Genomic DNA, 55427 nt, shown 5'->3' on the forward strand with positions numbered 1-55427 from the left:
CCGCGGACCCCGCCGCCGACGTCCGGCCAAGCTCCATGCCGACAAGGGCTACGACTACGACCACCTGCGGAAATGGCTTCGCGAGCGCCGCATCCGCCACCGCATCGCCCGCAAGGGCATCGAGTCGTCCACGCGGCTCGGCCGACACCGCTGGGTCGTCGAGAGAACGGTCTCCTGGCTGGCCGGCTGCCGTCGGCTGCACCGCCGATACGAACGTAAGGCCGAACACTTCCTCGCCTTCGTCGGCATAGCCGCAGCCCTCATCAGCTACCGCCGACTCACCAAGTGAAACGACCTCTAAGCGGTAGGCAACGGCGTTGGCGATGTCCGCCGCGCGACGCCGCTCGGTGTCGCTGACCGTGATGTTGACCAGCGCGGTGCCGATCGGGGCTTCCACGGTGATCCGGCCGGGAGTTCGTCCGGCTCTCAGCCGGTCGCCTCCGCCTCCACGGTCAGAGCAAAGTCGGGGCGGGCCTCCAGGTTCCTGAGATCGGGGTCGTCGCTCTGTCCTGGCGCACAGCGGCGGACATTTTTGAAACCGGCCGATTCGAGTTCGGCTGTCAGGGTGGCAAAGTCCCACAGGTATCCGATGTGATGGCCGCAGTCCTGGAAAGTCGTACGCAGCAGATCGATGGGGTGATGGATCTCGTAGCCTTTCCGGCGCCACCTCTCCATCTCCTGTCGGGTCTCCTGGTCGTCTGCCGTGTAGAGCCGGACCACGTGTTCCACGTCCGGAGTGGACAACCTGATGCGTCCACCCGGGACGAGTACGCGATGCGCCTCACGGAACATGCGGCGATTGGGCTCCAGGCGGATGTGCTCGATCATGTTGTCCGCGTAGACATGGCTCGCCGAGGCGGTGCGGACCGGCCACCTCCTCGTGGCATCCAGGTAGTGCCGCGTACGCCAGGAGATGTCGGTGCAGATCCAGCCCGGGCGTCGGGCTGCGTGGCTGCCGATTTCGATCTTCAAGGGGTTCGGCGACTTCACGGCCAGGGCGAGCCGGGACTGGGCAACCGGACGGTTCAGCGGACCGATCACTGATTTGATGATGCTCTTCGCGTGGGCCACGCCCAGCATGCTAGGCCGAATCTTTCGATGGTCTTCAAGCTGCCACACGTTCCCTGGCCGCCGTCACCCGAAGGCGCTTCCTGATTCCTCCGGGGGATGCAACTCACCACCTTTTGAACGTGAAGAGTTTTCCGGATGGGCGGGAAGCCAGTCGTGTCATGTGCCATGCACGCGACTAGAGGTCACTAAGGTGTTGATGATTACGGAGATGCCGTTCCAGCTCGGCTCCGGCATCACTCGAACCTCGGCCCGACACGGCGATGTGCGAATCCCTCGACATTCTTGGCCACCCGCGGCAGTGGGTGCTGTGGGGAAATCGCCGACTTCTCTGGGCAGCCATTCAAAGGAGCAGTACGACCGTGACCCTCCTCCACCGCGTACGCAGCGCCGTACAGCGTCTCGGTATCGACATCGCCCGCTACCCGGCGACCTGGTCAGGACCGCAACTCGTCCAACTCTTGGGACAGTTCGACATCAACCTGGTCATCGACACCGGCGCACACTGCGGTGGATACGGGACGATGCTGCGTCGCAGCGGCTATCAGGGCCGCATCGTCTCCTTCGAACCACTGAGCGGGCCGCGTGCGGAACTGCGCCGCCGGGCGGCGTCCGACCCCGCCTGGACCGTGCTGCCGTACGCTCTCGGCGACCGCACCGGCACCATCGTGATGAACGTCGCCGGCAACGCGGGCGCCAGCAGTTCGGTGCTCCCGATGCTGGAACGTCACTCGCGGGCGGCCCCGCACGCCGGTTACACCGGCGAGCAGACGGCCGAGATCCGCCGGCTCGACGACCTGTGGGGGCAGATCGTCGTCCCGGGCGAGCGAGTCTTTCTCAAGATGGACGTCCAGGGGTACGAGGCACACGTGCTGCGCGGTGCGGGCGCTCACGCGGCGGACTGCCTCGGCATCCAGACCGAGACGTCCTTCGTTCCGCTGTACGAGGGAGGGCTGCTCTTCAACAAGGCGCTGAACCTGCTCCAGTCGGATCTCGGTCTCACCCCGATGTCCGTCATCCCCGGCTTCACCGACCCGCAGTCCGGTCAGATGCTCCAGTGCGACGTGGTGCTCTTCCGCGCACGAGAGGCGGCACACGTATGAGGCCGCTGCGGATCGCCCTGGTCCACAGCTTTTACAGCACCTCCGCCCCCGGTGGTGAGAACGAGGCCCCCCTCGACCATGCGGAGGCGCTGCGCAGGGCCGGGCACGAAGTACGGATGGTCGCCGCGCACACCGACGAACTGCGGACCCGCCCGCTGCACGCGGTCCGGTGCGCGGTCACGGTGGCCGGTGGGCGCGGCCGCTCCCCCCTACCCGAACTGCGGGCCTTCTCCCCGGACATCGTGCACGTCCACAATCTCTTCCCCAACTTCGGCCGCGACTGGCTGACCGGATGGCGTGGTCCTCTCGTGACGACGTTGCACAACTTCCGCCCGATCTGCGCGGCGGCGACGCTCTACCGTGACGGCGCGATCTGCACCAGGTGCGTGGACGGGGACCGCTGGGCCGGGCTGCGCGCTGGCTGCTACCGCGGTTCCCGGCTCGCCACACTGCCGCTCGCCTGGGCGGGGCGTGGCGGAGCGGCCGCCGATCCGCTGCTGCGTCGCGCCGACCGGATCGTGGTCCTCTCCGAGCTCGGCCGCACCACCTATGCCCGCGCCGGGGTGGACGAGCGGCGCATGGCGCTCATCCCCAACTTCGTGCCGTCGGTGGACGGCCCGGCCGTCGAGGCCGGGGAACGCTGGGTGTACGCGGGAAAGCTCACCGCGGAGAAGGGCATCCTCGACCTCCTCCGCCGTTGGCCGGCCGACGCGCCGCTGGACGTCATTGGCAACGGTCCGCTGGAGGAGGACTGCCGCGCCGCCGCACCCCGCTCGGTGCGGTTCCACGGCGTGCTCGGCCGCACCGAGCTACGGCACAGACTGCCGGGCTACCGCGGCCTCGTCTTCCCCAGCCGCTGGTACGAGGGCATGCCGCTGGTGTACATCGAGGCGCTCGCCGCCGGCCTTCCCGTGCTCGCCTTCGAAGGTTCCGCGACGCACGTCGCGGTGCGGGCCGAGGGCACCGGCGCCGTCATCGGCTGGGAGGAGCCGCTGGACCGAGTGCTACGCGAGGTGGGTAGCAGCTTCCCGGCTCTGCGCACCCACTGCCGACGGGTGTACGAGGAGGCGTACAGCGAAGAGGTCTGGGCCGGACGGATGGTGCGGCTCTACGGGGAACTCCTCGGCACGGCCATGCCCCTGGAGCCGGTATGAAAAGGGCTCGTGTCGTCTTCGTGCAGCCGTACATGACCTCGTACCGGCTGCCATTCTATGCCCGGCTCGCCGATCAACTGGCTGAGCGCGACATGGAGTTGGCCATCGCCCACGGTACGCCGACCGGCTACTGGGTGGACCGCCGCGACAGTGTCATGCTGCCCGGCGCGATCGAGCTCCCACAGCGCGACTGGTGGATCGGCAGGCGCCGCATCGTGTGGCGTCCGCTCGGCGCGCTGGCGCGGTCCTGTGACGCGCTCGTGCTGCCCCAGGCGCTGCACCAGCTCGACGCGTACCCGCTGCTCGCCCGTCGACGCCGCAGGACGCGGGTCGCACTGTGGGGGCACGGGCGGACCTATAGCATGCGGCACCGTATGCCCGAGCGATGGGCCAAGGCGGCGCTGACCCGCAGGGCCGACTGGTTCTTCGCGTACACCGACGCGGGAGGTGAGTACGCGGTGCGGGCCGGGGTGCCGCCGCGGCGGGTCACAGTAGTGCAGAACGCACTCGACAGCCGGTCGCTGGCCTCGGCGCGCGACGCGGTCACGGACGCCGAGGTGGCGGCCCTACGTGAGCGGTACGGGCTGAACCCCGGGCTGACCGGGCTGTACATCGGCGGGCTCGACCGGAACAAGCGAATCCCTTTCCTGCTGGCCGCGGCCGAGGCGATCGCCCGCCGTGTCCCCGGCTTCCGGCTGCTGGTCGCGGGCGATGGGGCCCAACGAGATCTGGTGGCGGCCGCCGGCGGCCCGGTCGTCCATGTGGGGCACGCGTGTGACGGAGACAAGGCGCTGCTCGGCGCTGCTGCCGACGTCATGCTGATGCCGGGAACCGTCGGACTCTGCGCGGTGGATTCCTTCGCGCTCCGAACACCGCTGGTGACCTGTGTCTGGCCCCTGCACAGCCCAGAGTTCGAGTATCTGGAGGACGGGCGCAACGCCCTGGTGGTCGACGGCGACGCCGACTGCTACGCGGCGGCCGTGGCCGCGCTCCTCGCCGATCCCGACCGGTTGGCTTCCCTGCGGCGCGCCTGCCGCGCCGACGCGACGCGTTACACGGTCGAAGCGATGGCCAACAGGTTCGCCCGTGGTCTGGAATGCCTCGTCCACGGCAGTGCGTGACCGGACACGGCGAACAGCTCCCGGGCGCGGACCCGGACGTCCTCCATCGGCTCGACACCAAGCACGCTCACAGAGTGAGGCCGGGCCGGCCGTCTCACGGCCGGTCCGAGGAGCGGGCGACGGCAGGCGAGCCAATGGTGCCTCTGCCGAGACGAAGCAGGCCTCGTCGGCGCGCCACCGCGTAGGCGGGCAGCCGGTCCCGAAGGAGCGCCACCGCGGCTACGAGCGGCAGTGCGGCCACGAGTCCGAGGTACGGGCCCTGGACGAGGCCCGTGTGGCAGACCCCGAAGACGGCGCCGCCCACCGCGGCATGCGCTGCGTGCGCCCGCAGCACGGGAATCGCCAGAGGGCCGCCCCAGCACACCAGCTGGACGGCGTGCGCGGCGAGCGGGCCGGCCACCGCAGCGGCCAGGAGCATGGACAGACTCTCCTGCCGGAACGTGGCGACCAGGCTGCCCGCGATCGCCAGCACGGCAGCGAGCTGGGAACCCACCATGGCGGCCGGGGCCTGCCGCACCTGGTTGATGGAGTCACCGACCCAGGCCAGCAGGGAGAACGCCGCGCCCACCGCGAGCAGCGGCACGAGCCGCCCGGCGGACTCCCAGCCGGGGCCGAGCAGCACACCGAGCAGGGCGGGACCGACACCGGCGATGGCACCGAACCCGATCAGGCCGATGGCCGAGGCCCCACACAGCGTGTCGTACTCGCCCTTGCTGCCGCGTGACTCGGTGAGGGCGGGCGCGGCCGCACGGTTGATGCCCTGGGCCAGCATCGCCACCGGGAGCTGGGTGAAGAGGGATGCCCGCGAGTAGTACCCGGCTGCGGCCGGGCCGAACATGGCGCCGACAAGCCAGAGGGGAGCGGTGTTGCACCCGTACTGCACCAGGCTGAAACCGGTGAAGAAGGTGGACGGACCGAGCAGCTCCGCCAGTGGCGGACGTGGCCCGTCCGGCAGCGGTTGTGCGGCTAGCAGCCGCAGCGATCCGGCGAGTACCACGGCCGCGGCGAGCGGTGTGGCGACCGCGAGGGCGTACGGGCTCCAGCCGGCCACCAGCAGTGTGAGGGAGAGGCCGAATCCGGAGGCCTGGCCGACCAGTTCCAGACGCACCACTCGCGCCGCATGTCCGCAGCGCCGCAGGGCGGCCGTGGCCGCGAGGGACAGGGGAGTGACGAGGAACTGAGTGCTCGACAGTCGCACCAGTGATACCAGCCCTTCCATGTCCCAGAGCAGGCCGACGGCCGGTGCGGCGAGCTGCGCGGCCACGAAGCAGCAGCAGCCGGTGACGGCGGTCGTGCGCAGGGCAAGGCGGGTGATCGGCCGGGTGAGCCGGCGCGCTCGGAGCAGGCAGACGGACACGCCGCCGTTGGCGAAGTAGGCGAGGATTCCGAGTGCGGCGGTCGCGATGGCGTACGCCCCGAAGGCGGCGGGCTCCACGAGCCGTGCGGTCAGAGCGGTGTAGCCGAGCTGGAGGATGACGGCCTGCGCGGCGCCCGCGAAGTTCCACAGCAGGCTGTGCACGGCGGAGCGGGCGGTGGTCATCCGGTGGGTTCGCCGGCCGGGAGCGGGCGGCGCGCGAAGAACGCCGCCGGGCCGTGGTCCGGTGGGGAGAGGGTCCGCGCCGTGCCGACGCCTGGCGTCGGCATGGACGGTCTCGCGCCCGTCGTCCGTGGCGCGGGCTCGTCGCTGAGATCCAGGCCGGTGAGCCGGGTCACAGCGTACGAGCCCCCGGGATCGGGGCGCCCAGCTCGGCGTCGGTCATGATGCGGGCCAGTTCGGGAGCCAGAACGCTCGGCCGCCAGCCAAGTTCGCGTTCCGCCTTGGACGCGTCGCCGATCAGAGCGGGGACCTCGGACGGTCTCAAGTACCGTTCGTCGAACCGTACATGGCGCTCCCAGTCCAGTCCCGCGCGCTCGAAGCAAAAGGTGAGGAAGTCCCGGACGCTGTAGCTAGTGCCGGTAGCGACGACATAGTCGTCGGGCTGGTCGCGCTGGAGCATCCTCCACATCGCGTCCACGTACTCAGGCGCGTAACCCCAGTCGCGGCGCGCCTCCAGATTGCCCAGATGCAGGTACTGCTGCTCGCCTCTGGCGATCTTCGCGGCGGCGCGGGCGATCTTGCGGGTCACGAAGGTCTCGCCCCGGCGCGGGGACTCGTGGTTGAAGAGGATGCCGTTGACGGCGTAGATACCGTACGCCTCACGGTAGTTGCGGGTGATCCAGTACGCGTACACCTTGGCGGCCGCGTACGGGGATCGCGGGTGGAAGGGAGACCTCTCGGACTGCGGGGGTGCGGTCGTCCCGAACATCTCGGAGCTGGATGCCTGGTAGAACCGGCACGGCAACCCGGTCATCCGGACGGCTTCGAGCAGACGGGTGGTGCCGAGTCCGGTGGTGCTGCCGGTGAATTCGGGTTCGTCGAAGGAGACCCGGACGTGCGACTGAGCGGCGAGGTGGTACACCTCCTCGGGCTGAATTCGCTCCAGCAGCGCGGCGATGCGGGAGCCGTCGGCGAGATCGCCGTAGTGCAGCTGCAGCCAGGTGTCGGGCTCGTGCGGGTCCTGGTAGAGGTGGTCGATCCGCTGGGTCGTGATGGTGGACGACCGTCGGACGAGGCCGTGCACCAGATAGCCCTTGGAGTGCAGGAGCTCGGCTAGATACGAGCCGTCCTGACCGGTGATGCCGGTGATGAGTGCGGTCTTGTTGGGCACGGCGACTCCTGGGTAGTACGGGGACTGGGTGCGTCGTTGCGCGGCCGCGCGCAGGCCGCCAGCAGGCCGAGGACCACGGCTTGTTCAGGGAAGAGCGGGTAGGTGGTCATGAAGACCAGGTGGCCGCAGATCAGCAGCCGGATCAGCAGCCCGTGCTCGCGGTCCGCGCCGGCCGTGCGCCCGGCCGTCGCGTACAGCGCCAGGAATGCCGCGACGCCGAGGAGCCCGAGGCGCAGCAGCACTTCCAGGTAGTAGTTGTGAGGGGAGTAGGTGATGAGGACCCCGTCCATCATGCGGTCGTAGCCCGAGCCGAACGGCAGCCCCACCAGCCAGTTCAGCACTCCATCGAGCTTTGGCAGCAGCGCGAGCCAGCCGTCCACCCGCCACACGAGCGTCGCGTCGTCCTCACTGGAAGCCCCGAGGCTCGATGTGACCCCTTCGGCGACACCCCAGGAGACAGCCAGTAGGCCGAGCGTGCTCAGGGAACCCAGAACGGTGAGCGCCGCGAGACGGGATCCCCCTTCATGACGGCGCGACAGCAGCCAGCCGATGAACATGACACCGACGGCCAGCCAGACGGTGCGGTGCTGCATCAGGACGACGACCATCAGCAGCGGCCAGGCCAGGAAGCCGGGACCCGCGAGGCCTCTACCGCACAGCAGGAACATGGCCGCTTGGCCGATGATCAGGGCTTCGGCAGGGCCCAGCGCACGGGCGTTGGTGAGCACCCCGTCGACCATGACCTGTTCGGAGTTGGAGCCGATACCGGCCTCCAGCCACCACAGCAGTGCCAGCAGGGACAGAACACAGGCGGCCGCGACCCAGACGCGGGCAACGGTGCGCACCAGCGGCCGGCCCGGAGAGAGGACGGCGACGAAGAACGCGACGCACAGGAGCTGGATGAAGTGGGTCCGGGCCTCGTTGCCCACCGTCTGGGCATCGAAGCGCCCGAATCCGCGGAGCAGCGCACAGGCGGTCAGGGACAGCAGGGCGAGGAGTGCCAACGGGGCGCGGTACCCCCTCCTCCTCGCGAGGATGATGAGCGACGCAGCCAGCAGACATACCGTCAGCGCGTCGGTGGGAAGCAGATCCACGCCCGCGCTCGACCGGGATCCGGGCATGGACTGATGCGACTGCCAGAGCTGGACGGTGGTGTACACACCGATGGCCCAGCTGGGCCAGCGGACGAAGCTCGCGATGAGGGCGGCCCCGAGGAGGAACGCGGTGCAGCCGAACAACGGTGTCGTCGGGTCGAAGGACAAGGGATCAGCGCTCCGAGGAGGAGCGGCGGACTGCGGCTCGCGCCGCCGTCTTGGCGTAAGGGGAGAACAGCAACAACGGAGCCCACGGCCACGAGTGCCGCAGGCAGTAGATCCACCATTGACGGGGCGGTAGTTCGCGCTGTGAGGTGACACGGCGCAGCGCCTCCCGCACCCCGATGCCGGGTTCACGGGAGCCGGTCAGGGGCGGGCCGTAGTCGCAGCTGCCGACGTGGCGCGGGGTCACATAGGCGGGGATGCCGGCTCGGAGGGCGCGCAGTCCGTGGTCGTAGTCCCCCATGCCGTGGCGGAAGACCTCGTCAATGTCACCGACGCGTTCCCACACGGCACGGGGCAGGAGCACCACGTTCCCGTTGTACGTGTCGCAGGGCTCGGGCCGTCCAGTGGGTTCGACCAGCGCGAGGGCCCGGCCTCGGCGCCCGGAGTACGTCGTGCGGAGGCCGTCACGCGCCCGTACGGCGCCGACGACAACCTTGCCGGACCCGACCGCGCAGGCGGTTTCGAGCAGCACGGCCAGGGCGTCGCCGTCCAGCGTCACATCGTCGTTGAGCCAGAGCTGGTAGTCCCATTCCGGCTCGTCGGCCCCTCGGCTGCCGCGGCTGGCGATGCGCATGCCGTGGCCCCAGTAGACATCACTGCCGACCGTGGTGACCTGTACTTCCGGGTGGGCGGCGCGGACCGCACGGGGGGTGCCGTCGGTGCTGCCCGCGTCAACCAGATAGGTACGGACGGCCGTGTCCTCCGGCAGCCCATGCTGTTCTGCGAGCGCGGCAAGCGCCGACATGGTCTTTTCGCGTCGATTGTGGCTGGTCATCAACACGGCGATGCGGACTGACGGCACGGAACACTCCTCAACTCGCGCATCCCATCATTACCAGACGAACAGTGCGCAAGTGCTAAACCGGGCCGGTGCGCTGATCTGAGTCCGATAAACCGGCGACCTCATACGCCGACGGTGTGATTCCTCCGTGGAAGCGTTCTTGAATACCGGGAGGGTTTCCGCACGCTGCTTACGGTTCCAAGCAAGACGGTCGCTCCAGTGGCATTCCGCGCGCTCAGCACCGAGGCTCGCAAGTGGCCGGGGGCGGTGACACGGAACGACGAGCTGCGCCGGCCGTTGCCGAGAACCGCCATCGAAAGGGCCGCGGTGACACCTCTAGTCCGACGGATCAAACTCAAGGCGGCGGAGGTTGTCGTACCCCGGCTGACCCGGATTCTGCCTCGCGACGATCTGGAACGTCTGGGCAGCGATTACGGAGGCTGGTGGATCCCCACCGGCCTGATCAACGAAAGCTCGGTCGTCTACGCGGCAGGGGTCGGTGAGGACGCGAGTTTCGACCTCGCCCTCATTGAAAGGTTCGGCTGTGAAGTATGGGCGATGGATCCCACACCGCGCTCCACCGAGTACGCGAGCCGAATCACCGAACCCCGATGGCACTTCCTCCCCTTCGGACTGTGGAAGGAGGACGCAGTTCTGCACTTTCACCCACCCGCTGACTCCGCGCATGTCTCTCATTCCGCGACGGAGGTCCGCGGCAGCGGTCCGGGGTTCGACGCCCAATGCCATTCGCTGGCGACATTCACCGAGAAGCTGGGACACGACCACGTAGACCTGCTGAAGATGGATATCGAAGGTGCGGAGGGCGCAGTGCTGGACTGGATCGTGGCAGAGAGAATCCTGCCCAGGGTGCTCTGCGTGGAGTTCGACGCACCGGAGAATCCCTGGGCCCTGCGTCGGCGACTGGGTGGCCTTGAGGCAGTCGGTTACGTCGTCCGCCGGACAGAAGGCCGCAACTACACCCTCACCCTCGGCTGAGGGCTGTCCCGTGAATGATCTTCGATGTGCTGGGTGACCTGCTGGTTTCCGGGTCACCTGGCAAGGACGAGGTTGTGCAGGCAGGCGATGCCGAGCATGGCGTGATGAACGTTGCAGTCGTTGCGGTTGCCGGGCAGCGGCCGGCCGACGGCGACGACGAGCCGGGTGTCGGCGTCGATGACGACCTGGTGGTTGGTGGAGTACCGGTAGTTCCTCCAGCGGCAGGCTCCAGGGTCGGCCCTTGCGCACCGGGTCCGCACCTTCACGCCGCAGAGCGGTGATCAGCTTGCCGAACCGGCGCGGGCTCAGCCCGGTGAACGAGGCTGTCCAGGAGGGCTCCGACGCCGTGATCACACCAGACACAGCAAGATCATCTCACCCGTGACCAGCAGTTACGGGACAGCACAGCCCTTACTGATCTTTTCGTAAGTTGGGTGGGTGTGGTGGGCGTGTGGGTGGGAGGCTGTCGGCGTGGCTTATCAACCTTCCCCCTCGGTTGCCGGCTCCTGCCTTCCTCCTTTGTCGCGGCCTCAGTTGGCGGAGGCGCGTCGTGTTCGGGCAGTCGAGTTGTTCGAGGACGGCGTCTCGAATGCGGAGATCGCCAGGGCGGTGGGGGTGTGTGCCGAGAGTGTGCGGCGTTGGCGGCGGGTGTGGGAGCAAGGCGGTGCTTCGGCCCTGCGGCGACGGGCAGCCACCGGACGCCCACCCAAGCTGGACGACACTCAGGTCGAGATGGTCCGGGCCGCGTTGGAGCAAGGTGCCCAGGCTCATGGTTTCGAGGCCGACCTGTGGACCCTGGAGCGAGTCGGCGCGGTCGTCACCCGGGCAACGGGGGTGGTGTTGTCGAGGGCGTCGGTGTGGCGGCTGCTGACCGGCCGGCTCGGATGGAGCCTGCAACGGCCCGAGCGGCGGGCGGTCGAGCGGGACGAATCGGAGATCGCCCGCTGGATCGCGCACGAGTGGCCGCGCATCAGAAAGGGGCCGTGCACACGTGCCTGGATCGTCTTCCTCGACGAATCAGGCGTCTCCCTGCTCTCTCAGATCCGCCGCACCTGCTCGCCCCGAGGGCGGACTCCGCTCCTGCGGCACCGCCTGAACTGGAAGCGTGCGTCGATGGCCGGGGCCTTGGGGTACCACTCCACCGACCCCGATCGCGGGGTCCGCCTGTGCTTTCACCTCAAGCCCGGCAGCTACGACACCGCCGGACTCATCGAGGTCCTGGAGCAGATGAAGGTGTTCTACCGCGGCGAGCGAGTGGTCCTGGTCTGGGACGGCCTGTCCGCCCACTGGAGCCGGGCGATGCGGGCCTGGGCCGCCGAACAGGACTGGCTCACCCTGGAACGATTACCCGCCTACGCTCCCGAGCTGAACCCGGTGGAACTGCTGTGGTCCTCACTCAAGAAGCGTGAACTCGCCAACCTCGCCGGCGACCACCTCGCCGATGTCGCCGACGCCACCGCGCAAGGCATCCACCGCATCAACACCAACCCCCGACTTCCATGGTCATTCCTCGCCCATACCGGCCTGACCATCCGCCCACCACACCCACCGAACTTACGAAAAGATCAGTAGACGTCGTTTCACTTGGTGAGTCGGCGGTAGCCGATGAGGGCTGCGGCTACGCCGACGAAGGCCGGGAAGTGCTCGGCTTTGCGCTCGTAGCGGCGGTGCAGCCTTCGGCATCCGGCGAGCCAGGAGACCGTTCTCTCGACGACCCAGCGGTGTCGGCCAAGCCGCGTGGACGACTCGATGCCCTTGCGGGCGATGCGGTGGCGAATGCTGCGCCCGCGAAGCCATTTCCGCAGGTGGTCGTAGTCGTAGCCCTTGTCGGCATGGAGCTTGGCCGGACGTCGCCGACGGGGTCCGCGGCGGGAGCGGATGGGCGGGATTCCGCGAACGAGCGGCTGCAGTCCGAGGCTGTCGTGCATGTTGGCGCCGGAGATCCCTAGCGACAGCGGCATGCCACTCCGGTCGGTGATCAGGTGAATTTTCGACCCCTGCTTGCCACGGTCGGTCGGATTCGGTCCAGTCAGTGGCCCCCTTTTGTAGCTCGGACGCTGACGGAGTCGATCGCGCACCGCGACCAGTCCAGCTCACCCCGAGCGCCGAGCTCGTCGAGGATGAGCCGGTGCAGCCTGGCCCAGACCCGGTTCCGGCTCCACTGGGCGAAGCGCCTCTGTGCGGCGAGATCCTTGGCGCCGACGGCTGCGGCCAGACGGCCTGATCAGGCGAGGCCAGGCGGCACTGCAGTGGTGCCCCTGCGGCCGCACGTGTGCCATCGGGCCGGTTTCCCCGCGCTGTTCAGGCGGATTCGAGGATCGGGCGGATCTCGACGGTCTCCGGGGTGGGGAGGCTCATGGCCAGTTCGAGGGCTTCCTCGCGGTCGGCCACGTCGACGATGAACCAGCCGCCGAGGGTCTCCTCGCCGGTGTGCGCGGGTCCGTCGGTCACGATCGATGTCCCGTCGGCCGCGCTGCGTACTGTCGCGGGGGCCGTGTGTTCGGTCTCCAGGGCGTCGCCGCCGGCCAGCTTTCCGGCTGCGGCGAGTCCGCCGATCCAGCCTTCGTACTCCTTGCGGTACCCGGCCCGGTCGGCCTGGATCCGACGACGCGACTCGTCCGTCTCGAAGATCACGAGTGCGAATTTCATGGGAACTCCTCTCCGGTCGTCGTACGGGCGACCGCTGCTGATGGTGTGGGAGGGGGTGTTTTTTTCAGGCGGTGCTGTCGGCTGAGGTGATGCGGGCGAGTGAACCTATCTCCAGTGCGGTCCACAGAGCGCCGTCGGGCCCGATGGCGATGCCGTGCGGTTCGGAACGTGGGGTGGGCAGGTCGTGACCGGTGACGGAACCGTCGGCGGTGAGGGTGCCGACGCGGTTGCCGCCCCATTCGGTGAACCACAAGGTGCCCTGTCCGTCGACGGTGACGGCGTGCGGGCGGGCGGCGCGGTCGGGCAGCGGGAACTCGTCGATCTGCCCGTCGGGTGTGATTCGGCCGATCTGACCTGCGGCGATTTCGGTGAACCACAGCACGCCGTCGCGGCCCGCGGCGATCCCCACCGGTGCCGCCTCCGGCGTCGGCAGGGGGTGAAGGGTGACCGTACCGTCCACACCGATCCGCCCGATGGCGTTGGCCTGGTTGAGGGTGAACCACATCCCGCCGTCGCCGCCGGCGGTGATCGCCGAGGGGAAAGCGTCGGTGACGGGCAGCGGGAACTCGGTGATGCGGCCGTCGACGGTGATGCGGCCGATGCGGTCGGCAGCGGTCTCGGTGAACCACAGCGCGCCGTCAGGGCTCGCCGCGATGCCGAACGGCCCGGAACCAGGTGTGGGGGTGTGGAATTCGTCGATCACGCCGTTGGTGGTGATCCGCCCGATTCGGTCCGCCTGGTACTCGGTGAACCACAGCGCACCGTCCGGGCCGGGGGTGATGGCGGTCGGCCCGCAGTCGGGATCGAGCCGGTGACTCGTCGGCTCCTCGCCGGGGACGAGGCGGCCGATCCGGCCGCTGTGGACGAGGGTGAACCACAGGGCGCCGTCCGGTCCCGTGGTGAGGGCGTAGGGCCCGGCTGCGCCGTCGGCCACCGTGTGCTCTTCGACGAACATCTGGGTCACATGACTCAAAGGGACTTCCTTGCTCCCTGCTCGGTGGCGATGCGTTCGATGTCGGCCGGGGTTCCGGCCATGATGGTGCGGGCGTGTTCGGTGACCAGGTCGGCGGGCCAGTCCCACCACGCGGCGCGCCGCAGTCGCTCGATGTCGGCGTCGTCGAAGCGCTGCCGGATCGGGCGGCCCGGGTTGCCGCCGACGATCGTGTAGGGCGGAACGTCGGCGGTGACCACGGCGCCGGCCGCGATGATGGCGCCGTCGCCGATCCGAACGCCGGGCATGACGGTCGCCTGGTATCCGAACCAGACGTCGTTGCCGACGACTGTGTCGCCGCGGCTGGGCATGGCGGTGACGACGTCCAGGGTCTGCTCGGCCCACCGGCCGCCGAACATGGTGAACGGGTACGTCGAGACGCCCATCGTCGGGTGCTCGGCGCCGGCCATCAGGAAGGTGGTGCCGGTGGCGATGGCGCAGTACTTGCCGATGACGAGGCGCTCCTGCCCGTAGGCGTAGAGGACGTTGCAGTGTTCGAAGTCCGTGGCGCCGTCCGGATCGTCGTAGTAGGTGTACTCACCCACGACGATGTTCGGCGAGGTGATCAGCGGGTTGAGGAACACCACGCGGTCGTGGGCGGGCAGTGGGTGAATGGAGGTCGGATCAGGTGACATGGTCTCGGTCTCTTGCCGGTTGCGGGATGACATGCATGGTCCGGGCCGTACGTTGCCGGGACCGGACGGAAGGCGACGTGATGGGCACTGCCCGGCGTTCCCCGGGCCGGACGGGGTGACCCACTCGGCGAACTGAACGATCACGCCGCTGCAGGGTGCCTCTCCTCGTCGGTTACCGGACATGAGGTCCTCCGGGCAGTCGGAGCACCACATCACATCGGCACACCTCGTGCCGATGCCGGGGCATCAGATTGCCTGGCGAGGCCCCGACTGTCAACGGCACTATATGTGCCGATAGGATCGGCAGCATGACCGACGACAAGGCCGCCGAGCCCCGCCGCCGTGGCGCGGTGCGAACCGAGGAGCTGCTGCGCGTCACCTTCGAACTTGCCGCGGAGGTCCGCTACTCAGACCTGACGATCGCCGCGGTAGCCCGCCGTGCCGGCGTCGGCAAGCACACGATCTACCGGCGCTGGCCGACGAAGTTCGAGCTGCTCCTGGATGCCCTTCACCGTGCCCTCGGCTCCGACCTTGACTACCGCGACACCGGCGACGTCCGCGCCGATCTGCGCGAGCAGTTCGTCCGCTCCAGTGCTGCACTACTGAGCCCTGAGATCTGGCCCGTCTACCGCGCCGTCATCATCGCGGCCCAGGACGACGACGCACTGCGCGAGCGGCTCTACCAGCAGTTCCTCGCCACGATCGAACAGCGCACCCTGGACCGCCTGGCCAGCGCCCAGCGCACCGGCGAGCTCATCGCGGACGCCGACCTCACTTACCCCACCGAGGTGCTGTGTGGCGCCCTCTACTACCGGGGGCTGCTGTCCACCCGCCCTGTCGACGAAGCGGCGATCGACGGCCTGCTCGACATGTTCATGGCCGCCTATGCCGTGTCCCCATGACCCCTCGCGAACTGGGGCGGATTCCGGCCGCGCCCCTGACCGGGCGGCATGGCGGCGCTCGTCGCCGAACGATCGACGCCCGACATCAGGAAGTGGCTGCTGTGGACTGCTAACGGAATTGCGTGACCGCCGGGGTGCAGCACACTGGTTCGGGCGACCGGCAGGCCCACCCCAGAACGTCCAGAGCGCCCGGGGCTCGGCTCAGCTGTCGACGGATTGGTTTGCCGGATCACGGTCGCCTCGCTCCTAGTTCGCCTGCACAGCCATAGCCGCCAGCCTGATCAACTGTCGCCGACTCACCAAGTGAAACGATGTCTTAGGGGGGAGGAATGGCGGGCGGCACCGGCAACGACCAAGCCTCTCTGACGCGTTGCAGGGTGGACCGGGCCGGCGTGTCGGCCGTGCCGATCTCGCGCTGGGCTCTGGCGAGGGCCGAGAAGGAACCGGAGAAGCCGGGAGCGGACGCCATGGTGATCCGGTCGCGGGTGAGGTCCGTGGTGAAGATCCTCAGCACCGTGTCCAAGTGGCGGCGACCAGGGCGGTGATTGTGTAGAGGTCGCCGAAGCCTCTGCCGCCATCGCAATACGCGACTCAAAGAACCCGGCGGGACCGATCCTCACCCTCGACCCCGCCATGTTCACCACCTTCGTCAACTGGACGGCGACTACAACCGCTGAATGATCGTGCCGGTGGCCAAACCGCCGCCCGCGCACATCGTGATCAGCGCGAACTCCTTGTCCGCGCGTTCCAGTTCGTGAAGCGCCGTCGTGATGAGCCGGGCCCCGGTGGCTCCCACCGGGTGCCCGAGCGCGATCGCGCCGCCGTTCACGTTCACCTTCTCCAGGTCCTGCTCGAAGACCTGTGCCCAGCTCAGTACGACCGACGCGAACGCCTCGTTGATCTCGACGAGGTCGATGTCCTTGAGGGACATCCCGGCCTTGCCCAGCACGGCGTTGGTCGCGTCGATCGGTCCGTCGAGGTGGAAGTGGGGGTCGGCGCCCACCAGGGCCTGGGCCACGATCCGGGCCCGGGGCTTCAGCTTCAGGGCCCTGGCCATCCTCTTCGACGCCCACATGATCGCCGCCGCCCCGTCGGAGATCTGCGACGAGTTGCCCGCCGTGTGGACCGCCGTCGGCATGATCGGCTTCAACGCGGCCAGCGCCTCCGCCGTCGTGTCGCGCAGGCCCTCGTCCTTGTCCACCAGGCGCCACATGCCCTGCCCGGCGTGCTGTTCCTCTTCCGTCGTCGGTACCTGGACCGCGAACGTCTCTCGTTTGAAGCGCTCCTCCGCCCATGCGTGGGCGGCTCGCTCCTGGGAGGCGAGGCCCAGGGCGTCGACGTTCTCGCGGGTCAGGCCACGGTGGCGGGCGATGCGCTCGGCGGCCTCGAACTGGTTCGGCAGGTCGACGTTCCACTCGTCGGGGAACGGCTTGCCCGGCCCGTGCTTCGAGCCCGACCCCAGCGGCACCCGGGACATCGACTCGACCCCGCAGGAGATGCCGACGTCGATCACGCCCGTGGCGACCATGTTGGCCAGCATGTGGGAGGCCTGCTGGGAGGACCCGCACTGCGCGTCGACGGTCGTCGCGGCCGTCTCGTAGGGGAGCCCCATCGTGAGCCAGGCCGTGCGCGCGGGGTTCATGGACTGCTCGCCGGCGTGGGTGACCGTGCCGCCGACGATCTGCTCGACGCAGTCGGCCGGGATACCGGTGCGGCCGAGGAGTTCGCGGTACGTCTCGCCCAGGAGGTAGGCGGGGTGCAGGTTGGCGAGCGCGCCGCCGCGCTTGCCGATGGGGGTGCGTACGGCTTCGACGATCACGGGTTCGGCAGCCATGGGTGCGGGTCCTCTCCGGGAGGCTACGCGGAACTAGTACGCGTTCTAGTTCTGTCAGCAGTGTGCTGAGGGCTGCTGGTCGACCGCAAGGGTCGTGCGGGTAATTGGGGGGCCCGTGCCTCTTGCTACTTGTAGAACCCGTTACTACCGTCACCGCAACTCCGCACAGCTGATGGGCCGTCAGAATCAGAGTCGGTACGAGTGGTGGGAGCCGCCATGTCCTGTCCCGCGTTGCCCGAGGGGTTCGACTTCACCGATCCGGACCTGCTGCACAGCCGCGTGCCCCTGCCGGAGTTCGCCGAACTGCGCCGGGTGGAGCCGGTCTGCTGGGTGCCGCAGCCGGCGGGTCTCGCCGGTTTCCAGGACGAGGGGTACTGGGCGGTCACCCGGCACGCCGACGTCAAGTACGTCTCCACGCACCCGGAGTTGTTCTCGTCGTACCTCAACACGGCGATCATCCGCTTCAACGAGCACATCGAGCGCGACTCCATCGACGCGCAGCGGTTCATCCTGCTGAACATGGACCCGCCGGAGCACACGCGGGTGCGGCAGATCGTGCAGCGCGGGTTCACGCCCCGGGCGATCCGCGCGCTGGAGGAGCGGCTGCGGGCCCGTGCCCACGCGATCGTGGCGAACGCCCGCGCGCACACCGGCCCGTTCGACTTCGTCACCCAGGTCGCTTGCGAACTGCCCCTCCAGGCGATAGCCGAGCTGATGGGTGTACCGCAGGAGGACCGGGACAAGATCTTCGACTGGTCCAACAAGATGATCGCGTACGACGATCCCGAGTACGCCATCACCGAGGAGGTCGGCGCCGAGTCGGCCACGGAGATCATCGCCTACGCGATGAACATGGCCGCCGGCCGCAAGCAGTGCCCCGCCCACGACATCGTCACGCAGTTGGTGGCGGCGGAGGACCAGGGCAACCTCAACTCCGACGAGTTCGGCTTCTTCGTGCTGATGCTGGCCGTGGCCGGCAACGAGACCACTCGCAACGCCATCACCCACGGCATGCACGCCTTCCTCACCCACCCCGAGCAGTGGGAGCTGTACAAGAGGGGGCGGCCGTCGACGACGGCGGAGGAGATCGTGCGCTGGGCGACCCCGGTCGCCGCCTTCCAGCGCACCGCCACCCAGGACACCGAGCTGGGCGGCAAGCTGATCCGCAAGGGCGACCGCGTCGGCCTCTTCTACGCCTCCGCCAACCATGACCCCGAGGTCTTCGACGAGCCGGACGACTTCGACATCACCCGCGATCCCAACCCCCACCTCGGTTTCGGCGGCGGCGGCCCGCACTACTGCCTGGGCAAGTCCCTCGCCGTGCTGGAGATCGACCTCATCTTCAACGCCGTCGCCGACGCCATGCCGGGTCTGCGACTGGTCCAGGATCCGCGCCGGTTGCGGTCGGCGTGGATCAACGGCGTGAAGGAACTCAGGGTCAGCACGGGCTGACGTGCCCGGCCGGGCATGGCGAAGGCGACGGCCCCGGGGATCAGGGGGCCGCCGCCTTCGGTCTTGGGGGGTGGGCCTGGCCAGAGAAGCAGGCGCGCCAGGCGCCCGCAATGAGCCCATTTACTAGATGTGGTCGCATGCGCGGGGAAGGCCGGTCCCGTGACCGGGGCTTGTCCCTACGGCCCCGCTTCGTACGTGACGTGGGTCATGTGGGGGGCTTCACGTCCGGGGCGCGTCGAACGTGACCGGCGTCTCGAAGGCCGCCCGGCGGGTGGCGCGGCGCAGCGCCCGGAGGACCGCGGGGCCGAGCGTGAGCGTCAGTACGACCGTGACGACGGCCCGGCCCAGGTCCCAGCCCAGCGAGGTGGCCAGGCAGTACGCGAGGAAACGGGCCAGGTTGGTGCCGACCGCCGCGTGCGGGTCGAAGGCGACGTTCGAGGCGAGGGCGCTCATGAAGGGCCAGCCGGCCAGGTTCATGACCGTGCCGTAGGCGAAGGCGGCGAGGAAGCCGTAGGCCGCGAGCATCACGAGCTCCGCCCGGCCACGCAGCCGGTCCGGGCCCGGCAGCAGGCCCGCACCCATCGCGAACCAGCCCATCGCCAGCATCTGGAACGGCAGCCACGGGCCCACCCCGCCCGTGAGCAGCGCGGACGCGAACATCGTCACCGAGCCGAGGACGAACCCGAACCCCGGGCCGAGGACCCGCCCGCTCAGCACCATCAGGAAAAACATCGGCTCGATACCGGCGGTACCGGCGCCGATCGGCCGCAGGGCCGCGCCCGTGGCGGCCAGCACGCCGAGCATCGCGACCGCCTTCGGGCCGATCCCGGACTCCGAGATCGCCGCGGCCACCACCGCGACGAGCAGCACCAGCAGGCCCGCGAAGAGCCAGGGCGCGTCCTGCGCGTGGGCGCTGAGCCGCGAGGTGGGCGGAGTCAGGAACGGCCAGCCGAAGGCGACGACGCCCACGGCGCTGACGAGGGCCAGGGCGGCGACGGAGCGGGGGCCGAGGCGGACGGCCCGGGCCTGCCGCCGGGGGGTGCTCCGGGTATCCATCAGCCGGCCTCGTGGAGGGCCGCGCGGACCTGGGAGACCGTGAGCCAGTGCTGCGGCGCCAGGATCTTGGTGACCTGCGGGGCGAAGGAGGGGGAGGAGACCACGACGTCCGCCGTCGGGCCGTCGGCGATCACCTCGCCGTCGGCGAGCAGCACCACCCGGTGGGCGATCTCGGCGGCCAGCTCCACGTCGTGCGTGGCCAGCACGATGGCATGCCCCTCGGCGGCGAGGGTTCGGAGCACCGCGACCAGGCGGGCCTTCGCCGCGTAGTCCAGGCCGCGGGTCGGCTCGTCCAGCAGGAGCAGCGGAGGCCGGGCGGTCAGCACCACGGCCAGGGCGAGGGCGAGCCGCTGGCCCTCCGAGAGGTCCCGGGGGTGAGTGTCGTCGCTGACGCCGGGGAGCAGTTCGGTGACCAGGGCGCGGCAGGTGCCGGGTTCCGCGGCCGCGTCCTGGTCGGCCGCCGCGCACTCGGCGGCGACGGTGTCGGCGTAGAGCAGGTCGCGGGGTTCCTGCGGGACGAGGCCGACTTTGCGGACGAGGTCCTTCGGGCGTGTGCGGTGGGGGATCGCTTCACCGACCCGGACGGTTCCCGCGGTGGGAGTGACGAGGCCGACCAGGGAGTTGAGGAGGGTGGACTTTCCGGCGCCGTTGCGGCCCATGAGGGCGATCGTCTCGCCGGGGGCGATGGTGAGGTCGATGCCGCGGAGGGCTTGGATGCGGGCGCGGGTGACCGAGAGTGAGCGGAGTGCGCCTACTGGGGTCGGGGGCTCGGAGCGTTTGCGGGTGCGGGTTGTGTGTGGCTTGTCGCGCAGTTCCCCGCGCCCCTGATGGGCGATGCCCTCCCGAACCTCAAGTCGTCGGCGTAGGTCTGATGCTCGGCGGCGGGCGTCGCGGACGGTCATCGGCAGGGGGGACCAGCCTGCCAAGCGGCCCAGAGCCACCACCGGTGGATACACTGGGGAGACGGCCATCACCTCTGCCGGAGGGCCCAGCACGGGGGCGGCGCCCGGGCCCGGCAGCAGGACGACCTGGTCGGCGTACTGGAGGACGCGTTCCAGGCGGTGTTCGGCCATGAGGACCGTCGTGCCGAGGTCGTGCACGAGCCGCTGGAGGACCGCCAGGACCTCCTCGGCGGCGGCCGGGTCGAGCGCGGAGGTCGGCTCGTCCAGGACGAGGACGCTCGGGTGCGGCGTGAGGACCGAGCCGATCGCGACGCGCTGCTGCTGGCCGCCGGAGAGCGTGGCGATGGGACGGTGGCGCAGGCCGGCCAGGCCGAGCAGGTCGAGCGTCTCCTCGACGCGGCGCCGCATCACGTCCGGGGCGAGGCCCAGCGACTCCATGCCGTAGGCGAGTTCGTCCTCGACGGTGTCGGTGACGAAGTGGGAGAGGGGGTCCTGGCCCACGGTACCGACGACGTCGGCGAGTTCGCGCGGCTTGTGGGTGCGGGTGTCGCGGCCGGCGACCGTGACCCTGCCGCGCAGGGTGCCGCCGGTGAAGTGCGGGACGAGCCCGCTGACGGCGCCCAGGACGGTGGACTTGCCGACACCGGACGGGCCGGCGAGGAGGATCAGTTCACCCTCCGGGACCTCGAAGTCGATGCCCTGGACGGTGGGTTCGGCGGCACCGTCGTACGTCACGGACACATCCTCGAAGCGGATCACGACGGCTCCTTGGGGTCGGGGGCGACGAACGCGGGCAGCAGACCGAGCAGGACGGCCGCCGCGGGCCAGAGGGGAAGCGTGGGGGCCACGAGAGGGACCACACCCGGATGCAGGGCCGCGGGATCGCGGGCGGCGGCGAGCGTGAGGAGCGCGGCGACCGCCACGCCGGAGGCGACGACCAGCCAGGCGCGCACGTCCCAGCGGTCGGGGCGGTACCGGGTGCGCAGCGACCGCCGTCCGCCGAGCCGGAGACCCGCGAGGGCGGCGGCGAGGCCCGCGAGGAGCACCGGGACGCCGTAGGTGGCACCTTCGGCGGTGAGCAGACCGTACGTTCCGGCGCACACGCCGAGCAGACCGCCGAGGGTGAGGGCGGCGGTGGTGCGGCGGACGGCGGCGGGGACCCGGGCGGTACGGCCGTAGCCGCGGGCGTCCATCGCGGCGGCGAGCGACACCGAGCGCTCCAGCGCGCCCTCCAGGACCGGCAGGCCCACCTGCAGCAGGCCCCGGACGCCCTTGTCCGGGCGGCCGCGCAGGCGGCGGGCGGAGCGGAGGCGCTGGACGTCGGCGATCAGGCTGGGCGCGAAGGTGAGGGCCACGACGATCGCGACGCCCATCTCGTACAGGGCGCCCGGGAGGGACTTGAGCAGGCGGGAGGGGTTCGCCAGGGCGTTCGCGGCGCCGACGCAGATGAGCAGGGTGGCCAGCTTCAGGCCGTCGTACAGGGCGAAGGCGAGGGCCTCGGCGGTGACCTCGCCGCCGACGCGGATGCCCTGGGCCCAGGCGGGGAGGCCGGCTTCGGGGAGGGTGAGGAGGGTGTGCGTGCCGGGGATGGGGGAGCCGAGGACCGTGGCGAAGAGGAGGCGGACGAGCAGGACGGCGAGGGCGAGTTTGACGAAGGCGCCGTAGGAGCGGGACCAGGGGGTGTGGGGGCGGCGGGTGGCTACCACGTAGGCGGAGACCGCGATGAGGAGGGAGAGGAGGAGGGGGTTGGTGGTGCGGGTGGCCGCGGTGCCGAGGGAGAGGGACCAGAGCCACCAGGCGCCGGGGTGGAGGGATGAGCCGCGGCTAGGACTGGCCACGCCGCCGTACCTGCCAGATCGCTGCCCCGCCCAGGACCGCCACCACGGCGATTCCCGCCACCAGGCCGAGGGACGGGCCGTCGTCCGAGGTGTTCTTCTTCTGTCCGGACGGCTTCTGCTTCCCGGCCACTTGCTCTCCGCACCCCTTCTCCGGGTAGCCCGAGATGGCGCACAGCAGGGCGTTCGTGTCGTAGCGCAGCGGCTTGGCCACCGTCGCGAGGGCCTCTGCCGTCGTCGCGTCGGGGGACACCTGTGCGCAGGCCGTTCGAGGCGCGGGTGGCGTTTCGCCGGAGGGCGCGTCCGTCGTCGTGCCGAAGTCGAGGAGCAGGGCCACCCGCTTCCCGTCCTCCCGCGCGGGCGTCTTCGCACAGATCGTCTTGAAGTCGGCCGTGCCGCGCGGTCGGGCCGCGTCCTCGGAATCCTCGCTGACCGTGAAGCGGAAGCCCTGGACGTCGCCGTCCGAGGGCCGGGTCATGGACGGGCCCTGGGTGGCGTAGACCCAGTGGTCGCCGTCGCGGTCCCAGAACGACCAGTACCGGTACCCGGCGGCCTGGGCCTGGCCCGCTCCCGCGCACAGCAGGAGCGAGACCAGGAGAAGGAGAACGGCCCGGCGGATCACAACTGCCGCCTGTTCCTGCGGCCGCTGAAGAGGAAGCCGATGCCGACACCGGCGACGAGGCAGACACCGACGTACCACCAGACGCCGAAGGGGCCCGAGTCCGAGTCGCTCTTGTCTTCCGCCGCCTGGGTCTTCTCGGCGGTCTGCGGGGCCGGGCCCGTCGCGTTCAGCTGCTTCACCAGGTCGGCGCCGCCGAAGTCGCGCGGGTTCGTGCCCGTCGCGTGGGCGGCGAAGACCAACTGGGCGTAGGCGGCGGGACCGTTCTGGGCGGCCCAGGTCGCGGAGTTCTTCTCCAGCCAGCGCAGGGACTTCTCCGCCTGCCCGGTGTCGCCCTGCGCGGCGAGCGCGACGACCGCGTCGGCGGTGTTGCCGTAGTCGGGCTGGGGGTCCGAGCCCGCGAGGGCCGAGGTGAGGTGGCCGTCCTTGGCGAGAGCCCTGGTGAGGTAGACGGCTCCGTTGGCCGCCGCCTGCTCCGGCGTCTTCTTGTCCTCGCAGGCCTCGCCCTTCGTCGCCTCGGTCGTCTCCGTCTTCTCACCGGGCTTCACCACCATGCCCTTGCCCAGGGCACCCAGCACACCCGCCGCCGTGGCGTCCGCGTTGGCGACCGGCTTGCCCTTCTCGTCCGGCTGGAACGCGAAGGCGCCCGCGCCGTCGCCGTCACAGCCGAGAGCCAGCTTCAGCAGCGCGTCGTAGGGCGACCTGCCGCCCCTCTCGACCTGTTCCGGCCTCTCGCCGGCGGCGGTCAGCGCGCCGATGACGAGGGACGTCGAGTTGGTGTCGCTGGCGCCGCCGGGCGAATAACCCCAGCCGCCGTCCTTGTTCTGGACGGACTTCAGCCAGGTGACGGCCTTGCCGGTGACGGCGTCGTGCCCACCGAGGGCGGTGAGGGCCTGGACGGCGGCGGCCGTCTGGTTCGTGTCGACCATGGTCCTGGCGTCGCACGCGGTGGTGGGCTCGGCACGGTACGGGGCGAACGAGCCGTCCGCGCACTGCTGGCGCACCAGCCACTCCACGGCCTTCGCCGCGGGCTTCACACCTGCCGTGTCCTGCGCGAGCAGGGCGAGTGACTGACGCCAGACGCCGTCGAACTTGGGATCCTTGCCGCCGTACAGGGCGGAGGGGAATGCCTGGGACGGAGAAGGGGACGGGTCGGCGGCGGCCGGTGTGGCGGCCCCGATCACGGCGACGGCGGCCAGGACCGCGGCGCTGCGGCGGACGTTCATGATCGGCGGGTGCCTCTCCCTGCGGGGGAGCCGGACAGCACGGGGCACCCCCGGCGGCTCGGCTCCGTATACCTCGACGGTGCCGTGCACCGGCGGGCTGCCGGGCACGTGAGCCGGTCACGAACCGTACGGGGTGATCCGGCTCACCGCCTTGGCGGGCGGTATACGGTTGCGGGTCAGCGCCGGAATTGCACCGGCTTCCCCCCGTACGGGTGTGATGACGACCTGTTAACTGTACCCGCACGTCCAAAACGGGCTGAGGGCGATGGTCGGGCCGGGTAGCTTCGGCCCATGCCGACGACACCACCGGGGAGACTGCTCGGCTCGGGCCGCCGCGCCGACGTGTACGAGCTCGGCGAGGCGTGGGTGCTGCGGCGCGAGCGGGAGGGCGGGGGAGACGCGGCGGGCGAGGGCGCGGTGATGGAGCACGTGCACACCCATGGCTACCCGGTGCCCCGGGTCCGCCCCTCCGGCTCGCGCACCGACCTGGTGATGGAACGGCTCTCCGGCCCGACCATGCTCCAGGCCTGCCTGGCGGGCACGCTGGACGTGACCGAGGCGGGCTCGATCCTCGCCCGGCTGCTGCGCCACCTCCACACCATCCCCGCCCTGCGCTCCGCCGACCCGGCCGTCCGCGTCCTGCACCTGGACCTGCACCCGGAGAACGTGATCCTGACCCCCGACGGGCCCCGCGTCATCGACTGGTCGAACACCGAGGAGGGCGACCCGGCCCTGGACTGGGCGACGTCCGCGGTGATCCTCGCCCAGGCCGCCGTCGCCGACGATCCCCTCTCCATCCCGGCCCGCACCATGCTGTCCGCTCTCCTCGCCGGCCCGTCCTCCTGCACCCGGCCCGCCCTGACAGAGGCCCTGCGCCGTCGTTCAGCCAACCCGACGATGAGCCGGGCGGAAGTCGAACTACTGGGTGCAGCCGAGGAGTTGATCCTGTCTGAGAGGCAAACAAGCTGACCGACAAGCTAACGTGGGCCTCCACGACCACACGCAGGAGCGTCCATGACTGATCAGGTGGAGAACTCCGAGCAGGAGCCGCTCGCCAAGATCGACACCTCGGTGCCGCACTCGGCCCGGATCTGGAACTACTGGCTGGGCGGGAAGGACAACTACGAAGTCGACCGCGTGGCCGGTGACGCGTTTCGCGAGATCTTCCCGGGTATCGAGACCGGAGCCCGCGCCGCCCGCTACTTCCTCGCCCGCGCTGTCCGCCATCTCGCCGCCGAAGAGGGCATCCGCCAGTTCCTGGACATCGGCACCGGGCTGCCCAACGTGGACAACACCCACCAGATCGCCCAGCGGGTGGCCCCGGAGAGCCGGATCGTCTACGTCGACAACGACCCGCTGGTGCTGGCCCACGCCCGCGCGCTGCTCACCAGCACCCCGCAAGGCGTCACCAACTACGTCGACGCCGATCTGCGCGAGCCGGCCACCATCATCCGGGAGGCCGGGAAGACGCTGGACTTCGACCGGCCCGTCGCCCTCATGCTGATGGGCATCCTGGGCCACATCGAGGACCACGACGAGGCCCGCTCGATCGTGCGGCAGCTGGTGGACGCCCTGCCCTCCGGCAGCTACCTCGTCCAGTACGACAGCACCGACACCAGCGAGGACTACGTCCGGGCCATCCAGCAGTACAACGAGGGCGGTTCGCTCCCGTACATCCTGCGCAGCCCCGAGCAGATCGCCCGCTACTTCGACGGTCTGGAACTGCTCGAACCGGGCGTGGCCTCCTGCTCGCGCTGGCGTCCCGACGCGGCGGCGCTGGACCTTCCCGCGGAGGTGCACCAGTACGGCGGTGTCGCCCGCAAGCGCTGATCCGCTCGGATCCTCCCGGCTCAGGTCTCCTGAAGGATGCGGTGCAGGATGGTCGGAGTCTCGTCCGGTGACTCGGCTTCGACCACCAGCCGGTTCATCGCGTCCCAGTAGCACTCGATCTCGGCCGGCCGGTCGGGATAGAGGCCGGTGGTGAGCTGTTCGAGGTAGACCACGTCGGGCAACTCACCGCCGGGCAGGCGCAGAATCGTGACCGGGCCGCCCTCCGCCGCGTGGCCCCCGGTGCGGAACGGCAGGATCTGGACCGTGACCTGCGGAAGCCCGCAGATCTCGATGAGATGCCTGAGCTGGGCACGCATGACGGCGAGGCCGCCCACCGGGCGCCGCAGCGCCGCCTCGTCGATCACGGCCCACAGCCGGGTCGCCGGCTGCCGGTGCAGAATCCGCTGGCGGGTCATCCGCAGCGCGACCCGGCGTTCCCTCTCCTCCGCACCGGCGTCCGGGTGGGCGAGCCGGATGGACGCCCGTGCGTAGTCGGCGGTCTGGAGCAGCCCCGGAACGCGCTGGACCTGGAAGCAGCGGATGACGCTCGCCGCCTGCTCGGCGCCGAGGTAGGTCTGCATCCAGGCGGGCACCACATCGCTGTAGTACTGCCACCAGGCGGGGGTGTTGGCCTGCTCGGCCAGCGCCAGCAGGGTCGCGCGCTCGGCCTCGTCCGTGACGCCGTAGAGCGTGAGCAGATCGGCGACGTCCCGCAGCTTGAACCCGTGACGGCCGGCCTCCATTCGGCTGATCTTGGACGAGGAGGCCCGGATGACATGGCCCGCGTCCGCACGGCCGATGCTCCGCTCCTCGCGCAGTCGCCTGAGCCGGGCGCCCAGGGCCAGCCGCGGCACCATGGGCCCGGCCGCCCGGTCGCCCAGGGCCCCGCTGCCGGTCGTGGTACGTGCGGCCTCTTCGGTGTCCATGGGCATGTCTCCCCGCGGTGACGCGACTGTGCACGCGTACGAGCGCTGTGTCCGCCCATCCTAGGGGGCGCTCAGAAAGGTCAAGTGCCTTATGACACAGGCAAGTTCCGCAGGGGTGTGGGTCCGCCGAGGGGAAGGTGGGGAATCCGTGAGGCGAGCAGCCAGGTGCCGTCGGCCCTGTGGAACGTGTCCTCGTAGTGGCCGACCTGAACCGGCGGCCCGTCCTCCGGCCACTGCCAGACGCCGTTCTCGGCGAACAGGCCGGCGAAGGCAGAGGGTTCGCCGAGGTCGAGCCGGTGGACGAAGTCGATGATCAGGCGCTCGCAGGCGCGTTCGGCGACGAGGCGTTCCATGGGGCCCATGGCTGTTTCGCAGCACCCCGGCGGCCTGTCCTCCGCCGGGTTTGCCACCTCATTGCACCGCCACGTACGTCACGGGCTCGCTTCCCGGCACCGCCTCCGCTCGGCCGAGCTTGACCAGGCGGCGCAGATGGGACTCGGCCTCCGAGACGGCGATGTTCCGGGAGCCGTACGGGATCTGGTCCCAGGGACGGTTCCACTCCATGCGTTCGGCGAGCTGCCAGGGCGTGAGCGGCTCGGCGAGGAGGGTCAGCAGGGCGGTGAGGCGGGCCTCGTGGTGGGCGAGCAGCTCGCGCACGCGGGCGGCGGCGTCGGGGAACGGGTGCTGGTGGGCCGGGAGCACCTCGGCGGGGACGAGACGGCCCACGCGTTCCAGGGAGTCGAGGTAGTCGCCGAGGGGGTCGGTGACTGTGGCGTCGTCCGGGTCCTCGTAGAGGCCGATGTGCGGGGTGATCTCGGGCAGCAGGTGGTCGCCGGAGAACAGGCGTCCGCAGCCCGGGAGTTGGGCGGGGTGGGTCTCCTCCAGGTGGAGGCAGACGTGGCCCGGGGTGTGTCCCGGGGTCCAGATCGCACGCAGGCGGCGGCCGGGGAGGTCGAGGAGTTCGCCGGGGGCGATGTCGCGGTCGGGCAGGGCGGGGGAGAGGCCGGGCAGGGTGCGGGGCCGGGCCGCGCGCAGCGGGGCGATGTGCTCCTGAGGCGCACCGGCGGCGGTGAGCTTGGCCGTCATGTACGAGAACCAGCGCTCGGGGCGGGCCTCGCGGGTCCGCCGTACGACCGCGGTGTCCGCCGCGTGCATCGCGATCCACGCGCCGGACGCGTCACGGACCCGGCCGGACAGGCCGTGGTGGTCCGGGTGGTGATGAGTGACGACCACGCCGTGGATCTCGGCGACCGAGGTGCCGCACGCCGTGAGGCCGGCCGCGAGCGTGTCCCAGGACGCCGGGTCGTCCCAGCCGGTGTCGATCAGTACCGGACCCCGGTCGGTGTCGACGACGTACACCAGCGTGTGGCCGAGGGGGTTGTCCGGGATGGGGACCCGGAGGGACCGGACGCCTCCGCCGTGGTCGTACACCGCCGGTGCGGGCTCGCGGTCCTGGCTGCTCTGCATCTGCCCTCCGTTCCACGGCCGTTGCCCACTATAACGAGAACTGGTTACAAAGGTTGCCCAAGTCGACTGACGTTGTTGGTTGTTGGGCTGACTTGTGCTGATGTCTGCACGGAGACGGTGGCGTGTGCCTCCGTCCGGCAACGTTGATGTCAGCCGTGGATGTCAGAAGCCAGCTCTGGGGTGGAGGTGATGATGCAGGCTACCGCCGGCGAGACACACTAAGAGCTGTTGCGTAACTGCATGCGCCGTCCACGACGACAGCGGTCAGGAGAAGCTCCCCAGGGACGGCAGGATATGGCGACACTCTGACGGCCAGAAGTACGGTCGGTGACGGGCGAATCGGCTACTCGACCAGATGTCGGTGCGCCTTGCTCCAGTCGATCCTGTGGTCAAGTTCGGTCAGCAGCCCGTCAGCGGCCCACGTGGCCTGGGGCTCGTGCCCCTGCTCGGCCAGCCGGCGCACGAGGTCGGCATTGTCCTGCTGTCTGGCTATGACGGCGTCGACGATCCCCACGGTCGAGTCAAGACCGTACGCACTGCAGAAGTGCTCCAGCCGCAGACGGCGGTTGGGCGGCGCCGGGTAGTGCAGCCAGCGCAGGCACTCGGCATCGTCGCGGAACGGGGCAACGTACTCCAACGCGTAGGACACGTCCTGCAAGCGTGGCGCCGGGCGAGCAAAGTCCCAGTCGATGATTCCCACCGGTTGGTTGCCCTGCCAGACGACGTTCCAGGGGCCGAAGTCCCCATGGCAGACAACCTCGTCGGCCCCGGAGACACCTGCGTCCGTGGACCAGGTCGCGCCTGGCGGAGGTGAAAAGCTCTCGCAGGCATCGTGGTAGTCGCGCAGAAGTCGGGCGAAATTGCTCAGGCCCGTGGCGGGCCTCCAGCCGTGGAGGAGGATGCGGGCATGGGATCGATGCAACCGGACATCACTTGGCCGTGCCCTGCTGGTGTCTTCCCCTCGGGGCTGCTGGTGGTGGCGCGACGCACAGTCGTAGACGGGGAGTTTCCGGCCCTGATGATGATCCACGACGATGAGGATGACTGAACCGCCCCGGCTCGAATGGAGACTCGATAACGGCCCTGGAAGCACTCAAGGGCCCGACCCGCTAAGCGGATCAGGCCCCTGACCTGGTGTTTCACTGCCAGGGTGGTGGGATTTGAACCCACGACCTCTCTTCGGCCGAAGCAATCTCGTAGGGTCGGGGAGAGGCGAGGTGCTCTGCGCCGACTGTCCCTGAACGTGCGTGGACGGACGCCAACGTACGCGGTCGTTGTCACGCAATTAGACACACGCGATCACTAAGGGAGTTGGGCGCATCGAGTCAGCGCCGGCTTGTAATCCAGAGGATCAGAACTGTGACCACTCCACTCCCCGCTTGGTAGGCGGCGCCTCGGAGAGCCTCGTTGTTGAGATCTTGGAGGCTGACAGTCCATGCCCGCCGGGTCCACGCTCGGAGCCTCGTATATGTCCTGTCTGCGCGAGGTTTACCATCATTCATGTGCTCCCCCTCTGTCTTTTGGTGATGGATGGGCGGCTGCACAGGAGCCCCCCTCCGGCCAGTGGCGTAGGAACCGTTGCCGGGATGGGGGCTCCTCTGTGTGGGCCTGGGTTCAGGCCGTCGGAACTGCCAACCATTGTGCCGGGATTGGCGATTTGCCCCCTGCGCAGGGGGCAACTTTCGTCTCTCGAAGGCCTCTGGAGCACCTTTGCGAGACGCGGTAGGAGGTTCGGGTATTCCAACAAGTACCCCTGTAACCAGGGGGGTTGAAGTAGCGTTCGGCTCTGCCTGACCCCTTCCTTGGGCAGACGCAGCTGTACCCCCAACCGTCCACGATTGGGGGTACAGAGGGGTGCTGCGGTGGCTGGAACCAGCCTTGCGCTGAAGCCGGTGCGTCCTGCTCGAGACAAACGGTGCTGAATGAGACGGAAACCGAGACGGCTGTCATCCCCGTCGGCGGCTGCCAGTGCTTATGCCTGCCAGGCTGCCTCGAAGTCACCGAAGAGCGCCGCGGGTGCTGGCAGAGGGACAGTACGGAGCGGGATCTCAAGACACACCGGGTCGAATGCCACGCCCATGGTGCGCTCCACCAGCGCGACGGACTTGGCCTCGATGGAGCCGAGGTGGAAGGTCGCCTCTTGTGCCCAAGGGGGTAGCTGCGGTTTGGGATTCATCCAGGCCGCGCCTTCCATCTCGAACGGGTCGAAGGCGCCATCGACGCGGCCGTTCACCGCGTGCATCACCTGGTAGCGGGCGTTGACGTTGCTGTAGATGCTGAAGAACTCACCGCAGACCGAGGCAGGTTGGGCGATCTCCGTGATGCTTCCGTGGTAGCCACATTCGACCGTTATGACGTTGGCCCCGGCCCTGGCGACCTGGCACCTCGTCTTCGGTCTTGCTGACGGTGACGGAGGCGGTATAGGAGTCGATCTCGATCGCGCTGGCCCACGCATACCGGGCAACGAGTTCGTGCCACACTGTGGCGCCCCCCCCACGACGCTGCCCACCGGGCATCTGGCTGCGGCAGGTTATCGCGCGGCAGAGCATGAATGCCCAGCCGCCACCGAGTGCACACCGGGAAACCGCTGGTCAGGGGCATTCTCGTCATGTCCGTGGACTACTTTAACGAGAACTGGTATCAGTTTCTGAAACACCGTCAGATGTGAAGGCAGTCGGCCATGACCGAGCTCGTGGAACACGGACAGCTGTTCGTCGGCGGGGAGTTGACCGACCCCCTGGGCAAGGGCGTCATCGAGGTGATCTCGCCGCACACGGAAGAGGTCATCGGACGCGTCCCGCACGCCTCGACGGCGGATGTGGACCGGGCCGTGGGAGCGGCCCGGCGGGCCTTCGACGAGGGGCCCTGGCCGCGCATGAGCCTCGACGAGCGGATCGAGGTCGTGGGCAGGATCAAGGACGGGATCACCGCCCGGCACGACGAGATCGCCCGCGTGATCTCCGGCCAGAACGGCTCGCCGTACTCCTGGAGCGTCCTCGCCCAGGCCCTCGGCGCGGTGATGGTCTGGGACTCGGCGATCACCGTCGCGCGGAACTTCACGTACGAGGAGCGGCGCGACGGCGTGCTCGGCCGCATCCTCGTGCGGCGTGAGCCCGTCGGGGTCGTAGCCGCCGTCGTTCCCTGGAACGTCCCGCAGTTCGTCGCCGCCGCCAAGCTCGCCCCCGCGCTGCTCACCGGCTGCACGGCCGTGCTCAAGCCCTCCCCCGAGTCGCCGCTGGACGCGTACCTGCTCGGCGAGATCGCGAAGGAGGCCGGGCTGCCGGAGGGCGTGCTGTCGATCCTGCCCGCGGACCGGGAGGTGAGCGAGTACCTGGTCGGGCACCCAGGCGTCGACAAGGTGTCCTTCACCGGGTCGGTCGCGGCCGGCAAGCGCGTGATGGAGGTGGCGGCCCGCAACCTCACGCGCGTGACGCTCGAACTGGGCGGCAAGTCGGCGGCCGTCGTCCTGCCCGACGCGGACGTCGAGACGGCCGTGGCGGGCATCGCCCCCGCGGCCTGGATGAACAACGGCCAGGCCTGCGTCGCCCAGACCCGCATCCTCCTGCCGCGCTCCCGCTACGACGAGTTCGCCGACGCCCTCGCCGCGGCGGCGGGCGCGCTGACGGTCGGCGACCCGCTGGACCCCGCCACCCAGGTGGGCCCGCTGGTGGCGAGGCGGCAGCAGCAGCGCAACCTCGACTACATCCGCATCGGACAGGAGGAGGGCGCGAAGATCCTGACCGGCGGCGGACGCCCGGCCGGCCTCGACCGCGGCTGGTACGTCGAGCCGACCCTCTTCGGCGACGTCGACAACTCCATGCGCATCGCCCGCGAGGAGATCTTCGGCCCGGTCATCTGCCTGCTGCCCTACGACGACGAGTCAGACGCCGTGAAGATCGCCAACGACTCCGACTACGGGCTGAGCGGCAGCGTCTGGACCGCGGACGTCGAGCGCGGCATCGAGATCGCACGCCAGGTCCGTACGGGCACGTACTCGGTCAACACCTTCAGCCTGGACATGCTGGGCCCCTTCGGCGGCTACAAGAACTCGGGCCTGGGGCGGGAGTTCGGGCCCGAGGGATACGGCGAGTACCTGGAGCACAAGATGATCCACCTGCCGGCGGCGTAGGGATGGGTGACCGCTGGCACGTCGAGGTCGACCGCTCCCTGTGCATCGGCTCCGCCCAGTGCCTCCACCACGCGCCGGACGGCTTCCGCCTGGACTCCGCCCGGCAGTCCCATCCGGTCGACCCGGACACGGACGCGAACGAGCGGGTGCTGGAGGCGGCGGAGAGCTGTCCGGTGGAGGCGATCACGATCACGCTGGGGGACAGCGGGGAGCCGGTGTTCCCGCCGGAGGAGTAGGGGCAGCCGCCGCCCCCGGCGTCTGTGAGGCGCCGGGGGCGGCCGATACGGGGCCGTCAGGCGCCGGTGGGGCGGCTGGTTCGGGGTCCGTCGCGCCGGTGGGGCGGCCGGTTCGGGATCCGTCAGTCGCCGGCGGGGCGGCCCCGGGGGGCGTCAGGCGCCGGGTGCCCGGTAGTCCACCTGCTGCCGGACGGCCTCGTCCACCTCCTCGGCCGACAGCAGGACGACCGTGCTCGTGCGGACCCCGCCCGCCGCCGAGACGACCATGCCCATGGCCGCGGCGGAGGTGTTGCCCGGCAGCTCCGCCGTGACGTAGACGTCGTCGTCGCCGAAGGCCCAGTACATCGTCTCGACCCGGCCTCCGAGGCCCTCGACCATGCGCCCGACGACGTCACGCCGCGAGCTCCCGCCTTCCTTGAGCAGACCCTTCAGTCCGTCCGGGGTCAGCTTCACCTTGAAGAGGTACTTCGGCATGGGGTTGCCCTTTCACTTCCGCCCGAAAAGTCACTTTGTCTCCCTCATGTTCCTTCCGGCCCGGTGTTTCGTCGCGGCGACCGGGGCCTCAAGGGGGCATATGGGCTACTCAGGATATTTAGGTAAAAAATCCCGCACAGGGGCTTCTCTTCGCGGCCAGAAGTTCTAGCCTGGGAAGTGGCCTACGGGACGAGTGAGGGAGTCCGACCGGAGTTGGCCGACTCTGGCAGGAAGCTTCGGCTTCCGCCGGTGCCGACTGCGACGGTAGGGCTGAGAGGCCGGAAGGCGCAGGGCCGCGAGGTCAGGCGACCGGAAGGCGACCCCCAGAACCTGATCCGGACCATGCCGGCGAAGGGAACCCGTCTCGTAGGTCCTTGGTGTGTCAGGGGGCCGGGGGTGCCGTCAGGTCGATCAGACGGCACACCGTCTCGATGTCGATCTTGACCTGGGCGATGGAGGCGCGGCCCGACAGCCAGGTGATGAGGGCCGAGTGCCAGGTGTGCTCGATGACCCGGACCGCCGAAAGCTGCTCCGGAGTGGGGCGTTCCAGCCCCATCGCGTCCAGGATGATCGCCGTCGTCTGCCGCGAGACCTGGTCGACCTCCGGGCTCACACTGCGGTCGGCGAAGGTGAGGGCGCGGACCATCGCGTCGGCCAGATGGGGTTCGCGCTGGAGGGCGCGGAAGGCCCGCATCAGCGTCTCCGCGACCCGCTCGGCCGCCGTCTCGCCCTGCGGGGGCTTCTTCCGCAGCGTGCCGTGCATGTGCTCCAGCTGGTCCTGCATGGTGGCGACCAGCAGATGGATCTTGGAGGGGAAGTAGCGGTACAGCGTGCCGAGCGCCACCTGCGAGGACTCCGCGACCTCGCGCATCTGCACGGCGTCGAAACCGCCCCGGCTGGCCAGCTGTGCGCTCGCGTGCAGGATGCGGCGACGGCGGGCCTCCTGTCGCTCCGTCAGGGGCGGGGAGGCGGAGGCTGCGGCGCTGGCATCCACCTTGGCCACCTTGTTCACCTTGGCGCTCACCTTGGCTTCCGCGGGCATGGGTCGGGCCCGTTCCGTGACCGTCCGTGAGGACGAGTGATCAGACAGCATGGCACGGCGTCGGCCGTGGCGTGAATCACCTGATCCACTGGTCACAGCGCCCCTACCTGCCGGTAGATTCAGAGCCTCCGAACGATCAAGTCTGGAACTTGTTCTAGATTAGCGTCCCGGCGTAATCTCGCGGGACAGAGCAGGGAGAAGGGGGCCCAGAGTGACCGCTGAGGCCAGGGAAGCCGGGTCTCCGGAGGGCCCCGCAGCCGACGGCTCGCGACCGCTCCACATCGCGCTCCTCACCTATAAAGGGAACCCGTTCTGCGGCGGCCAGGGCGTCTACGTCCGGCATCTCTCGCGCGAACTGGCCCGCCTCGGCCATCGGGTCGAGGTCATCGGCGCACAGCCGTATCCCGTGCTCGACGAGGGCTACGACGGGCTGAGCCTCACCGAGCTGCCCAGCCTCGACCTCTACCGCCAGCCGGATCCTTTCCGCACACCGAAGCGTGACGAGTACCGGGACTGGATCGACGCGCTCGAAGTCGCGACCATGTGGACCGGCGGCTTCCCCGAGCCGCTCACCTTCTCGCTGCGCGCCCGCCGCCATCTGCGTGCCCGCCGGGGCGAGTTCGACGTCGTCCACGACAACCAGACGCTCGGGTACGGGTTGCTGGGAGACGTGGGCGCGCCCCTGGTGACCACGATCCACCACCCCATCACCGTCGACCGGCAGTTGGAGCTGGACGCGGCGGAGGGCTGGCAGCGGCGCTGCTCGGTGCGACGCTGGTACGCCTTCACGCGCATGCAGAAGCGCGTCGCGCGGCGGCTGCCGTCCGTGCTCACCGTCTCCGGCACGTCCCGCCAGGAGATCGTCGACCACCTCGGCGTACGCCAGGACCGGATCCACGTGGTCCACATCGGCGCCGACACCGACCTGTTCTCGCCGGACGCCTCCGTGCCGGTCGTGCCGGGCCGGATCGTGACGACGTCCAGCGCGGACGTGCCGCTGAAGGGTCTGGTCCATCTTGTCGAGGCCCTCGCCAAGGTCCGCACCGAGCACCCCGCCGCCCACCTCGTCGTCGTCGGCAAGCGTCCGGCCGAGGGCCCCGTCGCCCAGGCGATGGAACGGTACGGCCTCGACGGCGCCGTCGAGTTCGTCAAGGGCATCTCCGACGCGGAACTCGTCGACCTCGTGCGCTCGGCGCAGGTCGCGTGCGTGCCGTCGCTCTACGAGGGCTTCTCGCTGCCGGCCGCCGAGGCCATGGCGACCGGGACGCCCCTGCTCGCCACGACCGGTGGGGCGATCCCCGAGGTCGCAGGCCGGGACGGGGAGACCTGCCTGGCGGTGCCGCCGGGGGACTCGGGGGCACTTGCGGCGGGGCTGGGCCGGCTGCTGGGCGACGCGGAGTTGCGCGCGCGGCTCGGAGCGGCCGGGCGGGAACGGGTACTGCGGCACTTCACGTGGGCCAGGGCTGCGGAAGGGACGGTGGCGCGGTACCGCGAGGCGATCGCCAGGTCCGAGGGCGGCGAAACAGGCCGCTCCGCAGCGCCCAGGGACCGTTCCGTGGGGGGCGGTGACCACACGACGCCCCTGGCCTCCGACCGCCCCGCGGCGGGCACCGATCAGGCGCCCCTGGCCCCCGGCCGTCCCGCGGCTCCCGCGGGTGCCGTCTCCGCGGCCACCACAGATGTAGAAGGCGTCAACTCCGAAAGCAGGGCCACGTGCTGACCGTCGACTTCTCCCGGTTCCCGCTCGCCCCGGGCGACCGTGTCCTGGATCTCGGCTGCGGTGCCGGCCGGCACGCGTTCGAGTGTTACCGGCGCGGCGCGCAGGTCGTGGCGCTGGACCAGAACGCCGAGGAGATCCGCGAGGTCGCGAAGTGGTTCGCGGCGATGAAGGAGGCGGGCGAGGCCCCCGAGGGCGCCACCGCCACGGCCATGGAGGGCGACGCCCTCGCGCTGCCCTTCCCCGACGAGTCCTTCGACGTCGTGATCATCTCCGAGGTGATGGAGCACATCCCGGACGACAAGGGCGTCCTCGCGGAGATGGTGCGGGTGCTGAAGCCCGGCGGGCGCATCGCCGTCACCGTCCCGCGCTACGGTCCCGAGAAGGTCTGCTGGAGCCTGTCCGACGCCTACCACGAGGTCGAGGGAGGCCACATCCGCATCTACAAGGCGGACGAGCTGCTCGCGAAGATCCGCGAGGCCGGGCTCGAGCCCTACGGCACCCACCACGCCCACGCGCTGCACTCCCCGTACTGGTGGCTGAAGTGCGCGTTCGGCGTCGACAACGACAAGGCGCTGCCCGTGCGGGCGTACCACAAGCTCCTGGTCTGGGACATCATGAAGAAACCGCTGGCCACCCGGGTCGCGGAGCAGGCGCTGAACCCGCTGATCGGCAAGAGCTTCGTGGCGTACGCGACCAAGCCGCACCTGCCGCGTCTCTCCGACAACGGGGCGGACGCCAAGTGACGACTCCCCGGACGGAACACCTGGTCCTGCCCGGGGTCCTCACCGCCGGGCAGGCCGCCGAAACCGTCGCCGGCATCCTCGCCGTGCAGCGCGAGGACGGCGCGATCCCCTGGTTCCGGGGCCACCACCTCGACCCGTGGGACCACGTCGAGGCGGCCATGGCCCTCGACACCGCCGGTGAGCACGAGGCGGCCGAGCGGGCCTACCTGTGGCTGGCCCGGCACCAGAACGAGGACGGTTCCTGGTACGCGGCCTATGCGGACGGGGACTTCGCCGAGGTCACCGACCGGGGCCGGGAGACCAACTTCGTCGCCTACATAGCCGTGGGCGTCTGGCACCACTACCTCTCCACCGGCGACGACACCTTCCTGGAGCGGATGTGGCCGGCGGTGTACGCGGCGGTGGAGTTCGTGCTGCGCTTGCAGCAGCCGGGCGGGCAGATCGGCTGGCGGCGCGACGACGACGGCACGGACACGGCGGATGCCCTGCTCACCGGCAGCTCCTCCATCCACCACGCGCTGCGCTGCGCCCTGGCGATCGCCGAACAGCGGGAAGAGGCGCAGCCGGACTGGGAGTTGGCGGCGGGCGCGCTGCGGCATGCGATACGCCGGCATCCGGAGCGGTTCCTCGACAAGAACCGCTACTCGATGGACTGGTACTACCCCGTGCTCGGCGGTGCCTTGACCGGTGCGGAGGCCAAGGCCCGCATAGAGGAGGACTGGGACCGGTTCGTCGTCCCGGGGCTGGGGGTGCGTTGCGTGGTCCCCAACCCGTGGGTGACGGGGGGCGAGTCCGCGGAACTGGCGCTGGCGCTCTGGGCGACGGGGGAGTCGGACCGCGCGCTGGAGGTGCTCCAGTCGATCCAGCACCTGCGGGATCCGGAGAGCGGCCTGTACTGGACCGGGTATGTCTTCGAGGACGACGCGATCTGGCCGCGGGAGTTGACCACGTGGACCGCGGGGTCGTTGTTGCTGGCCGTGGCCGCGCTCGGTGGCCATGAGGCCACGTGTCGGGTCTTCGGCGGAGAGGGTCTGCCTGTGGGGCTGGACTCGGAGTGTTGCGCCTGAGAGCTCGGGGGTGTGCCGGGTGCGGCGGGCGCGGGTTGTGTGTGGCTTGTCGCGCCCACGCGGCGGAGCCGCATGTCGACGCAGCCCCGCGCCCCTGAGGGACGAGCCCCTCACGGCATTTTCAGTGCCGGTGTGCGCGATTGGCGATCGCGTGGCCCACGAACAGGTAGACCACCGCCGCCAGGCCGTAGCCGGCGACCACTCGGGCCCAGGCCTCGTCGAACGTGAAGAGGTCGTGCGACCAACCCGCCAGCCAGCGGGCCGCGTCGTGGATGAACTGGACGAAGTCGTTCGCCCGGTTCGCGTCCAGTAGGTACATCAGAATCCACAGGCCCAGGATGAGGGCCATGACGTCGGCCACGACCGCGATGATCGTGCCGGCCTGATTCGCGCCGTTGCGATATCGAGGGGACATGTCAACCGGGTAGCCCGTGCGGCCTGGTTCAAACCCTGCCCGGTGCGTCGCGCCCACCGGCCTCCGCCGTGCCGCTTCTTCCTACGTTCAACCGACGTTCCCGGAAGCGTCGTTCGGGGTACACCGGCATCACCGACGATCCTGGCCCGGCCACACGGGGAGAACGCAGGTGTCACGGGGGGAGAACACAGGTGCCCGCGAACAGACCCGCTACCGAAGAGCCGCGGTTAACCGTCACCAGACCCCCGCGCCGACGTCTGCGCAGAGCGCTGGCGTTGGCGCTGCCCGTCCCGGTCATCGGTCTGGTCCTGCTCGTGACCTCCGGGAACCTGCTGTTGCCGCTGCGGCAGGTGGTCACCATAGAGGCCAAGATGGCCTCGAAGAGGGACTTCTTCCAGGACCCCGTGGTCGAGCGGCTGCTCATGAAGCACGGCTTCCGCGTGCACATCACCAACATGGGCTCGCGTGAGATCGCCAAGCAGGACTACGAGGGGTACGACGTCGTCTTCCCCTCCGGCCAGCCGGCCGCCGACCTGATCAGCCGGGAGCGCGCCCGGGCGAACCGTCCGGTGCTGCTGTACCGCCCGTTCGTCAGCCCCATCGTGCTGGCCACCTACCGGGACTACGCCGAGGTGCTCAGGACGGAAGGCGTCGCGAAGCGCCTGCCGGGCCCGGGCGACCGGCCGATGTACTACACCCTCGACATGCGGAAGTTCCTCGATCTCGCGAGCGGCAAGAGTGCTCGCGGTAAGAACAGGGGGGTCCAGCGCGATCCCAAGGACGGCTACCGCTGGAACGAGATCGACGACAAGAAGCGCGTCCGCAACGGCAACAAGATCCTCGCCCAGACCTCGGACATCTGCGAGTCCAACTCCGCCGGCACCTACCTCGGACTCGTGGCCTTCGTCGAGCACGGGAACGACGCGCCGGACAACGAGGCCGAGGCCGAGCAACTCGCCCGGAAGATCAAGCCGCTCCTCGTCGAGCAGGGCCTGCCGTCCTCCGAACGGGCCGAAACGTATCTGTCCCCCGACGGGCCGAGCATCGCCCCGATCTCGGTGATCTACGAGCACCAGTTCCTCGCCCACCAGATCGGGCACGAGGCCGAGAAGGGCGCGACCGACGACGAGCGCGTCCTTCTCTACCCGTCCGCACGCTTCGTCACCGAACCCCAGCTCGTCGCGCTGACCGGCGACGGCGCCCGGCTCGGCGAACTGGTCAGCAAGGACCCCGAACTCCAGCACCGCGCCATGGAGTTGGGTTTCCGGGCCCGCAACGCCACCAGCGGCGCGACCAGCGACCAACTCACCCGGTTCCTCACCGAGCGACAGATCCCGGTGCCCACCACCTCCTCCGACGACACCCGGGCGGTCCTGCCCAGCCTGCCCCTGCTGGAGAAGATGATCGAGATCGTCGGAGACTGCCCGGACCGGACGGGCAGCCGGTGAGGCGCGGCGCGGGCCTGCTGGCGCTCTGCCTGGTGCTCGTCACCACCCTGCTCACCGCCTGCTCGGGCGACGACGGCGACGGCACGGTCCGGCTGCGCGTGCTCGCCAGTCCCGACCTCGCCGTACTGGCCCCGCTGCTGGGAGAGTTGAAGGACGAGACCGGTGTCGACCTGCGCCTGGACCACCGGGCCGACGCCGAGACGAAGACCCCGGACCGCGACAGGTACGACCTCGCGTGGCTTTCCTCCGACCGCTATCTGCGCCTCACCGACAAGAGCGCGACCCGGGGGCTGCAGCGCACGCCCACGATGACGTCCCCCGTCGTCATCGGCCTGAAGCCGGACGTGGCACGGAAGCTTCGCGCCCGGGTGCCCGGCTCCCGGCTCACCTGGGCGGACATCGCGGACGCCGCCGCCACCGGCACCGTCCGCTTCGGCATGGCCGACCCCCGGCACGCCGGCGCCGGGCTCGCCGCCCTCGTCGGCGTCGCCACCGCCGCGGCCGGCACCGGAGCCGCGCTGCGCCCCGAGGACGTCTCCTGCGACCGGCTGCGCGGCTTCCGCTCCGGCCAGACCCTCACCGCAGACACCGGCCCCGCCCTCGTCGACTCCTACGTCGATCACCAGGACGAGGCCAACGCCCTCATCACGTACGAGTCCGATCTGCTCGCCCTCAACGCCACCGACCGCCTCGACGAACGCCTGGAGGTCGTGCGCCCCGAAGACGGCATGGTCCTGGCGGACTTCCCGCTGCTCCTGCTGAACCCGGTCCACCGCACCGCGTACGACAAGGTCACGCAGTGGCTGCGGCGCGACTCGGTGCAGCGGCAGATCATGCAGCACGCCCTGCGCCGCCCCGTGAACACGACGGTCACCCGGGACGCGCGGCTGCGCGAACCGGTCGGCAACGCGCTCTTCTACCCCGACCGGCCCGCTGTCGTCGAAACCCTGTTGGCGGACTACGGTGACCCCGACCGCCGCACCACGAGCCAGGTGGTCTTCCTGCTCGACTTCTCCGGCTCGATGCGCGGCGCCCGGATGGCCGCCCTGCGGGAGGCCTTCGCCGGGCTCAGTGGCGCGGACCTCTCCGCCTCCGGCAAGTTCACCCGCTTCTACCGGGGCGAGCGGCTGACCGTCGTCCGGTTCGGCGGCCGAGTGCTGGAGGAGAAGACCGTCACCGTCACCGGCCCGAAGGACCTGACAGCCCTCGCCGACACCGTCGCCAGGGGCGGCTACGGCGATGCCACCGCCGTATGGTCCGCCCTCGACCGCGGCTACCGCACCGCCGCCCGCGAACTGGCCGCCGACCCCGACCGCTCCGTCTCACTGGTCCTGATGACTGACGGCGAGAACAACACGGGCCTGTCCTATGCGGCGTTCGTACGCCGTCACAAGGCGCTGCCCGCGGCCGTGCGCGCCGCCGTCCACACCTACCCCGTCCACTTCGGCGAGGCCGACGCAGGCGAACTGCGGCGCGCGGCGGCGCGGACGGGCGGACGGATGGTGGATGCCGCCGGCTCGTCCCTTTCCGAGGCTTTCAAGGAGATCCGTGGCTGTCACTGACGCACTGTGGTGGAGCCTTTGGTGGCCGTGGATGACGGTCTGGCTGGTGACGGCCGCCGGCGCGGTGGTGCTCGCGGTGGTCCTGGTGCGCCATGCCAGGGAGCGGCGCAGGCGCATGCGGCGCTGGCAGTCGGCGTACAGCATCTGCCTGTACCTCGACGAGCAGGCGGTGATGGACCTGTACGAGCTCGGCAACTACCGGTCCGCGCTGGAGGAGGCCGTCGAGCTGCGGACGAAGGTCGACACGAGTGTCGGCTTCTGGAGCCGGGTACTGGCGTGGTTGTTCCGGTTCCGGCTGAAGCGGGACGTCAGCCAGGAGACGTTCCGCAAGTTCGTACGCAAGGACAAACCGATCAACGTGATCGGCGTGGTCATGGAGGCCTTCGACCGGGCCGACGCCATCGTTCACGCCGACCTGACCACACTGACTGTCGTCCCGAACCGGAACCTCGCCGACAACCTGGCCGACGGCCGTGCGGTGACCCTGAGCCGCATCGGCGAATTCGTCTCGGTCAAAGGCGCGTTCACCCGCGTGCGGGACGTGGCGGAGGGATTCGTCCTGCGGGCCGAGTACGGCGCCGAGCGGCCCCCCGTGCACATGCGCGTCGTAGCCCCCGGGAACGCGCGCCGTTCGATTCCGGCCGGCACTTTCACGGCCCGCTGCCTCGGCAAGATGACGGGCTGGCGCGAGGACACCCGCGAGGTGACGCTGGAGGCGATCGCGATCTTCTGGTGACCGCCGCCGCTCACCGGGAGTTGAGCTCGGCGAGCACGCGCAGGGTGTGCGGGTCGGGGGCGAGCACGAGAAGGTCGGTCACCGGCCCTTTCCGCCACAACTCCAGTCGCTTCGCGATGCGTTCGCGCGGTCCGACCAGGGAGATCTCGTCGGCGAAGGCGTCGGGGACGGCGAGGACGGCCTCCTCCCGGCGGCCGGACAGGAACAACGCCTGGATGTGGTGGGCTTCCTCCTCGTACCCCATGCGGGCCATGAGGTCGGCGTGGAAGTTGCGGGCCGCGTGCCCCATGCCGCCGATGTAGAAGCCGAGCATGGCCTTGACGGGCAACAGGCCCTCGGCGACGTCGTCGCAGAGCCGGACCTGGGCCAGGGGCGCGACGAGGAAGTCCTCGGGGAGTTCGCGCAGGGCGGGGCCGTAGACCTCCGGCCGGGTCGGCGACCAGTACAGCGGCAGCCAGCCGTCGGCGATCCGGGTCGTCTGGGCGACGTTCTTCGGCCCTTCCGCGCCGAGCAGGATCGGCAGGTCCGGGCGGAGCGGGTGGGTGATCGGCTTGAGGGGTTTGCCCAAGCCGGTGGCATCCGGGCCCCGGTAGGGGTGGGAGTGGAAGCGGCCGGCCGACTCGACCGGGGCCTCGCGGCGCAGTACCTGCCGGACGACGTCGACGTACTCGCGGGTGGCGGTGAGCGGCGAGGAGGGGAACGGGCGGCCGTACCAGCCCTCGACGACCTGCGGGCCGGACAGTCCGAGGCCCAGCATCATGCGGCCGCCGGAGAGGTGGTCCAGGGTGAGGGCGTGCATGGCGGTCGTGGTCGGAGGGCGGGCCGCCATCTGCGCGACCGCCGTGCCCAGCCGGATGCGTGAGGTGTGCGCCGCGATCCAGGCGAGCGGCGTGAAGACGTCCGAGCCCCAGGACTCCGCCGTCCACACCGAGTCGTAGCCCAGGCGCTCGGCCTCCTGCGCGAGCGGCACGTGATCGGGAGAGGGGCCGCGGCCCCAGTAGCCGAGCGCGAGACCGAGCCGCATGACGCCTCCGGTTGTCCGTCGCCTGACGGTTCGTCAGTTCAGGCGGCGACTGTACGGCAACGGCCCCCCACCCGGAAGGGCGAGGGGCCGTACGTCGTTCAGGGGCTCAGCCGCGCTGGATGCCGGACGTGTCCTGGAGGACACCACGGCGGCCGTCCTGCGTCTGGGCGACCAGGGCCGCGCCGCGCTGCTCGACCGCCAGGTACCAGGTGCCCGGCGCGAGTTCGGCGATCGGCGTCGGTGAACCGTCCTCGGGGAACAGCGGCCGCGGCACCGGCACCGCGAACCAGAACGGCGAGAAGTCCCCGGCCGGGGGCTGCGGCGCCTGGGCCTGCTGGGGCTGGGGCTGACCGCCGTACGGCTGACCCGGCTGTCCCGGCCCGGGCTGTCCCGGCTGGGGCTGGCCGTAGCCACCCGGCTGCTGGGCGCCCGGGTAGCCGTAGCCGCCGGGGGGCTGGGCGCCGTAGGGCTGCGGGGCGGCGGGACGGGGGGCCGGGAGGAGGGCGCCCTTGAGGGCCGGGACGAGGGGCGTGGCGAGGGCGGCGGCGGCGAGCAGTAGAGCAGCGATGAGACCGAGGATGAGCCCGGAACCTGCGCTGACGTCGGCGCCGCCGAGGTTGTCGCTGAACGCGCCCAGCGGGTCGACGACGGTCCAGAACGAGGTCCAAGCGGCAAACAGCGTCAGCGCGACACCGAGCTGACCGAGATCGAGGCCGACGACCTTGCGTTCCGCCAGTGCACGGGCGAGGACAACCAGGACCGCACCGATGATGCCACCGACGTACATGCTCATCGCCAGGCCGAGGTTGTCCCAAGCGTTGGGGATGTCGCTGCCGGGGCCGTCGTATGTGTCGAGGAACGACGCGATGAACAGCAACACCGCTGCTCCGATCACCACGCCGTCGCCTCGAGTGAGGGAGCGGATATTCACTTCAGGTCCTTCGTAGGTCGTCTCATCGTCGGTAGAGGCGTCGCTGTCACCATGCCGCCGTCCGGACTCGGTGTGAAGCGCGGGGGTGGCCCCTCATCGTAAGGAGGACCCTATCGTCCGCCCGATCAGGGTGTCCGCCGGGATCTGCCGGTCCGGGACTACCCGCCCAGGAAACTCACGATTCCCTCAGAGATCCCTCGCGCCGCCTTCTGTCGCCAAGCGCCACTGGTCAGCAACGCCGCGTCCTTGCTATCGCGCATGTTGCCGCACTCGATGAACACCTTGGGAACCGTTGACAGATTGAGACCGCCCAGGTCCTTACGCGTGACGAGACCGCTGCCGTCGCCGATGTAGTTGGACGGCGCGCTGCCGGTGACGGCCACGAAGCGGCCCGCGACGCGCTCGCCGAGATCGCGGGAGGGGGCGACGATCGCGCGGGTGTCGGCGGCGCCCGCGTGGACCGCGCCGGGCAGGATGACGTGGAAGCCGCGGTTGCCGGCGCCCGAGCCGTCCGCGTGGACCGAGACCACGGCGTCGGCCTTCGCCTCGTTACCGATCCGGGCCCGCTCGTCCACGCACGGGCCGTACGGCCGGTCGCCGTCCTGCGTCAGCTTCACCGTGGCACCCTGCTCCTCGAGGAGCGTGCGCATCCGGTGCGCCACGTCCAGGGTGAACTTCGCTTCGGTGTAACCGTCATTGGTGGACGTGCCCGTGGTGTCGCACTCCTTCCAGTTCGTCCCGATGTTCACCTTGCGGTTGATCTCGGACGGGTGCTGGAAGTTCTCCGGGTTGTGCCCGGGGTCGATGACGACGACCTTCCCCTTGAGCGGGCCGGAGGCCGGGGCTGGTTCGGAGGCCGAGGATGCCGTCGGCGAGGCGCTCGGCTTCTTGCCGTCGTCGGGGGGCGCGCCCGACGCGGAGGGCGGGGAGGACCGCACGGTCGCCCGGCCCGAGCCGCCTCCGTCCCCCGAGCCGCCCGCCGTCTCGTACACGAGCCAGCCGAGCAGTGCCCCGGGCACCAGCGCAGCGAGCGCGACGGTCAGGGGGCCGCGGCGGGAGCGGCGGGGCTGGGGAGGTTCGAAGTCCGGGCCTACGTACGACACGTCTGCCACCCTAGCGGCCGTCACCGGGCGGTACGGGGCCGAGGACGGCCCAACGGGTGGCGCTACCCCTCGTTCCCGCCGGGGCCCCCGTGCCGTACCGCCTCCTTCACCCGCGCCTCGATCTCCTGGCGGGGCGTGTCCTCCTGCTTCGCGTACGCGGTCACCGCTGCCTGGACGTCGCGGGCGAGGTCGCGCCAGGCGCGCCAGGCGGTCTCCCAGGTGGTGGTCTGCCGGCCGCTCCATTTGGTCTGGGTGGGCGGACCGTACGCGTCCTGCACTTGCCGCACGCGGGCGTACGCCTCGTCCGCCGCGCGCTGCTTCTCCACGAGCTCTGCGAAGGTGTGTGCCACGCGCCCGGATCCTTGGGCAGCGGCGATCGCCCGCCGACTCGCCACGCCGCCCGTGGGCCGACCGGGAGGGGGCGGAGGGCGCGCAGTTCACCCGCCCAGCCGTTCTCCTAGATGCCCGGGCCGGTGCGCCGCAGGACCCGCAGGGAGTCCGTCGCCGCGACCTCGGTGAACGCGCCGGAGGCCAGGGCCCGGAGGTAGACGCGGTAGGGGGCCTGGCCGGTGAACTCGTCCTGCGGGTCGGGGAAGACGTCGTGGATGACGAGCAGGCCGCCCTCCGCCACGTGCGGGGCCCAGCCCTCGTAGTCGGCGGTGGCGTGCTCGTCGGTGTGGCCGCCGTCGATGAAGACGAAGCCGAGAGGGGTCTGCCAGATCGCCGCGATCTGCGGGGAGCGGCCGACCAGGGCCACCACGTGGTCCTCCAGGCCCGCCCGGTGCAGCGTGCGGCGGAACGTGGGCAGTGTGTCCATCAGGCCGAGCTCGGGGTCGACCGTCTCCGGGTCGTGGTACTCCCAGCCCGGCTGCTGCTCCTCGCTGCCGCGGTGGTGGTCGACGGTCAGCGCGGTGACCCCGGCCTCGCGGGCCGCGTCGGCGAGCAGGACCGTGGACCGGCCGCAGTACGTGCCGACCTCCAGGAGCGGCAGCCCGAGCCGTCCGGCCTCCACCGCCGCCGCGTACAGCGCCAGCCCCTCACCGGCGGGCATGAACCCCTTCGCCGCCTCGAACGCGGCCAGGATCTCGGGCTTCGGGGCCGCGGGCATGGGGTTCCTTCCGGTCGTACGACGGTCCGGGCGCCCATGGTGCCGTACCCACTGCCGGGGGGTGACAGGGGGTACGGGAGAACAGCGGGGTCAGGCGGAGACCGTCTGGCCCGGCAGCGGCAGGTCGAGGTCGACCGGCCGCTCGTCGCCCGCGTGGGTCGCGGACGAGGCGAGCGGGCCGTGGCCCGTGGCGCGGGCGGCCAGGACGTAGGCGCCCTGGGCGGGGACGGTGAGCGCGTAGCTGCCGTCCTCGGCGGAGAGAGTCGCGCCGGCCTGGCGGCCGCGGCGGTCGATCAGGGTGACCTTGGCGCGGGCGACCGGCGTGCCGTCGGCGGCCAGTACACGGCCGCGGAAGCTGCGCAGGACCCGCTCGGCGCGCTCCAGGTTGGCGTCCTCCTCGCTGCTTGCGCGCAACTGCGGCTTGTCCGACGGGCGACGGCCCGGCAGGAACAGCGCCAGGAGCAGGCCCACGGCTACCGCGCCCGTCGCGATCAGGAAGGAGACCCGGAAGCCGTGCATGGTCGGGATCTCGACGCCGCCGACGTTGTTCGCGGTGTTCGCCAGCACCATGCCGATCACGGCGCTCGACACCGACGTGCCGATGGAACGCATCAGGGTGTTGAGGCCGTTCGCGGCGCCCGTCTCCGAGGCCGGGACCGCGCCCACGATCAGCGCGGGCAGCGAGGAGTAGGCGAGGCCGATGCCCGCGCCGAGCAGGACCGAGATGACCAGGCTCTGCCAGGCGGCGCTCATCAGGCCGAGGCCGGCGCCGTATCCGATCGCGATGATCAGCAGGCCGAGGATCAGGGTGACCTTGGGGCCGTACTTCGCGGACAGCCGGGCGTAGACGGGGGCGGTGAACATCATCGTCAGGCCGAGCGGTGCGACGAGCAGACCCGCGACGACCATCGACTGGCCCAGGCCGTAGCCGGTGGACTTCGGCAGCTGGAGCAGCTGGGGCAGGACCAGGGAGACGACGTAGAAGGAGACGCCGACCATGATCGAGGCGAGGTTGGTGAAGAGGACGGCCGGGCGGGCCGTGGTGCGCAGGTCGACCAGCGGGGCCTTGACGCGCAGCTCCATCACGCCCCACAGGACCAGGACGACCGCGGCGGCGGCGAACAGGCCGAGCGTGGTGCCGGAGGACCAGCCCCAGTCGCTGCCCTTGGTGATCGGCAGCAGGAAGAGCACGAGCCCGGTGGACAGGCCGAGGGCGCCCGGCAGGTCGAAGGAGCCCTCCGCGCGCATCGGCGACTCGGGCACGACGAGCAGGGTGAGGGCGATGGCGAGGACACCGAGTCCGGCGGCGCCGTAGAACAGGGCGTGCCAGTCGGTGTGCTGGGCGACCAGGGCGGCGGCGGGCAGGGCGAGACCGCCTCCGACGCCAATGGAGGAGCTCATCAGGGCCATCGCCGAGCCGAGCCGTTCGCGGGGCAGCATGTCGCGCATCAGACCGATGCCGAGCGGGATGGCGCCCATCGCGAAGCCCTGGAGCGTACGGCCGGCGATCATGAGCAGCAGGTCGCTGGTGAACGCGCTGACCAGGGCGCCGACGACCATGACTGCCAGGCTCGTGATCAGCATGCGCCGCTTGCCGTAGAGGTCCCCGAGGCGGCCCATGATCGGAGTGGCCACCGCGCCCGAGAGGAGGGTCGAGGTCAGGACCCAGGTGGCGTCGCTGGGGGCGGTGTCCAGCAGTTGCGGCAGATCCTTGATGACCGGGACGAGCAGGGTCTGCATCACCGCGACAACGATGCCCGCGAAGGCGAGTACCGGGACCACGGCCCCGCTCGCTCTGCCGGCGGGACGTGCTGTCGTCGTCTGCGTCATTGAGAGGGGCCTCCAGCCCGGGAGTTCGGGAGTTGCGTGATTCCGTGGTGCGTGAACCTGTATGTGCAGGCAACTATTCCGTTGCTTTGGCACTCTAACGAAATCTTGACCTTCTCTTGGGGAAGGGGTCTGGGTCTGCCGTGCGGGCCCTAGGTCGAAATCCCGATGCCAGGAGCGTGGAGTGGTTGAGAGCATGACACCCATGGTCGAAGCCGCCGAAATGACCCGTACGCCTCGCCGTACCTCGCCTCCCACCTGGCTCGTGCTCACGCTCACATGTGCCGGGCAGTTCCTCGTCGTGCTGGACGTGTCCGTGGTCAACGTGGCGCTGCCGTCGATGCGGACCGGGCTCGGGCTGAGCGAACAGGGCTTGCAGTGGGTGGTGAACGCGTACTCCATCGCCTTCGCCGGGTTCATGCTGCTCGGCGGGCGGGCCGGCGACCTCTACGGCCGCAAGCGGATGTTCCTCGTCGGGCTCGGCCTGTTCACCCTGGCCTCGCTGGCGGGCGGACTGGCGCGGGACGACTGGCAGTTGCTGGTGGCGCGGGCCGTGCAGGGGCTGGGGGCGGCGGTACTGGCCCCCTCGACGCTGACGATCCTCACGGCATCGGTGCCGGAGGGCGCCGCCCGAGCCCGGGCCATCGGGACCTGGACCGCGGTCGGTGCCGGTGGCGGCGCGGCGGGCGGCCTGGTCGGCGGGCTGCTGGTCGAGACGCTGTCGTGGCGGTGGGTGCTGCTGATCAACGTGCCGGTGGGGGCGGTGGTGCTGTGCGGAGCCGCCTGGTTCCTCACCGAGGGCCGGGCCGGGGACGGGCGGCGGCTCGACCTGCCGGGTGCGCTGCTCGTGACGGGCGGGCTCGGCACGCTGGCCTACGGCATCTCCCAGACGGAGGCGGCGGGCTGGACGGCGAGGGCCACGCTGCTGCCGCTGCTCGCCGGGCTCGCGCTGATCGGGCTGTTCCTCACGGTCGAGGCCCGGACGGAGAGCCCGCTGATGCCGCTCGGGCTGCTCCGGCTGCGCTCGGTGTCCTCGGCGAACGTGGCGATGTTCCTGTGCGGCTCCGCGATGTTCTGCATGTGGTTCTTCATGACCCTGTACGCGCAGAACGTCCTGGGCTACACCCCCCTGGAGGCCGGACTCGCCCTGGTCCCGAGCTCCCTGGCCGTCATCCTCGGCTCCAAGCTCGCGCCCCGGCTGATGCGGGGGGTGGGGCCGCGGAACGTGGCGGCGCTGGGGACGCTGGTCGCGGTGGTGGGATTCGGCTGGCAGTCGACGATGACCTCCGAGGGCGCGTACGCGACGACGATCCTGGTCCCCGGAGTCCTGATGATGCTCGGCGCGGGCCTGGCGGCGACGCCGCTGGCCTCCCTGGCCACGTCCGGGGCGGCGCCCGAGGAGGCCGGGCTGGTGTCCGGGCTCGTCAACACCTCCCGCACGATGGGCGGTTCGCTGGGCCTGGCGGTCCTGTCCACCCTCGCCGCGGCCCGGTCGGCGGGGAGCGGGACGTTGAAGGCGCTGACGGAGGGCTATGCGCTGGCGTTCCGGGTGGGGGCCGGGGTGCTGGCGGTGGGGGTGCTGTTGATGTGGGTCTGGCTGCCGCGGACTCCACGGGAGTCCTAGGGGGACACCAGCGCGCGGCGCGTCGTCCGCAACAGGGGCGTGGAGGCCCCTGGGCGGCGGCGGCCCTGAGTTCTCACAGCCGAGATTTCCCACAGCCGACCGGGTCCTCTGCGAGCACCATGTGGATGGGGCTGTCGGTCACGGGCCGAGGGCAGGGCGGGGCGTGTCGAGCAACGAGGTCAGCGTCTCGGTGAACGCGGCCGCCGAATGGTCGGCGTGGTCGCGGATGCGTGTGGCCACGGCCTCGGCTCCGCCGCCCTCCATGAGGCGTACCAGCCGGTCGACGCGGCGCTCGTGGGCCTCCCTGCTGTCGGGGAGGGTGGACAGGTAGAAGTCCGTCGCGTCGTAAGCCATGTGGAAGACGTGTTTCTTCACATCGCTCAGCGTCAGGTAGTCGTCGTGGGTCTTGGGGGCCGGCTCGGGCGCACCGACGCACACCGCGGGGGTGCCGGCGCCCCAGGAGTTGACGGACAGGTGGTAGGTGTCCGTGATGACCAGGCGGTAGCGGGGGAGGACCCCCACCAGGTCGCCGATGGTGTGCCGGCCCGGGCGCGGCGCGATGTGGCCGACCGGAGCGGGAATGTCCCGGTCGAACCAGGGCAGCCATTCGAGCGGGGCGCCCAGGCGCTCGGACAGGTCCTGGCAGAAGGCGGGCAGCCACTCGGGGATCTGCGTACGGGCCCCGAGGAACACGCCGATCGCACCGCCGTCCGGGACCGCCCGGGACCATTCCGTCGTCGGGAGGTGGTCGAGGTCGCCCGGACGGGACAGCAGCGCCGCGTCCGAACCGAAGTAGTCGGTCGTACGGTCCCCGCGCAGGTGCGCGATCTTCGCGGCCGAGAGCGGGTCACGCACCCAGACGCGGCGGCTGCGCGTCACCAGGCGTGAGAACAGCGGGCCGTATTCCTTGTCCTCGTAGTCGGACTGCGAGTTGTGCAGGATCGTCCCGCCGTAGCTGAGGGTCCGCGCGAGGAGCTCGTCCGGCTGGTCCGCGAACAGCAGGGTGCGGTTCAGCAGGCTCCTGGCCGCCTCGCGGTCCGCGGCGAAACCGAAGTCGAGCAGGCGGTTCGTCGCGTCCTGCTCCAGGTAGTGCCGGGTGTGGAGGAAGTCGCCCCAGAAGACGACCGCGTCGTGGTCGCGGAGCGTGTCGAGATGCTCGGCCAGGGGGTGGAAGCGGAACGGGAAGCCGGTGCCCTGCGCGCACTCGCGCAGGGGCACGGTCTCCGGCGTGTGCAGGGTGTACCAGGTGGCGTCGATCTCGGGGGTCATACGCCGCCGCAGGGACTCGAAGGCCAAGTCGACGGTCAGCATGCCGGTGTTGCGGTACCCGATGTTCGGCGCGGTGATGACGGCGACGTGTGCCATGTGCTCCATTTCCCCTAGCCGTTGCCGGCGCCGTCCACGTGTACGTGTACGTGTGGCGCGGACCATCGGCCAACGTACACGCCGGCGTGGGTGGTACGGCGTCCCGCCCCCTGCTCGCCGGGGGCGGGCAGCCGACCTCCGGCCGCCGGGCCGGTCTGCCGGTTTCCGGACTCCGGTCGTGGGTCCGCCGGCCCCCCGACCAGCCCTTCGGCGTCGTGAGGCGAACGGTCGCACCCCGCCCTGGGCCTGTGGCCCCGCCCACGGGTCGCCCGTGTCCCGCCGTGACCTGACACGGCGTCAGGAGGCTTCACAAGTATGGGGGCCTGGGCTATACAGAGCGCAGGACTGGAACGCGTTCCAGTTCTGCCCCAGACGGCCTCGGCGCGGCCGACGGTGCGGACGGCCGTGCCGAGGTCTTTCCCACGGCGATCAGGAGCCCCATGCCCATCGACGCAGCCAAGGCGCTCGCCGCCGAACCGCGGACCGGCGAGCTCTCCTGGGACCACAAGGACGTGCAGCTCTACCACCTGGGCATCGGCGCGGGCGTCCCCGCCACCGATCCCGACGAGCTGCGCTACACCCTGGAGTCCCGGCTGCACGTCCTGCCGAGCTTCGCCACCGTCGCGGGCGCCGGATCACCCGGGGTGATCAGCGGCCTGTCCATGCCCGGCGTCGACGTCGACCTCGCCCGTGTGCTCCACGGCGGGCAGAGCCTCCGGATCCATCGCCCCATCCCGGCCCGGGGCCGCGCGACCGGCACCGGCCGGATCGCCGCCGTGTACGACAAGGGCAAGGCGGCCGTCCTCGTCATGCGCACCGAAGTGGCCGACGACGACGGGCCGTTGTGGACCAACGACGCGCAGATCTACGTACGGGGAGAGGGCGGCTGGGGCGGCGACCGGGGACCGTCCACGCGGCTCGATCCGCCCGCCGGTGAGCCGGACCGGGTCGTCGAGCGGCACGTCCGCGAGGACCAGGCCCTTCTCTACCGGCTGTCCGGGGACTGGAACCCGCTGCACGCCGACCCCGATTTCGCCAAGCGCGCCGGGTTCGACCGGCCCATCCTGCACGGGCTGTGCACCTACGGCATGACCCTCAAGGCGGTCGTCGGCACGCTGCTCGACGGGGACGTGACCCGGGTGCGCTCGTACGTCACCCGGTTCGCCGGGGTCGTCTACCCGGGCGAGACGCTGCGCATCCGCATGTGGTGCCTGGACGGCGAGGTCCGGATCGCCGTGAGCGCTGTCGAGCGCGACGACGCGCCCGTGCTCGCCGACACCATCGTTCAGCACTCGTGAGCCAGTTGAGCCTTCCGACAGCCTGAGGGCCTTCCGAGGGGAGCCGCACCATGCGCGCAGCCGTACTGCACGAGATCGGCCAGGACAAGCTGGAGGTCCTCGACGACGTCGAGGCGGTGGGGTTCGGACCCGGCAAGGTGCGGATCCGGGTGCGCGCCACGGGGCTGTGCCACTCGGACCTGTCCGCGATGAGCGGGGTGCTGCCGCAGCCCGGGCCGTTCGTGCCCGGGCACGAGGGGGCGGGCGAGGTCCTCGAAGCCGGCGAAGGCGTCGGCCACTTGACGGCCGGTGACCGGGTCGTCGTGTGCTGGCTGCCCGCCTGCGGCGCCTGTCCCGCCTGCAAGCGCGGACAGACCGAGCTGTGCCTCGCCGGGTTCATGAACGCGGGCACCCCCAACTTCAGGCGGCCCGCCGGGGACATCTTCGGCATGGCCGGCACCGGCACCTTCACCGAGGAGGTCGTCGTCGACGCCGGGTGCGCGGTCCCGATACCCGACGACGTGCCCTTCGACATCGCCGCCCTCATCGGCTGCGGGGTGACGACCGGGCTGGGCGCCGCGCTCAACACGGCGGACGTGGAGGCCGGTTCATCGGTGGCGGTCATCGGGTGCGGGGGCGTGGGCATCTCCGTGATCCAGGGGGCCCGGCTGCGCGGGGCCGCCGAGATCGTCGCCGTCGATCCGGTCGTCTCCCGGCGTGAGGCCGCCCTGCGGTTCGGGGCCACGAAGGCCGTCTCGCCCGACGAGCTCCCCGACGCCAAGCAGCAGGTCACCGCCGGCGAGGGCTTCGACTACGTCTTCGAGGTCGTCGGCAAGTCCGCCACGGCACGGACCGCCTACGACACCACCCGGCGCGGTGGCACCCTCGTCGTGGTCGGCGCGGGCGCCATGGACGACTTCCTCCAGCTGAACATGTTCGAGCTGTTCTTCGACGAGAAGCGGATCCTGCCGTCCATGTACGGCGGCGGCGACATCCTGCGCTCCTACGAACGCACCATCGCCCTGTGGCGCGCCGGCCGCGTCGACCTGGCGGGCCTGATCACCCACCGGGTCCCCCTCGCCGACATCAACGAGGCCCTGGACCAGATGCGGACCGGGACCGCCCTGCGTACGTGCATCGAGATGTGAGGACACCGCCATGCCGCTGCCGCTCCAGGGACTGTCCGCGATCGTCACGGGCGCGGGCCGCGGGCTCGGCCGGGCCGAGGCGCTGGAACTCGCCCGGCTCGGCGCCGCCGTGGTCGTCAACGACTACGGGCAGCCCGGGCGGGACGGCACCGGCGAGGCCTGCGCCGGGCCCGCCGAGGAGGTCGCCGCCGAGATCCGCGCGGCGGGCGGAGCCGCGCTCGCGCACACCGGCGACGTCTCCGACTTCCGGCAGGCGCGCGAACTGGTCGAGTCGGCCGTCGCCGAGTTCGGGAAGCTCGACATCCTGGTCAACAACGCGGGCATCCTGCGCGACCGCATGGTGTTCTCGATGGCCGAGGAGGAGTGGGACGCCGTGCTCCGCGTGCACCTCAAGGGGCACTTCAACACCATCCGGTTCGCCGCCGCCCACTGGCGGGAGCGGTCCAAACGGGCCGGGGAGCCGGTGTTCGGGCGGATCGTGAACACCTCCTCCGAGGCGTTCCTCACCGGTTCCGCCGGGCAGCCCAACTACGCCGCCGCCAAGGGCGGGATCGTCGGCCTGACCACCTCCACGGCCCTCGCCCTCGGCAAGTACGGCGTCACGGCCAACGTGATCTGTCCGCGTGCCCGCACCCGGATGACCGAGGACGTCTTCGCGGGCGTCGAACAGCCCTCCGGTGACGGCCTCGACCCGCTCGCCCCCGAGCATGTCGCCCCGCTCGTCGGCTATCTGGCCTCGCCCGCCGCCGCCCATGTGAACGGGCAGCTCCTCGTGGTGCACGGCGGCATGGTGGCCGTCGTCGAACGGCCGCGCGTCGCCGCCCGATTCGACAGCAAGCAGCACACATTTACGTACGACGAACTGGAGGCCGTCCTCGGGCCGTACTACGCGGACCGGCCGGCGGGCGAGACGTTCGCGGCGGTGGAGGTGCTGGGGTTGAAGCGCGGCTGAAGAACGGGAAACAGCCCCACCCGTCACATGGGGGTGGGGCCGTTCGCCGTCCGGTCACTGACGTACCGTCAGGCCGCCGTCTCGGTCTGCTCGGTCTCCGTCACCGGCTTGCGGTGGCGGCCGCGAGGAGCCGTCTCGCCGTCCTGCGTGGAGATCTCGCCACGGTGCCGGCCGTGGCCGGCGGCGATCTCCTGGACGTCTGCATTGCGCGGCTGGTTCGTGCTGGCGTCGCTCATCGGATGGAATTCACCCCGTCAACATGATCTTTCTTACAGCCGGGCGAGTTTAACCGGCACCCCACACCCCGGATCCAGGCGGTCACACCAACCGGCACTAGTTCGTTACAAGCCGTCCCAATGGCGCCTCTTGCAGCGGGACCGGGCGTGGGGTGGAGGGGGCCGGAGGTGGAGCGGGGTCGGCTGGTGAGGCGGGTTGCGGGGGGTTTCCGGGGTGTTCCGGAGCCGGGGGGTGTCCCGCCGCGGTGGGTGCGGGTTCCGTGAGGTGCTCCGGTGCGGGGGGCGCCGGTTCCGGGGGATGTCCCGTTGCCGGGGTCGCGCCGACGGCTCGCGCGTCCGGCTCCGGCCCCGGGCGCGGCGCCATGGCGCCGGGCTCGGGCGCTACGGCCGCGGGCGGGCTCACCTGAGCCACGCCGCACGGCACGGCCTCCGTCGCGTACGGCAGACGCAGCACCCCGTCCGGCGTCCACAGACCGGCGCCCGCCAGCCACCCCTCGGGCGCCGGGAGATGGTGCACCCGCCGTTCGGCCGGCCGCCACACGCCGACCCACCTGCCGCGCGGCCCGTCGACACGCAGCGCCACCGCGCAGCTCTCCGGCGTCAGAATCTGCCCCGGCTGGATCGCGAACGGCGTGACGGTGCAGTCCCGCAGCCGCAGGCACTCCGGGAAGCGCACCGGCAGTGTG

At 70.5% G+C, this 55427-nt stretch carries 55 protein-coding genes, 2 pseudogenes and 1 riboswitch (1 of these 58 running past the window's edge); of the genes and pseudogenes, 23 read left to right on the top strand and 34 right to left on the bottom strand.

Translation table 11 applies throughout. The features are described 5' to 3' along the window. Positions 1-289: transposase (locus ACZ6TU_RS07875; RefSeq protein WP_469547397.1), on the top strand; the 289-nt coding region annotated here is incomplete at its 5' end. A gap of 137 nt (positions 290-426) precedes the next feature. Here ACZ6TU_RS07875 and ACZ6TU_RS07880 read toward each other — a convergent pair. Continuing rightward, positions 427-1071, bottom strand: a complete 645-nt coding sequence (locus ACZ6TU_RS07880) for a class I SAM-dependent methyltransferase (protein ID WP_467680584.1) — start codon at positions 1069-1071, stop codon at positions 427-429. A 359-nt stretch (positions 1072-1430) separates the two neighbouring features. Here ACZ6TU_RS07880 and ACZ6TU_RS07885 point away from each other — a divergent pair, with 359 nt between their 5' ends. The 3 genes from ACZ6TU_RS07885 to ACZ6TU_RS07895 are packed head-to-tail and all read left to right on the top strand — an operon-like array spanning position 1431 to position 4446. Continuing rightward, entirely contained in the window at positions 1431-2171 is a 741-nt protein-coding gene (locus ACZ6TU_RS07885; protein WP_467680586.1) for an FkbM family methyltransferase, read from the top strand. Further along, complete coding sequence (locus ACZ6TU_RS07890) at positions 2168-3325, top strand: glycosyltransferase family 4 protein (protein ID WP_467680587.1); 1158 nt, start codon at positions 2168-2170, stop codon at positions 3323-3325. Before ACZ6TU_RS07885 ends, ACZ6TU_RS07890 begins: the two co-directional genes overlap by 4 nt. Then, a complete protein-coding gene (locus ACZ6TU_RS07895) occupies positions 3322-4446 on the top strand; it encodes a glycosyltransferase (RefSeq protein WP_467680589.1) in 1125 nt (374 codons plus the stop codon). The genes ACZ6TU_RS07890 and ACZ6TU_RS07895 overlap by 4 nt, the downstream gene beginning before the upstream one ends. Before the next feature lie 94 nt (positions 4447-4540). Here ACZ6TU_RS07895 and ACZ6TU_RS07900 read toward each other — a convergent pair whose 3' ends face one another. The 4 genes from ACZ6TU_RS07900 to ACZ6TU_RS07915 form a co-directional block, all read right to left on the bottom strand. After that, positions 4541-5986 (bottom strand): oligosaccharide flippase family protein, encoded by a 1446-nt coding sequence (locus tag ACZ6TU_RS07900; RefSeq protein ID WP_467680590.1) that lies wholly within the window; start codon positions 5984-5986, stop codon positions 4541-4543. 169 nt (positions 5987-6155) lie between these two features. After that, positions 6156-7154 (bottom strand): GDP-mannose 4,6-dehydratase, encoded by a 999-nt coding sequence (gmd, locus tag ACZ6TU_RS07905; RefSeq protein ID WP_467680592.1) that lies wholly within the window; start codon positions 7152-7154, stop codon positions 6156-6158. After that, positions 7097-8416: a hypothetical protein gene (locus ACZ6TU_RS07910; RefSeq protein WP_467680594.1), complete on the bottom strand. Its 1320-nt coding sequence runs from the start codon at positions 8414-8416 to the stop codon at positions 7097-7099. Before ACZ6TU_RS07910 ends, gmd begins: the two co-directional genes overlap by 58 nt. Positions 8417-8420: 4 nt before the next feature. Continuing rightward, positions 8421-9248: a glycosyltransferase family 2 protein gene (locus ACZ6TU_RS07915; protein WP_467680899.1), complete on the bottom strand. Its 828-nt coding sequence runs from the start codon at positions 9246-9248 to the stop codon at positions 8421-8423. Positions 9249-9473: 225 nt separating this feature from the next. Here ACZ6TU_RS07915 and ACZ6TU_RS07920 point away from each other — a divergent pair, with 225 nt between their 5' ends. Continuing rightward, positions 9474-10250 carry an FkbM family methyltransferase gene (locus ACZ6TU_RS07920; protein ID WP_467680596.1) on the top strand — a complete coding sequence of 259 codons (777 nt, stop codon included), beginning with the start codon at positions 9474-9476 and terminating at the stop codon, positions 10248-10250. A gap of 116 nt (positions 10251-10366) precedes the next feature. On the opposite strand, the pseudogene ACZ6TU_RS07925 reads toward ACZ6TU_RS07920, so the two are convergent. Beyond that, positions 10367-10613: pseudogene (locus ACZ6TU_RS07925) on the bottom strand (IS5/IS1182 family transposase); the annotation flags it as partial. A gap of 108 nt (positions 10614-10721) precedes the next feature. Here ACZ6TU_RS07925 and ACZ6TU_RS07930 point away from each other — a divergent pair. After that, a complete protein-coding gene (locus tag ACZ6TU_RS07930) occupies positions 10722-11822 on the top strand; it encodes an IS630 family transposase (protein ID WP_467680598.1) in 1101 nt (366 codons plus the stop codon). An 8-nt stretch (positions 11823-11830) separates the two neighbouring features. On the opposite strand, the pseudogene ACZ6TU_RS07935 reads toward ACZ6TU_RS07930, so the two are convergent. From ACZ6TU_RS07935 to ACZ6TU_RS07950, 4 genes and pseudogenes are all read right to left on the bottom strand, one after another. After that, positions 11831-12432: pseudogene (locus tag ACZ6TU_RS07935) on the bottom strand (IS5 family transposase); the annotation flags it as partial. Positions 12433-12551: 119 nt separating this feature from the next. Further along, on the bottom strand, positions 12552-12899 hold the full coding sequence (locus ACZ6TU_RS07940) for a YciI family protein (protein WP_467680600.1): 348 nt from the start codon (positions 12897-12899) through the stop codon (positions 12552-12554). 64 nt (positions 12900-12963) lie between these two features. Next, positions 12964-13854, bottom strand: a complete 891-nt coding sequence (locus tag ACZ6TU_RS07945; protein ID WP_467680901.1) for a Vgb family protein — start codon at positions 13852-13854, stop codon at positions 12964-12966. 14 nt (positions 13855-13868) lie between these two features. Next, positions 13869-14525 (bottom strand): CatB-related O-acetyltransferase, encoded by a 657-nt coding sequence (locus ACZ6TU_RS07950; RefSeq protein ID WP_467680602.1) that lies wholly within the window; start codon positions 14523-14525, stop codon positions 13869-13871. 308 nt (positions 14526-14833) lie between these two features. Here ACZ6TU_RS07950 and ACZ6TU_RS07955 point away from each other — a divergent pair, with 308 nt between their 5' ends. Continuing rightward, positions 14834-15427: a TetR/AcrR family transcriptional regulator gene (locus ACZ6TU_RS07955; protein ID WP_467680604.1), complete on the top strand. Its 594-nt coding sequence runs from the start codon at positions 14834-14836 to the stop codon at positions 15425-15427. A 316-nt stretch (positions 15428-15743) separates the two neighbouring features. Here the strand turns inward: ACZ6TU_RS07955 and ACZ6TU_RS07960 are convergent, their stop codons facing one another. Then, complete coding sequence (locus ACZ6TU_RS07960) at positions 15744-15950, bottom strand: hypothetical protein (RefSeq protein WP_467680606.1); 207 nt, start codon at positions 15948-15950, stop codon at positions 15744-15746. A gap of 59 nt (positions 15951-16009) precedes the next feature. On the opposite strand from ACZ6TU_RS07960, the gene ACZ6TU_RS07965 reads away from it, so the two are divergent. Next, positions 16010-16108 carry a DUF397 domain-containing protein gene (locus ACZ6TU_RS07965; protein ID WP_467680903.1) on the top strand — a complete coding sequence of 33 codons (99 nt, stop codon included), beginning with the start codon at positions 16010-16012 and terminating at the stop codon, positions 16106-16108. On the opposite strand, the gene ACZ6TU_RS07970 is transcribed toward ACZ6TU_RS07965, so the two are convergent. Beyond that, positions 16092-17261: a steroid 3-ketoacyl-CoA thiolase gene (locus tag ACZ6TU_RS07970; protein ID WP_467680608.1), complete on the bottom strand. Its 1170-nt coding sequence runs from the start codon at positions 17259-17261 to the stop codon at positions 16092-16094. The two genes, ACZ6TU_RS07965 and ACZ6TU_RS07970, sit on opposite strands and share 17 nt — an antisense overlap. 216 nt (positions 17262-17477) lie before the next feature. On the opposite strand from ACZ6TU_RS07970, the gene ACZ6TU_RS07975 reads away from it, so the two are divergent. Further along, entirely contained in the window at positions 17478-18713 is a 1236-nt protein-coding gene (locus ACZ6TU_RS07975; protein ID WP_467680610.1) for a cytochrome P450, read from the top strand. 219 nt (positions 18714-18932) lie between these two features. On the opposite strand, the gene ACZ6TU_RS07980 is transcribed toward ACZ6TU_RS07975, so the two are convergent. The 5 genes from ACZ6TU_RS07980 to ACZ6TU_RS08000 are packed head-to-tail and all read right to left on the bottom strand — an operon-like array spanning position 18933 to position 24351. Next, a complete protein-coding gene (locus ACZ6TU_RS07980; RefSeq protein WP_469547404.1) occupies positions 18933-19769 on the bottom strand; it encodes an ECF transporter S component in 837 nt (278 codons plus the stop codon). Continuing rightward, positions 19769-21430, bottom strand: coding sequence for an ABC transporter ATP-binding protein (locus ACZ6TU_RS07985; protein WP_469547406.1), 1662 nt, complete (start codon positions 21428-21430; stop codon positions 19769-19771). The genes ACZ6TU_RS07980 and ACZ6TU_RS07985 overlap by 1 nt, the downstream gene beginning before the upstream one ends. Next, positions 21427-22509, bottom strand: coding sequence for an energy-coupling factor transporter transmembrane component T (locus ACZ6TU_RS07990; protein ID WP_469547408.1), 1083 nt, complete (start codon positions 22507-22509; stop codon positions 21427-21429). Before ACZ6TU_RS07990 ends, ACZ6TU_RS07985 begins: the two co-directional genes overlap by 4 nt. After that, a complete protein-coding gene (locus ACZ6TU_RS07995; RefSeq protein ID WP_467680618.1) occupies positions 22496-23128 on the bottom strand; it encodes an SCO2322 family protein in 633 nt (210 codons plus the stop codon). The genes ACZ6TU_RS07990 and ACZ6TU_RS07995 overlap by 14 nt, the downstream gene beginning before the upstream one ends. Further along, entirely contained in the window at positions 23125-24351 is a 1227-nt protein-coding gene (locus ACZ6TU_RS08000; protein WP_469547410.1) for a prenyltransferase/squalene oxidase repeat-containing protein, read from the bottom strand. The genes ACZ6TU_RS07995 and ACZ6TU_RS08000 overlap by 4 nt, the downstream gene beginning before the upstream one ends. 140 nt (positions 24352-24491) lie before the next feature. Then, positions 24492-24608: riboswitch (cobalamin riboswitch) on the bottom strand. Positions 24609-24642: 34 nt separating this feature from the next. Between ACZ6TU_RS08000 and ACZ6TU_RS08005 the strand changes: the two genes are divergently transcribed. Further along, the gene (locus ACZ6TU_RS08005) at positions 24643-25320 is read left to right on the top strand and encodes a phosphotransferase (RefSeq protein WP_467680622.1); all 678 of its coding nucleotides are present in this window, start codon (positions 24643-24645) and stop codon (positions 25318-25320) included. Positions 25321-25365: 45 nt separating this feature from the next. After that, positions 25366-26181 carry an SAM-dependent methyltransferase gene (locus tag ACZ6TU_RS08010; RefSeq protein WP_467680624.1) on the top strand — a complete coding sequence of 272 codons (816 nt, stop codon included), beginning with the start codon at positions 25366-25368 and terminating at the stop codon, positions 26179-26181. 20 nt (positions 26182-26201) lie between these two features. Here ACZ6TU_RS08010 and ACZ6TU_RS08015 read toward each other — a convergent pair whose 3' ends face one another. The 5 genes from ACZ6TU_RS08015 to ACZ6TU_RS08035 all read right to left on the bottom strand — a co-directional run bounded on the left by ACZ6TU_RS08015 (position 26202) and on the right by ACZ6TU_RS08035 (position 30807). Continuing rightward, positions 26202-27107 carry a DUF5753 domain-containing protein gene (locus tag ACZ6TU_RS08015; protein ID WP_469547412.1) on the bottom strand — a complete coding sequence of 302 codons (906 nt, stop codon included), beginning with the start codon at positions 27105-27107 and terminating at the stop codon, positions 26202-26204. Positions 27108-27196: 89 nt separating this feature from the next. Further along, positions 27197-27469, bottom strand: a complete 273-nt coding sequence (locus ACZ6TU_RS08020) for a nuclear transport factor 2 family protein (RefSeq protein WP_467680628.1) — start codon at positions 27467-27469, stop codon at positions 27197-27199. 49 nt (positions 27470-27518) lie between these two features. Next, on the bottom strand, positions 27519-28574 hold the full coding sequence (locus ACZ6TU_RS08025) for an MBL fold metallo-hydrolase (protein WP_469547414.1): 1056 nt from the start codon (positions 28572-28574) through the stop codon (positions 27519-27521). A 343-nt stretch (positions 28575-28917) separates the two neighbouring features. Then, the gene (locus ACZ6TU_RS08030) at positions 28918-29604 is read right to left on the bottom strand and encodes a phosphotransferase (RefSeq protein ID WP_469547416.1); all 687 of its coding nucleotides are present in this window, start codon (positions 29602-29604) and stop codon (positions 28918-28920) included. A 942-nt stretch (positions 29605-30546) separates the two neighbouring features. After that, entirely contained in the window at positions 30547-30807 is a 261-nt protein-coding gene (locus ACZ6TU_RS08035; protein WP_467680634.1) for a hypothetical protein, read from the bottom strand. Between the two features lie 447 nt (positions 30808-31254). Here ACZ6TU_RS08035 and ACZ6TU_RS08040 point away from each other — a divergent pair, with 447 nt between their 5' ends. Continuing rightward, positions 31255-32703 carry an aldehyde dehydrogenase gene (locus tag ACZ6TU_RS08040; RefSeq protein WP_469547417.1) on the top strand — a complete coding sequence of 483 codons (1449 nt, stop codon included), beginning with the start codon at positions 31255-31257 and terminating at the stop codon, positions 32701-32703. Positions 32704-32705: 2 nt separating this feature from the next. Next, on the top strand, positions 32706-32939 hold the full coding sequence (locus tag ACZ6TU_RS08045) for a 4Fe-4S domain-containing protein (RefSeq protein ID WP_086847019.1): 234 nt from the start codon (positions 32706-32708) through the stop codon (positions 32937-32939). Positions 32940-33092: 153 nt separating this feature from the next. Here ACZ6TU_RS08045 and ACZ6TU_RS08050 read toward each other — a convergent pair whose 3' ends face one another. Together ACZ6TU_RS08050 and ACZ6TU_RS08055 are read right to left on the bottom strand one after the other, a co-directional pair. Beyond that, positions 33093-33413, bottom strand: a complete 321-nt coding sequence (locus ACZ6TU_RS08050; RefSeq protein WP_467680640.1) for a GYD domain-containing protein — start codon at positions 33411-33413, stop codon at positions 33093-33095. A 382-nt stretch (positions 33414-33795) separates the two neighbouring features. Beyond that, a complete protein-coding gene (locus tag ACZ6TU_RS08055; protein WP_469547419.1) occupies positions 33796-34455 on the bottom strand; it encodes a TetR family transcriptional regulator in 660 nt (219 codons plus the stop codon). 211 nt (positions 34456-34666) lie between these two features. Here ACZ6TU_RS08055 and ACZ6TU_RS08060 point away from each other — a divergent pair, with 211 nt between their 5' ends. From ACZ6TU_RS08060 to ACZ6TU_RS08070, 3 genes are read left to right on the top strand one after another with little or no spacing between them, the layout of a single operon-like run. Further along, a complete protein-coding gene (locus ACZ6TU_RS08060; protein ID WP_469547421.1) occupies positions 34667-36175 on the top strand; it encodes a glycosyltransferase family 4 protein in 1509 nt (502 codons plus the stop codon). Then, positions 36169-36918, top strand: a complete 750-nt coding sequence (locus ACZ6TU_RS08065; protein ID WP_469547423.1) for a class I SAM-dependent methyltransferase — start codon at positions 36169-36171, stop codon at positions 36916-36918. The genes ACZ6TU_RS08060 and ACZ6TU_RS08065 overlap by 7 nt, the downstream gene beginning before the upstream one ends. Beyond that, positions 36915-37985 carry a prenyltransferase/squalene oxidase repeat-containing protein gene (locus tag ACZ6TU_RS08070; RefSeq protein WP_469547425.1) on the top strand — a complete coding sequence of 357 codons (1071 nt, stop codon included), beginning with the start codon at positions 36915-36917 and terminating at the stop codon, positions 37983-37985. The genes ACZ6TU_RS08065 and ACZ6TU_RS08070 overlap by 4 nt, the downstream gene beginning before the upstream one ends. A 121-nt stretch (positions 37986-38106) precedes the next feature. Here the strand turns inward: ACZ6TU_RS08070 and ACZ6TU_RS08075 are convergent, their stop codons facing one another. Continuing rightward, positions 38107-38400, bottom strand: coding sequence for a hypothetical protein (locus tag ACZ6TU_RS08075; protein WP_086601747.1), 294 nt, complete (start codon positions 38398-38400; stop codon positions 38107-38109). Between the two features lie 275 nt (positions 38401-38675). On the opposite strand from ACZ6TU_RS08075, the gene ACZ6TU_RS08080 reads away from it, so the two are divergent. The 3 genes from ACZ6TU_RS08080 to ACZ6TU_RS08090 are packed head-to-tail and all read left to right on the top strand — an operon-like array spanning position 38676 to position 42146. Further along, positions 38676-39848, top strand: a complete 1173-nt coding sequence (locus ACZ6TU_RS08080; RefSeq protein ID WP_467680650.1) for a hypothetical protein — start codon at positions 38676-38678, stop codon at positions 39846-39848. Next, complete coding sequence (locus ACZ6TU_RS08085; RefSeq protein ID WP_469547426.1) at positions 39845-41410, top strand: vWA domain-containing protein; 1566 nt, start codon at positions 39845-39847, stop codon at positions 41408-41410. The genes ACZ6TU_RS08080 and ACZ6TU_RS08085 overlap by 4 nt, the downstream gene beginning before the upstream one ends. Next, positions 41397-42146: a hypothetical protein gene (locus ACZ6TU_RS08090; RefSeq protein WP_469547428.1), complete on the top strand. Its 750-nt coding sequence runs from the start codon at positions 41397-41399 to the stop codon at positions 42144-42146. Before ACZ6TU_RS08085 ends, ACZ6TU_RS08090 begins: the two co-directional genes overlap by 14 nt. A gap of 10 nt (positions 42147-42156) precedes the next feature. On the opposite strand, the gene ACZ6TU_RS08095 is transcribed toward ACZ6TU_RS08090, so the two are convergent. From ACZ6TU_RS08095 to ACZ6TU_RS08120, 6 genes are all read right to left on the bottom strand, one after another. After that, positions 42157-43170 carry an LLM class F420-dependent oxidoreductase gene (locus ACZ6TU_RS08095; protein WP_469547429.1) on the bottom strand — a complete coding sequence of 338 codons (1014 nt, stop codon included), beginning with the start codon at positions 43168-43170 and terminating at the stop codon, positions 42157-42159. Positions 43171-43276: 106 nt separating this feature from the next. Continuing rightward, the gene (locus tag ACZ6TU_RS08100) at positions 43277-44101 is read right to left on the bottom strand and encodes a hypothetical protein (protein WP_467680658.1); all 825 of its coding nucleotides are present in this window, start codon (positions 44099-44101) and stop codon (positions 43277-43279) included. A 158-nt stretch (positions 44102-44259) separates the two neighbouring features. Beyond that, a complete protein-coding gene (locus ACZ6TU_RS08105) occupies positions 44260-45204 on the bottom strand; it encodes an N-acetylmuramoyl-L-alanine amidase (protein ID WP_469547432.1) in 945 nt (314 codons plus the stop codon). Positions 45205-45266: 62 nt separating this feature from the next. Continuing rightward, the gene (locus tag ACZ6TU_RS08110; RefSeq protein ID WP_467680662.1) at positions 45267-45554 is read right to left on the bottom strand and encodes a hypothetical protein; all 288 of its coding nucleotides are present in this window, start codon (positions 45552-45554) and stop codon (positions 45267-45269) included. A gap of 107 nt (positions 45555-45661) precedes the next feature. Next, positions 45662-46312 (bottom strand): class I SAM-dependent methyltransferase, encoded by a 651-nt coding sequence (locus ACZ6TU_RS08115; protein ID WP_467680664.1) that lies wholly within the window; start codon positions 46310-46312, stop codon positions 45662-45664. 90 nt (positions 46313-46402) lie between these two features. Beyond that, complete coding sequence (locus ACZ6TU_RS08120; protein WP_469547434.1) at positions 46403-48142, bottom strand: MFS transporter; 1740 nt, start codon at positions 48140-48142, stop codon at positions 46403-46405. Positions 48143-48335: 193 nt separating this feature from the next. Here ACZ6TU_RS08120 and ACZ6TU_RS08125 point away from each other — a divergent pair, with 193 nt between their 5' ends. Further along, positions 48336-49763: an MFS transporter gene (locus tag ACZ6TU_RS08125; protein WP_469547436.1), complete on the top strand. Its 1428-nt coding sequence runs from the start codon at positions 48336-48338 to the stop codon at positions 49761-49763. A 138-nt stretch (positions 49764-49901) separates the two neighbouring features. Here ACZ6TU_RS08125 and ACZ6TU_RS08130 read toward each other — a convergent pair whose 3' ends face one another. Continuing rightward, positions 49902-51128: a hypothetical protein gene (locus ACZ6TU_RS08130; RefSeq protein WP_467680670.1), complete on the bottom strand. Its 1227-nt coding sequence runs from the start codon at positions 51126-51128 to the stop codon at positions 49902-49904. Between the two features lie 440 nt (positions 51129-51568). On the opposite strand from ACZ6TU_RS08130, the gene ACZ6TU_RS08135 reads away from it, so the two are divergent. The 3 genes from ACZ6TU_RS08135 to ACZ6TU_RS08145 are packed head-to-tail and all read left to right on the top strand — an operon-like array spanning position 51569 to position 54505. Further along, positions 51569-52426: a MaoC/PaaZ C-terminal domain-containing protein gene (locus ACZ6TU_RS08135; protein WP_469547439.1), complete on the top strand. Its 858-nt coding sequence runs from the start codon at positions 51569-51571 to the stop codon at positions 52424-52426. Between the two features lie 50 nt (positions 52427-52476). Beyond that, on the top strand, positions 52477-53553 hold the full coding sequence (locus ACZ6TU_RS08140; RefSeq protein WP_469547440.1) for a Zn-dependent alcohol dehydrogenase: 1077 nt from the start codon (positions 52477-52479) through the stop codon (positions 53551-53553). A gap of 10 nt (positions 53554-53563) precedes the next feature. Further along, entirely contained in the window at positions 53564-54505 is a 942-nt protein-coding gene (locus ACZ6TU_RS08145; RefSeq protein ID WP_467680676.1) for a 3-oxoacyl-ACP reductase, read from the top strand. A 68-nt stretch (positions 54506-54573) separates the two neighbouring features. Here the strand turns inward: ACZ6TU_RS08145 and ACZ6TU_RS08150 are convergent, their stop codons facing one another. Both ACZ6TU_RS08150 and ACZ6TU_RS08155 read right to left on the bottom strand, forming a co-directional pair. Next, positions 54574-54741, bottom strand: coding sequence for a hypothetical protein (locus ACZ6TU_RS08150; protein ID WP_467680678.1), 168 nt, complete (start codon positions 54739-54741; stop codon positions 54574-54576). 97 nt (positions 54742-54838) lie between these two features. Next, a protein-coding gene (locus ACZ6TU_RS08155; RefSeq protein ID WP_467680680.1) for a hypothetical protein crosses the window boundary here: on the bottom strand, positions 54839-55427 show its end. Its footprint extends 725 nt past the window's final position; the window shows 589 of its 1314 coding nt (coding positions 726-1314); the start codon falls outside the window, past its right edge; the stop codon is at positions 54839-54841.

The organism is Streptomyces sp. NPDC052064 (assembly GCF_055585925.1).

Excerpts from the sequence above, each read along its gene's own strand:
- ACZ6TU_RS07900 (WP_467680590.1), bottom strand. The coding sequence starts at position 5,986 with ATGACCACCGCCCGCTCCGCCGTGCACAGCCTGCTGTGGAACTTCGCG.
- ACZ6TU_RS08050 (WP_467680640.1), bottom strand. The coding sequence starts at position 33,413 with ATGCCGAAGTACCTCTTCAAGGTGAAGCTGACCCCGGACGGACTGAAG.
- ACZ6TU_RS07970 (WP_467680608.1), bottom strand. The coding sequence starts at position 17,261 with ATGGCTGCCGAACCCGTGATCGTCGAAGCCGTACGCACCCCCATCGGC.
- ACZ6TU_RS08130 (WP_467680670.1), bottom strand. The coding sequence starts at position 51,128 with ATGGCACACGTCGCCGTCATCACCGCGCCGAACATCGGGTACCGCAAC.
- ACZ6TU_RS07890 (WP_467680587.1), top strand. The coding sequence starts at position 2,168 with ATGAGGCCGCTGCGGATCGCCCTGGTCCACAGCTTTTACAGCACCTCC.
- ACZ6TU_RS08005 (WP_467680622.1), top strand. The coding sequence starts at position 24,643 with ATGCCGACGACACCACCGGGGAGACTGCTCGGCTCGGGCCGCCGCGCC.
- ACZ6TU_RS07975 (WP_467680610.1), top strand. The coding sequence starts at position 17,478 with ATGTCCTGTCCCGCGTTGCCCGAGGGGTTCGACTTCACCGATCCGGAC.
- ACZ6TU_RS07915 (WP_467680899.1), bottom strand. The coding sequence starts at position 9,248 with ATGACCAGCCACAATCGACGCGAAAAGACCATGTCGGCGCTTGCCGCG.
- ACZ6TU_RS07955 (WP_467680604.1), top strand. The coding sequence starts at position 14,834 with ATGACCGACGACAAGGCCGCCGAGCCCCGCCGCCGTGGCGCGGTGCGA.
- ACZ6TU_RS08125 (WP_469547436.1), top strand. The coding sequence starts at position 48,336 with ATGACACCCATGGTCGAAGCCGCCGAAATGACCCGTACGCCTCGCCGT.
- ACZ6TU_RS08040 (WP_469547417.1), top strand. The coding sequence starts at position 31,255 with ATGACCGAGCTCGTGGAACACGGACAGCTGTTCGTCGGCGGGGAGTTG.
- ACZ6TU_RS08135 (WP_469547439.1), top strand. The coding sequence starts at position 51,569 with ATGCCCATCGACGCAGCCAAGGCGCTCGCCGCCGAACCGCGGACCGGC.
- ACZ6TU_RS08045 (WP_086847019.1), top strand. The coding sequence starts at position 32,706 with ATGGGTGACCGCTGGCACGTCGAGGTCGACCGCTCCCTGTGCATCGGC.
- ACZ6TU_RS07945 (WP_467680901.1), bottom strand. The coding sequence starts at position 13,854 with ATGTTCGTCGAAGAGCACACGGTGGCCGACGGCGCAGCCGGGCCCTAC.
- ACZ6TU_RS08010 (WP_467680624.1), top strand. The coding sequence starts at position 25,366 with ATGACTGATCAGGTGGAGAACTCCGAGCAGGAGCCGCTCGCCAAGATC.
- ACZ6TU_RS08145 (WP_467680676.1), top strand. The coding sequence starts at position 53,564 with ATGCCGCTGCCGCTCCAGGGACTGTCCGCGATCGTCACGGGCGCGGGC.
- ACZ6TU_RS07895 (WP_467680589.1), top strand. The coding sequence starts at position 3,322 with ATGAAAAGGGCTCGTGTCGTCTTCGTGCAGCCGTACATGACCTCGTAC.
- ACZ6TU_RS08115 (WP_467680664.1), bottom strand. The coding sequence starts at position 46,312 with ATGCCCGCGGCCCCGAAGCCCGAGATCCTGGCCGCGTTCGAGGCGGCG.
- ACZ6TU_RS07950 (WP_467680602.1), bottom strand. The coding sequence starts at position 14,525 with ATGTCACCTGATCCGACCTCCATTCACCCACTGCCCGCCCACGACCGC.
- ACZ6TU_RS08140 (WP_469547440.1), top strand. The coding sequence starts at position 52,477 with ATGCGCGCAGCCGTACTGCACGAGATCGGCCAGGACAAGCTGGAGGTC.
- ACZ6TU_RS08025 (WP_469547414.1), bottom strand. The coding sequence starts at position 28,574 with ATGCAGAGCAGCCAGGACCGCGAGCCCGCACCGGCGGTGTACGACCAC.
- ACZ6TU_RS08075 (WP_086601747.1), bottom strand. The coding sequence starts at position 38,400 with ATGTCCCCTCGATATCGCAACGGCGCGAATCAGGCCGGCACGATCATC.
- ACZ6TU_RS08095 (WP_469547429.1), bottom strand. The coding sequence starts at position 43,170 with ATGCGGCTCGGTCTCGCGCTCGGCTACTGGGGCCGCGGCCCCTCTCCC.
- ACZ6TU_RS08150 (WP_467680678.1), bottom strand. The coding sequence starts at position 54,741 with ATGAGCGACGCCAGCACGAACCAGCCGCGCAATGCAGACGTCCAGGAG.
- ACZ6TU_RS08000 (WP_469547410.1), bottom strand. The coding sequence starts at position 24,351 with ATGAACGTCCGCCGCAGCGCCGCGGTCCTGGCCGCCGTCGCCGTGATC.
- ACZ6TU_RS08015 (WP_469547412.1), bottom strand. The coding sequence starts at position 27,107 with ATGGACACCGAAGAGGCCGCACGTACCACGACCGGCAGCGGGGCCCTG.
- ACZ6TU_RS08120 (WP_469547434.1), bottom strand. The coding sequence starts at position 48,142 with ATGACGCAGACGACGACAGCACGTCCCGCCGGCAGAGCGAGCGGGGCC.
- ACZ6TU_RS08055 (WP_469547419.1), bottom strand. The coding sequence starts at position 34,455 with ATGCCCGCGGAAGCCAAGGTGAGCGCCAAGGTGAACAAGGTGGCCAAG.
- ACZ6TU_RS08020 (WP_467680628.1), bottom strand. The coding sequence starts at position 27,469 with ATGGGCCCCATGGAACGCCTCGTCGCCGAACGCGCCTGCGAGCGCCTG.
- ACZ6TU_RS07980 (WP_469547404.1), bottom strand. The coding sequence starts at position 19,769 with ATGGATACCCGGAGCACCCCCCGGCGGCAGGCCCGGGCCGTCCGCCTC.
- ACZ6TU_RS07940 (WP_467680600.1), bottom strand. The coding sequence starts at position 12,899 with ATGAAATTCGCACTCGTGATCTTCGAGACGGACGAGTCGCGTCGTCGG.